The 57671-nt window shown below is 54.5% G+C and carries 54 protein-coding genes and 1 other RNA gene (1 of these 55 running past the window's edge); 25 read left to right on the top strand and 30 right to left on the bottom strand.

Translation table 11 applies throughout. The features are described 5' to 3' along the window. A protein-coding gene (locus IJT02_07170; protein MBQ7544709.1) for an NAD(P)H-hydrate epimerase crosses the window boundary here: on the top strand, window positions 1-74 show its end. It extends 658 nt beyond the left edge of the window; 74 of the gene's 732 nt are visible here — the last part of the coding sequence; the start codon falls outside the window, past its left edge; it ends in the stop codon at window positions 72-74. Window positions 75-89: 15 nt separating this feature from the next. Further along, window positions 90-2906 (top strand): hypothetical protein, encoded by a 2817-nt coding sequence (locus tag IJT02_07165; GenBank protein ID MBQ7544708.1) that lies wholly within the window; start codon window positions 90-92, stop codon window positions 2904-2906. Window positions 2907-2949: 43 nt separating this feature from the next. Here IJT02_07165 and IJT02_07160 read toward each other — a convergent pair whose 3' ends face one another. Genes IJT02_07160 through asd form a run of 3 tightly spaced genes read right to left on the bottom strand, consistent with a single transcriptional unit; the run spans window position 2950 to window position 6389 of the window. After that, on the bottom strand, window positions 2950-4269 hold the full coding sequence (locus IJT02_07160; protein ID MBQ7544707.1) for an aspartate kinase: 1320 nt from the start codon (window positions 4267-4269) through the stop codon (window positions 2950-2952). Continuing rightward, the gene (locus IJT02_07155; GenBank protein MBQ7544706.1) at window positions 4269-5288 is read right to left on the bottom strand and encodes a homoserine dehydrogenase; all 1020 of its coding nucleotides are present in this window, start codon (window positions 5286-5288) and stop codon (window positions 4269-4271) included. The genes IJT02_07160 and IJT02_07155 overlap by 1 nt, the downstream gene beginning before the upstream one ends. 12 nt (window positions 5289-5300) lie before the next feature. Continuing rightward, entirely contained in the window at window positions 5301-6389 is a 1089-nt protein-coding gene (gene asd, locus IJT02_07150) for an aspartate-semialdehyde dehydrogenase (protein MBQ7544705.1), read from the bottom strand. Between the two features lie 127 nt (window positions 6390-6516). Between asd and IJT02_07145 the strand changes: the two genes are divergently transcribed. The 13 genes from IJT02_07145 to IJT02_07085 all read left to right on the top strand — a co-directional run bounded on the left by IJT02_07145 (window position 6517) and on the right by IJT02_07085 (window position 21425). Further along, on the top strand, window positions 6517-7017 hold the full coding sequence (locus IJT02_07145; GenBank protein ID MBQ7544704.1) for a PTS glucose transporter subunit IIA: 501 nt from the start codon (window positions 6517-6519) through the stop codon (window positions 7015-7017). 124 nt (window positions 7018-7141) lie between these two features. Beyond that, window positions 7142-9490: a TRAP transporter large permease subunit gene (locus tag IJT02_07140; GenBank protein ID MBQ7544703.1), complete on the top strand. Its 2349-nt coding sequence runs from the start codon at window positions 7142-7144 to the stop codon at window positions 9488-9490. 98 nt (window positions 9491-9588) lie between these two features. Beyond that, window positions 9589-10134 (top strand): class I SAM-dependent methyltransferase, encoded by a 546-nt coding sequence (locus tag IJT02_07135; GenBank protein MBQ7544702.1) that lies wholly within the window; start codon window positions 9589-9591, stop codon window positions 10132-10134. Continuing rightward, complete coding sequence (locus tag IJT02_07130) at window positions 10131-10769, top strand: M48 family metallopeptidase (protein ID MBQ7544701.1); 639 nt, start codon at window positions 10131-10133, stop codon at window positions 10767-10769. Before IJT02_07135 ends, IJT02_07130 begins: the two co-directional genes overlap by 4 nt. Beyond that, on the top strand, window positions 10766-11398 hold the full coding sequence (locus tag IJT02_07125; protein ID MBQ7544700.1) for a M48 family metalloprotease: 633 nt from the start codon (window positions 10766-10768) through the stop codon (window positions 11396-11398). The genes IJT02_07130 and IJT02_07125 overlap by 4 nt, the downstream gene beginning before the upstream one ends. Window positions 11399-11403: 5 nt before the next feature. After that, window positions 11404-14730: a putative Ig domain-containing protein gene (locus tag IJT02_07120; GenBank protein ID MBQ7544699.1), complete on the top strand. Its 3327-nt coding sequence runs from the start codon at window positions 11404-11406 to the stop codon at window positions 14728-14730. 104 nt (window positions 14731-14834) lie between these two features. After that, the gene (locus IJT02_07115; GenBank protein ID MBQ7544698.1) at window positions 14835-15674 is read left to right on the top strand and encodes a hypothetical protein; all 840 of its coding nucleotides are present in this window, start codon (window positions 14835-14837) and stop codon (window positions 15672-15674) included. A gap of 1 nt (window position 15675) precedes the next feature. Continuing rightward, a complete protein-coding gene (locus tag IJT02_07110) occupies window positions 15676-16566 on the top strand; it encodes a hypothetical protein (protein ID MBQ7544697.1) in 891 nt (296 codons plus the stop codon). A gap of 48 nt (window positions 16567-16614) precedes the next feature. Next, window positions 16615-19056 (top strand): AAA family ATPase, encoded by a 2442-nt coding sequence (locus tag IJT02_07105; GenBank protein ID MBQ7544696.1) that lies wholly within the window; start codon window positions 16615-16617, stop codon window positions 19054-19056. Continuing rightward, window positions 19025-19675, top strand: a complete 651-nt coding sequence (locus IJT02_07100) for an endonuclease III (GenBank protein MBQ7544695.1) — start codon at window positions 19025-19027, stop codon at window positions 19673-19675. Before IJT02_07105 ends, IJT02_07100 begins: the two co-directional genes overlap by 32 nt. A 13-nt stretch (window positions 19676-19688) precedes the next feature. Further along, window positions 19689-20351, top strand: coding sequence for a L,D-transpeptidase family protein (locus IJT02_07095; GenBank protein ID MBQ7544694.1), 663 nt, complete (start codon window positions 19689-19691; stop codon window positions 20349-20351). Window position 20352: 1 nt separating this feature from the next. After that, window positions 20353-20874, top strand: a complete 522-nt coding sequence (locus IJT02_07090) for a chromate transporter (protein ID MBQ7544693.1) — start codon at window positions 20353-20355, stop codon at window positions 20872-20874. Continuing rightward, window positions 20871-21425 carry a chromate transporter gene (locus IJT02_07085; protein MBQ7544692.1) on the top strand — a complete coding sequence of 185 codons (555 nt, stop codon included), beginning with the start codon at window positions 20871-20873 and terminating at the stop codon, window positions 21423-21425. Before IJT02_07090 ends, IJT02_07085 begins: the two co-directional genes overlap by 4 nt. A gap of 45 nt (window positions 21426-21470) precedes the next feature. Here IJT02_07085 and IJT02_07080 read toward each other — a convergent pair whose 3' ends face one another. From IJT02_07080 to trxB, 5 genes are all read right to left on the bottom strand, one after another. Continuing rightward, window positions 21471-22595 carry a hypothetical protein gene (locus IJT02_07080; GenBank protein ID MBQ7544691.1) on the bottom strand — a complete coding sequence of 375 codons (1125 nt, stop codon included), beginning with the start codon at window positions 22593-22595 and terminating at the stop codon, window positions 21471-21473. A 98-nt stretch (window positions 22596-22693) separates the two neighbouring features. Then, on the bottom strand, window positions 22694-24415 hold the full coding sequence (thrS, locus tag IJT02_07075; protein MBQ7544690.1) for a threonine--tRNA ligase: 1722 nt from the start codon (window positions 24413-24415) through the stop codon (window positions 22694-22696). After that, complete coding sequence (locus tag IJT02_07070) at window positions 24340-24792, bottom strand: hypothetical protein (protein ID MBQ7544689.1); 453 nt, start codon at window positions 24790-24792, stop codon at window positions 24340-24342. Before IJT02_07070 ends, thrS begins: the two co-directional genes overlap by 76 nt. Before the next feature lie 19 nt (window positions 24793-24811). Next, the gene (locus IJT02_07065) at window positions 24812-24979 is read right to left on the bottom strand and encodes a hypothetical protein (GenBank protein MBQ7544688.1); all 168 of its coding nucleotides are present in this window, start codon (window positions 24977-24979) and stop codon (window positions 24812-24814) included. 157 nt (window positions 24980-25136) lie between these two features. Further along, window positions 25137-26060, bottom strand: coding sequence for a thioredoxin-disulfide reductase (trxB, locus tag IJT02_07060; protein MBQ7544687.1), 924 nt, complete (start codon window positions 26058-26060; stop codon window positions 25137-25139). A gap of 32 nt (window positions 26061-26092) precedes the next feature. On the opposite strand from trxB, the gene IJT02_07055 reads away from it, so the two are divergent. Further along, window positions 26093-26467, top strand: a complete 375-nt coding sequence (locus IJT02_07055) for a thioredoxin family protein (GenBank protein ID MBQ7544686.1) — start codon at window positions 26093-26095, stop codon at window positions 26465-26467. Window positions 26468-26494: 27 nt separating this feature from the next. On the opposite strand, the gene IJT02_07050 is transcribed toward IJT02_07055, so the two are convergent. Beyond that, entirely contained in the window at window positions 26495-27868 is a 1374-nt protein-coding gene (locus IJT02_07050; GenBank protein ID MBQ7544685.1) for an MATE family efflux transporter, read from the bottom strand. Between the two features lie 10 nt (window positions 27869-27878). Continuing rightward, the gene (locus IJT02_07045) at window positions 27879-28652 is read right to left on the bottom strand and encodes a DUF1311 domain-containing protein (protein ID MBQ7544684.1); all 774 of its coding nucleotides are present in this window, start codon (window positions 28650-28652) and stop codon (window positions 27879-27881) included. Between the two features lie 121 nt (window positions 28653-28773). On the opposite strand from IJT02_07045, the gene smpB reads away from it, so the two are divergent. The 9 genes from smpB to IJT02_07000 all read left to right on the top strand — a co-directional run bounded on the left by smpB (window position 28774) and on the right by IJT02_07000 (window position 39215). Next, window positions 28774-29259, top strand: coding sequence for an SsrA-binding protein SmpB (gene smpB, locus IJT02_07040; protein MBQ7544683.1), 486 nt, complete (start codon window positions 28774-28776; stop codon window positions 29257-29259). A 3-nt stretch (window positions 29260-29262) separates the two neighbouring features. Beyond that, window positions 29263-29619: a transfer-messenger RNA gene (ssrA, locus tag IJT02_07035) on the top strand. A 103-nt stretch (window positions 29620-29722) separates the two neighbouring features. Next, window positions 29723-34519, top strand: a complete 4797-nt coding sequence (locus tag IJT02_07030; GenBank protein MBQ7544682.1) for a hypothetical protein — start codon at window positions 29723-29725, stop codon at window positions 34517-34519. 126 nt (window positions 34520-34645) lie between these two features. Further along, a complete protein-coding gene (locus tag IJT02_07025) occupies window positions 34646-35059 on the top strand; it encodes an adenosylmethionine decarboxylase (protein ID MBQ7544681.1) in 414 nt (137 codons plus the stop codon). Further along, entirely contained in the window at window positions 35056-35937 is an 882-nt protein-coding gene (locus IJT02_07020; GenBank protein ID MBQ7544680.1) for a hypothetical protein, read from the top strand. Before IJT02_07025 ends, IJT02_07020 begins: the two co-directional genes overlap by 4 nt. Before the next feature lie 2 nt (window positions 35938-35939). Next, a complete protein-coding gene (gene metF / locus IJT02_07015) occupies window positions 35940-36827 on the top strand; it encodes a methylenetetrahydrofolate reductase [NAD(P)H] (GenBank protein ID MBQ7544679.1) in 888 nt (295 codons plus the stop codon). Then, window positions 36805-37407, top strand: coding sequence for a methionine synthase (locus IJT02_07010; protein ID MBQ7544678.1), 603 nt, complete (start codon window positions 36805-36807; stop codon window positions 37405-37407). The genes metF and IJT02_07010 overlap by 23 nt, the downstream gene beginning before the upstream one ends. Next, a complete protein-coding gene (locus IJT02_07005; protein MBQ7544677.1) occupies window positions 37404-38165 on the top strand; it encodes a hypothetical protein in 762 nt (253 codons plus the stop codon). The genes IJT02_07010 and IJT02_07005 overlap by 4 nt, the downstream gene beginning before the upstream one ends. A 15-nt stretch (window positions 38166-38180) precedes the next feature. Beyond that, a complete protein-coding gene (locus IJT02_07000; GenBank protein ID MBQ7544676.1) occupies window positions 38181-39215 on the top strand; it encodes a hypothetical protein in 1035 nt (344 codons plus the stop codon). A gap of 4 nt (window positions 39216-39219) precedes the next feature. On the opposite strand, the gene IJT02_06995 is transcribed toward IJT02_07000, so the two are convergent. The 20 genes from IJT02_06995 to carB all read right to left on the bottom strand — a co-directional run. Next, the gene (locus IJT02_06995) at window positions 39220-40710 is read right to left on the bottom strand and encodes an AAA family ATPase (GenBank protein MBQ7544675.1); all 1491 of its coding nucleotides are present in this window, start codon (window positions 40708-40710) and stop codon (window positions 39220-39222) included. A gap of 398 nt (window positions 40711-41108) precedes the next feature. Further along, entirely contained in the window at window positions 41109-41903 is a 795-nt protein-coding gene (locus IJT02_06990) for a hypothetical protein (protein MBQ7544674.1), read from the bottom strand. A gap of 114 nt (window positions 41904-42017) precedes the next feature. Then, window positions 42018-42758, bottom strand: coding sequence for a CocE/NonD family hydrolase (locus IJT02_06985; protein ID MBQ7544673.1), 741 nt, complete (start codon window positions 42756-42758; stop codon window positions 42018-42020). A gap of 10 nt (window positions 42759-42768) precedes the next feature. Next, on the bottom strand, window positions 42769-43443 hold the full coding sequence (locus tag IJT02_06980) for a hypothetical protein (GenBank protein MBQ7544672.1): 675 nt from the start codon (window positions 43441-43443) through the stop codon (window positions 42769-42771). 164 nt (window positions 43444-43607) lie between these two features. After that, window positions 43608-43802 carry an MBL fold metallo-hydrolase gene (locus IJT02_06975; GenBank protein MBQ7544671.1) on the bottom strand — a complete coding sequence of 65 codons (195 nt, stop codon included), beginning with the start codon at window positions 43800-43802 and terminating at the stop codon, window positions 43608-43610. Further along, window positions 43799-43990 (bottom strand): hypothetical protein, encoded by a 192-nt coding sequence (locus tag IJT02_06970; protein ID MBQ7544670.1) that lies wholly within the window; start codon window positions 43988-43990, stop codon window positions 43799-43801. The genes IJT02_06975 and IJT02_06970 overlap by 4 nt, the downstream gene beginning before the upstream one ends. Continuing rightward, complete coding sequence (locus IJT02_06965) at window positions 43987-44397, bottom strand: FMN-binding protein (protein ID MBQ7544669.1); 411 nt, start codon at window positions 44395-44397, stop codon at window positions 43987-43989. Before IJT02_06965 ends, IJT02_06970 begins: the two co-directional genes overlap by 4 nt. Before the next feature lie 3 nt (window positions 44398-44400). Further along, complete coding sequence (locus IJT02_06960; protein ID MBQ7544668.1) at window positions 44401-44694, bottom strand: hypothetical protein; 294 nt, start codon at window positions 44692-44694, stop codon at window positions 44401-44403. After that, on the bottom strand, window positions 44678-46258 hold the full coding sequence (locus IJT02_06955) for an alpha/beta fold hydrolase (protein MBQ7544667.1): 1581 nt from the start codon (window positions 46256-46258) through the stop codon (window positions 44678-44680). The genes IJT02_06960 and IJT02_06955 overlap by 17 nt, the downstream gene beginning before the upstream one ends. A 12-nt stretch (window positions 46259-46270) precedes the next feature. Next, the gene (locus IJT02_06950; GenBank protein ID MBQ7544666.1) at window positions 46271-46588 is read right to left on the bottom strand and encodes a hypothetical protein; all 318 of its coding nucleotides are present in this window, start codon (window positions 46586-46588) and stop codon (window positions 46271-46273) included. 90 nt (window positions 46589-46678) lie between these two features. After that, window positions 46679-47314 carry a nitroreductase family protein gene (locus IJT02_06945; protein MBQ7544665.1) on the bottom strand — a complete coding sequence of 212 codons (636 nt, stop codon included), beginning with the start codon at window positions 47312-47314 and terminating at the stop codon, window positions 46679-46681. A gap of 27 nt (window positions 47315-47341) precedes the next feature. Further along, entirely contained in the window at window positions 47342-48181 is an 840-nt protein-coding gene (locus IJT02_06940; protein ID MBQ7544664.1) for an aldo/keto reductase, read from the bottom strand. Continuing rightward, on the bottom strand, window positions 48178-48606 hold the full coding sequence (locus IJT02_06935; protein MBQ7544663.1) for a MarR family transcriptional regulator: 429 nt from the start codon (window positions 48604-48606) through the stop codon (window positions 48178-48180). Before IJT02_06935 ends, IJT02_06940 begins: the two co-directional genes overlap by 4 nt. Then, on the bottom strand, window positions 48599-48778 hold the full coding sequence (locus IJT02_06930; GenBank protein ID MBQ7544662.1) for an amidohydrolase family protein: 180 nt from the start codon (window positions 48776-48778) through the stop codon (window positions 48599-48601). The genes IJT02_06935 and IJT02_06930 overlap by 8 nt, the downstream gene beginning before the upstream one ends. Before the next feature lie 227 nt (window positions 48779-49005). Next, the gene (locus IJT02_06925; GenBank protein ID MBQ7544661.1) at window positions 49006-49392 is read right to left on the bottom strand and encodes a hypothetical protein; all 387 of its coding nucleotides are present in this window, start codon (window positions 49390-49392) and stop codon (window positions 49006-49008) included. Window positions 49393-49576: 184 nt separating this feature from the next. Then, window positions 49577-51433, bottom strand: a complete 1857-nt coding sequence (locus IJT02_06920; protein MBQ7544660.1) for a PTS glucose transporter subunit IIA — start codon at window positions 51431-51433, stop codon at window positions 49577-49579. Between the two features lie 4 nt (window positions 51434-51437). After that, the gene (locus IJT02_06915) at window positions 51438-52904 is read right to left on the bottom strand and encodes a family 1 glycosylhydrolase (GenBank protein ID MBQ7544659.1); all 1467 of its coding nucleotides are present in this window, start codon (window positions 52902-52904) and stop codon (window positions 51438-51440) included. A 60-nt stretch (window positions 52905-52964) separates the two neighbouring features. Next, entirely contained in the window at window positions 52965-53786 is an 822-nt protein-coding gene (locus tag IJT02_06910) for a histidinol-phosphatase HisJ family protein (protein ID MBQ7544658.1), read from the bottom strand. Further along, on the bottom strand, window positions 53783-54490 hold the full coding sequence (locus tag IJT02_06905) for a M15 family metallopeptidase (protein ID MBQ7544657.1): 708 nt from the start codon (window positions 54488-54490) through the stop codon (window positions 53783-53785). The genes IJT02_06910 and IJT02_06905 overlap by 4 nt, the downstream gene beginning before the upstream one ends. 44 nt (window positions 54491-54534) lie before the next feature. Further along, a partial coding sequence (carB, locus tag IJT02_06900) for a carbamoyl-phosphate synthase large subunit (GenBank protein ID MBQ7544656.1) occupies window positions 54535-57671 on the bottom strand: 3137 nt, incomplete at its 5' end.

The following is a 57671-nucleotide window of genomic DNA, read 5'->3' as shown; positions in this document are numbered from 1 at the left end:
TGAAGAAGGGGCTTGATGCCTCGCCTCAGTGGGGCGGAGATGTTACGGTAACATACATAGGCATTCCAGATTAGGAGGAAGATATTATCATGCACAAGAAGTTTGCGGCGGCCGTATTACTCTTGGCCGTCATGTGCGGGAGTTCGTGGGGAGCATCGACGGCAACCGACTATGACCCCTACAACCTGCACTTCTGGTACAACAACCCGGCGTACGAGTCTCAGGTCTACGGAGCATACGGCAACAGCGACTACAATTTCTTCTACCAGCTCCGGGACATCACGGGAGCTTCGCGCACCGAGCAGGTCGGAGGGCCGCAGTGGTTCGCGACAGTCTACGAGAACTACTATTACACGATCAGGAACGCTCTCACCAACAACACGAACACGAACAACCGCGTAACCTACGGCATTTACAGGAGGACGACGGGGGGCGGAATGCCCGACATAACTTTCTCTACTGTCGGGGATATCATCGACGGCTTCAACTTTGTGTTTGCCGAAGAGCCTCAGCCTTACGCGTCTGCATGGAGAAGGTACATAGGAACTGACACGGAGATTTACGACGTTTACCCTGACCCTGTGGAGAGCATCTGCATCGTAACCAGCAACGGAACTGCTGACATGAACATCGACTTCGGCAACCCTTACGCGCGGCACTTCCCGTTCTGGTGGGGACTGCGAACGACGGGAGCTTCGTCTAGCGGCAAGTGGTGGCAGGGAGGCTACGACTGGCGGAATGAGACTTACCCGACAGCCGAACCCATCGCCTACATCTACAGCGCGCCGGACATTTACGCACGGAGCAACAACGGACGCTACGAGAAGATGTACAAGTACGTATCATACGACAAGACGGTTTCGTCTGACTCTTCGCCTGACGTAACGGTAACTGTGAACGTGAAGGAGATTCAGAACACTGCAGGCGCGGCGGTCTACACGATCTCCGGCGACATAGGAGCAGAACTCAAGATCTGTGATTCGTCGGACAACGTGCTTTACACCGTAAGCGGGGACAGTTCGAACGGAACTTTCGCGTACACAAAGGTCTACAACGCAAGCGGAAACTTGGCCTACACGATAGAGATCAACGACGGCGACATGTTCATCTGCGAGAACAGGGACGTGAACGAGTCTATCACTGTCTCTGACTTCGACCAGTATTACACCGTAACCGTCAATCCTTCCGGCGAACACGCAATCTCTTCGGGCGGCGCACTCGGTGCAACACTGCGCTTGAGGGCACTTGACCCGTCGTTCTACGGGAGCAGGCTGGGCTACCTCACGTTCAGGCAGAGGGCGAGCTTTGCGCCGGGCTACGCGAACTACCGCGAGTTCTCGGCAATCCCGCTGGTTGTCGCAAACGTCTCCTCAGGCAACGCGTCGGACAATCCGTTGATGTTCGACATGATAGTTTTCGACAGCCAGGATGTCGTGAACAGGATAAAGTTCACGTGGGATGCTCAGGCAGACAACCCCGGCCAAGACTTGGGGACGTTCTTCATGATTGGTTCGCGGGACAAGACCTACCAGCTCGAGACAAGAATCACCAACAGGACAGGCACGCGCTACGAGCTTTACCGTTACGACATGACATCATCGAGGAACGGCAACCCCACGAACAGGGACGGTTACGCGAGCATAATGCCGGACTACTGGAGATATGACCTCACGCCGGACATGTACGGCACGCTTCCTGACTACTTCCTTCTTGATGCACACAGCCAGATTGCGCCGGGTCTTGTTACGGTCTACAAGAGCAACATCGGCGAAGGCTACCGCACGATAAGCACTCAGGACGGAACGAGCGAGTCCTTCCGGCTCTACGAGTACTCTTCCGCCACACCGCGCAACCTCAGGCTGAGCTACAAGAGCGTCGGCGGAATGACCTTGCTTCAGGAGGAGAGTCCTGATGCGTCAGTGAGGGTTCAGGAGTTCAGCATGCAGTTCGCTGATGTGGTAAACAATGAAGACGAGACCGTCTACGAGCTAACCAACCTGATGGGCAAGCCCCCGATCATGAGGCCTGCCGCCGCGACAACCTCGCGTTCGACCGGCAGAAACAACGCGGGCACTCACGCAAACAGTGTCTACATCAACTCTTCAGCGGTAGATGCTTTCAGGTACACGTACGCTCTACCTGACGACGTTCTCGCCATGATGACCTACGACGTAATCTCTGATGACGAAGAAGCGTCAGAGGACAACGCCGCTCCAGCCCCTGAACCTGAATCGGAGGAAGCTCCGCAGGAAGATACGGAGACAGCGGCATTCAGGCTCTCGGACGTTACGCTGGTGAGCAAGGAGATAGCCATCCAGCCGCTCGCAGTACGCATGAGGATACCCAGACAGAACAGGCTCATCGTGAACCACTGGGATGAGTTCGACAACGCGGCGAACACGCGCGAACTCTTCAACGCTTTTGCACGCTACTGCACAGTGTGGCTGAGGTCAGACTACGCGGGCGAGAGGGACGCTAACCTATTCACCGCAATCACCAACAAGGGAGCAAATACCGCCACAGGCCCTGCTGACTGCGTGAGGGCGTTCCTCTACGACGACGAGCTGTACTTGGACTTCATTGTAGTTCTTGCTGACGGAACAAGCCGCAACAACGGCAAAACCGCTTACGTCGAGATCTTCAAGGACGACGGCGTGCCCTATATCCTCATCGGCGACGGAAACGAAGACGGTGTGTGGGACATGACGTTCTACGTCGGAGCAACGGGCGAGAACCCCGAACCACGCACTGACTCCGACACGACAACGCCGGTCAGCGACGACAGCACACAGCAGAACGCCTCCCCCAGCGAGGACAGCGGAGGCAGCGGAGGATGTGAGGCAGGATTCTCTGCAGCAGCAATAGCAGCAATCTTCGCGTTAGCTGGAGCATTCAGGAAAAGATAAAGTTATCCCCCTCAGCGTTTGGACTGGGGGGGATTATTGTTTGTTATTCGCTTGCGTCCACAAAAGAGTGGTAGATTGACCGTATTGCCCGCTCGAAATCTTCGTTGAGGACTCCGACAATGATATTCAGCTCGCTTGCTCCCTGATCTATCATGCGGACATTTATCCTTGCGGCGGCAAGTGCACGGAAAATACGGGCGGCCGTTCCTGTCTGGGACTTCATGCTCCGTCCAACAACAGCAATCAACGCTATTCCCGACTCGACCTCGAGCGATTCGGGCTGGACGATCTTCGCTATCCTGCTCAAGACTTCCTGCTCGTGCTCGATGAACTTGGCCTCCTGAACTATGACGGTCATTGTGTCGATTCCGCTGGGCAGGTGCTCGAGGGGAATATTGTTCTCGGAGAAGCACTGCACAACTTTCGTGTAGAAGTCAGGCTGTGAGTGCATGAGATCTTTCGCGATGACGATGGAGCAGAAGTTCTTGCGGCCAGCTATGCCCGTGATTGTGTACTCCGAACGCCGCGCAGTGTTGGCGACAATCCACGTTCCCGGGTCTTCGGGACAGTTGGTGTTGCGGATGTTGATTGGGATTCCGGCCTTCTTGACGGGGAAAATCGCGTCCTCGTGCATCACGCTCGCGCCCATGTAGGAGAGTTCGCGAAGCTCCTTGTAGGTGATGTTGCGCATGACTGCAGGGCTGCTGACTATGTGCGGGTCTGCCATGAGAAGTCCGCTAACGTCCGTCCAGTTCTCGTAGACACCTGCTTTGCACGCGCGCGCAACAATCGAGCCCGTAATGTCCGAGCCCCCGCGAGAGAACGTTCTTATCCTGCCGTCAGCACCCGTACCATAAAAGCCGGGAATCACAGCGTGTTCACAGCCCTCAAGTCTCGGGACAAGAACCGCGTCCGTCCTGGCCTGGTCGAAGCTGCCGTCCTCGCCGAAGAAGATAACTTCCGCCGCGTCAACAAACTCATACCCCAAGAACGCCGCCATCACGAGGCCGTTCAGGTACTCTCCGCGCGAGGCTGTGTAGTCCCTCTCAGGCTCATGAAGCAGTTTGTTTTCTATTGCGTCGAATGCCTCAGCGAGCGAGAGGCTCAGGCCAAGATCCTGAATTATCCCGTTGTACCTGTCTTTCACGGCAAGGAACGGCTCATAGAAGTTCTGTCCCTTCACGGCGAGTTCATAGCACTCGTAGAGCAGGTCAGTAACCTTGATGTCCCCGTCGTAACGTTTTCCCGGAGCTGAGGGCACAACGTATACGCGGCTTGCATCGCTCCTGATTATGTCTCCGACCTTGCGGAACTGCCCCGCATCAGCAAGAGAACTTCCGCCGAACTTTACGACCTTCTTCATTAAGCCAGCACCCTGAACTTTTCGCCCTCTGGTTTTGCTGGAGGTTCGGAGACTTCGGCGGGCTTGAGGCCGTCAAAGCAGTTGGGGATGTTCCTGCCGATGTTCTTTGCGCACTCGATTACGTCAGAGACAACCGCGCTGGCTGTCGGAAGTTTGCCCGCTCCCCTGCCGTAGAACATGAGGTTGTCCACCTGCGTGCCGTGAACCATTATGCCGTTGAAGACATCATTAACGCCGTAAAGCGGTGAAGAGGGCGGCACAAGGTACGGTGCGACGTTCACGCTGTTCTTCTGTGCGTCATAGACACCGAGCAGCTTGATGGACATTCCGCGCGACTCTGCCATCGCGAAGTCTTCGGGGGTAATGTCCGTGATGCCCTCGCAGCTGACTTGCTCGTAGGAATATTTCTTCCCCGAAACAAGAGACGCGAGAATAGCTATCTTCCGTGCCGTGTCGTGCCCTTCAACGTCCGCCGCAGGATTTCTCTCCGCAAAACCTTTCTCCTGTGCCTCGCGCAATGCCGTCGCGAAGTCCTTGCCCGCCTTCATGTTCGTCAGAATGTAGTTGCACGTGCCGTTGAGGATTCCAGCAATCAGCGTAATTTTCTCGTGCGCACATGATTCCCTGAGAGGACGGATTATCGGTATTCCTCCGCCTACGCTCGCCTCGAACAGGTACGAGCAGTTGTGCTCGCGGGCAATCGCGCTGAGTTCCACGCCGTACGCGTCAACAAGCTCTTTGTTCGACGAACACACGGAGATTCCGCGCTCAAGTGCAAGGTGAGTGTAGGTGTAAGCCGGTTCTTTTCCGCCCATCGTCTCGCAGACGACCTTGATGTCCGGGTCGTTCACGATGACGTTGATGTCATTGACCACGCCGGGAATGTCCCTGATGTCGAGGATGTACTTCACGTGAAGCGTATCGCCGAGTACACGCTTTATCTCCGCGCAGTTCTGCTCAATGACCGTCCCTACTCCGCTGCCTATGTTGCCGTAGCCCAGTATCGCAATGTTTATCATGCTTCTACCTGCCTACTTCGCCTCGATGTAGTTCATGTGCACAAGGAGTTCTGCGCACTCGACTGCTCCGCCCGCCGCACCGCGCAAGGTGTTGTGCGAGAGCCCGACAAACTTCCAGTCGTAGATTGTGTCAGGACGAAGCCTGCCGATGCTGACTCCCATTCCTCCGCCGTAATTCACGTCAAGCGTAACCTGAGGCCTGTTGTCCTCCTCCATGTACTGGATGAAGTGTTCGGGTGCTGTCGGGAGCTTGGCCTGCTGAGGAATGCCGGAGAACGAACGGAGCTTCTCGATGAGGACTTCTTTGCTCTCGGGAGCTTTCCTGAACTTCACGAACGTTGCCGCAGTGTGGCCGTAAAGCACGGGGATTCTTATGCACTGCGCGGAGATTCTGGGTTCGCTTGCTGGGACAATCTGCCCGCCCTCAATGTGCCCGAAGATGCGGAGAGGTTCTTTCTCGGACTTCTCTTCCTCGCCGCCGATGTAGGGGATTACGTTGCCGACCATTTCCGGCCACGTAGAAAAGTTCTTGCCTGCGCCGCTGATTGCCTGATAGGTTGTTACGATGGCTTCATACGGCTCGAACTCCCTCCACGCCGCAAACGCAGGAGCATAGCTCTGAATCGAGCAGTTGGGCTTCACGGCGATGAATCCGCGCGAAGTTCCCAGCCTCTTGCGCTGGTACTGAATCACTTCAGCGTGTTCGGGGTTGATTTCGGGGATTATCATCGGCACGTCAGGTGTCCAGCGGTGCGCGGAGTTGTTCGAGACTACGGGGGTCTCTGTCCTCGCGTAGGCTTCCTCGATGGCCTTGATTTCGTCCTTCGTCATGTTCACTGCACTGAACACGAAATCAACACTGTCCGCGATGCCCGCAACATCATTAACGTCATCAAGCACCATGCCTTTAACGTTCTCGGGTATCGGCTCGTCGAGAAGCCAGCGTCCCGCCATAGCTTCCTCGTAGGTCTTGCCCTTGCTGTTGGGGGATGCGGCTATGACCTTTACATCAAACCACGGGTGATTGTGAAGTATCTGGATGAATCTCTGTCCTACCATGCCTGTTGCGCCTAAAACTCCGACGCGTAACTTTTTCTGCAAGATGCTCACTCCTCTGTGAACTGTCAAAAAATTTCTGCATAGTATATCACTGACATGCGCGCATTTTCGGGATATACTATCCATCATCCATTTATCTGCCAATCTTTGAACGTAAGGAGTAATGTCTATGCCGCTGTTCAACTTTACGAAGAAGGAACCCGCACCCGTAGTGTACCCCGCCGAGTTAAGCTCGCCTGCTGCCGGAGATTTCGTGCCCATGTCCGAACTCAAGGACGAGGCTTTTGCGGGAGGAGCACTCGGCCAGTGCTTCGGTGTCAAGCCCGAGAGCGGAGAAATATGCGCGCCCATCGACGGAGTAATCTCGGAAGTTACGGAGACAGCTCATGCGGTAGTGATTCAGGCCGGAGAAATCGAGATACTCATTCACGCCGGGATTCACACGGTGAACATGAAGGGTGAGGGCTTCAAGAGCCATGTCAAGCTCGGCAAGGTAGTACGTCGCGGAGAACCTGTAATCACTATGGATCTGTGGAAGGTCAGGAATGCGGGCTATGATGACACTGTGATTATGGCCGTGTCGAACTCGAAGGACTTTGCGAAAGTGGAGACCGTATTTTCCGGCAAGAAGATAAAGACAGGGGACGGAGTCCTGAAGGTCAGCAAGTAATGTTTTCGTGAGGGGGCATTGTGTGATGAAGCAGTGCCCTTTTTGCTTATGTAAGTTGTGCATTTATCCGCTATAATTGTTTTCACCCAACCAATTTTTTCCATTATAGGAGGTAAGTTACAAGGTGAAACGTTTTGCACGTATACTATTCGCTTCTCTGCTTGCTCTCTCTTTATGCACGACCGGCCTCTTTGCGGCTGACGGCGCAGCTCCTGTCGTCGTCGAGTCCCCTGCCGCACCATCAGGCTGGAAGTTCGACCGTGAAGTCATCATCGTCTGCCCGTGGGGCGAGGGCGGCGGTGCTGATGCCACACTGCGCGCGTTAGTTCCTCTGCTCAGCGAGAGGATCGGCCAGCACATCACTGTGATGAACGTTACCGGCGGAAACGGCACGAACGGTGCGGCATATGTCCGTGAGCGTCCGGCAGACGGCTATATGTTCATGCTCGGAACACAGAGCCTGCTGATTCAGGACGTTATGGGCGAGATGAAGTTCAAGTTCCTCGATGAGTTCGTGCCCGTTGCGCGTCTGGTTCACGCAATCGACGTTATTGCGACATCACGCAGGGCAATGGAGGAACGCGGCTTCGGGACGTTCAGCCAGCTCCGCGACTACATCAAGGCACATCCTTTCAGCGTGAGTGTCGGAATGCTCACCCGTGTCGGAGTTGACGGCCTGTCGTTCCAGCAGGCAACCGAAGGCCTTAACATCCTCGAGGTCGATTACCCGACAGGCGCAGGAATGACCGGCGCGCTTCTTGCGGGACAGATTGACCTGATGATTACGGGAACTCAGGAAGTCGAGAGCCAGATACAGACCGGCGACATCATCCCGTTGCTGGTTCTCGCTGAAAAGCGCATGAACCGTTATCCTAACGTCGAGTGCTCGCAGGAGCTGGGCATCAATGCATTTTTGGGCTCAGAGCGCGGAATTTTCGCGAAGAAGGGCACTCCTCAGGAAGCAGTTGACGCAATGAGAGCCGCCATCGCCGACGCAGTGAAGTCCGAAGCGTGGAATGATTTTCTTCAGCAGGGCACGTATGACGAGAGGCCGGGTTATGCCGACGCTCCCGAGTACCAGCAGGCTCTCAGTGATGAGTACAAGACCTTCACCGACATGCTGAAGCCCGCAAAAGCTCCGGCCAAGAAAGCCGCCGCCGCACCCTCAACGAAACTTGCGGTTATAGGCTTCCTGATGGTTCTTGTGCTGATAATCTGCCTCATCAAGAAGATTGTTATCCCGCCGATCGCATTCATTCTTCTCCCGACGATTGCGGCACTCTGCGCAGGGTTTGACCCGCTGGTCATCAACAAGTTCGCGGCTTCGGGCATCAGCAAGATGGTTTCTACGGTGTCGCTGTTCGTGTTCTCAATTTCGTTCTTCTCGCTGATGAGCGATCAGGGAGTCTTTGACCCCGTCGTCAACTTCCTCATCAAGAAGGCAGGAACTAACGTAACGCTTGTACTGCTTGCCACTGCGGCGGTTGCGGTAATCGGACACCTTGACGGTTCAGGAGCTACAACGTTCATCATCACGATTACGGCAATGCTCCCGCTGTTCAAGAAGCTGAAGATGGACAACAGAGCGTTGATGATGCTCGTCTGCGTTGCTATCGGCGTTATGAACGTCTGCCCGTGGGGCGGCCCGACAATCCGTGCGGCAACAGTTCTCGAGACAGACCCCAATATCCTCTGGCACAGGCTGCTTCCTGTTCAGGGTGCAATGCTGGCGATTACGTTTATCGTTGCGTTCCTGCAGAGCGGCATCCAGAAGAGGCGCATCAAGAAGCTCGGCCTGACTGCTGACGAGACAGCAGAGGAAGCGGCGGCTGAGGAAGCGAAGGGCCCGAAGGTCTCAACGCTCCTGCAGTGGTACAACTTCCTGATAGTTGTTGCGGTTATCGTCATCCTCATGATGGGACTGCTCAACCCTGCATATACGTTCATGCTGGCACTCGCGCTCACTCTTCCGTTCAACATCAAGAGCCTCAAGGAGCAGAACGGCAAGCTGAAGAATTACGGCGTTGCGGCAATGTCGATGGTTGTTACGCTGTTTGCGGCCGGTATCTTCACGGGAGTCCTCAGCGGAACAGGAATGCTCAACGCAATGGCTTCCGCAGTCGTTACGGTAATTCCGCCGGATCTCGGACGTTACACACACTTCATCGTAGCGTGCTTCGCAGTACCGTTAATCATGTGCTTGGGCACGGACAGCTTCTACTTCGGGCTTCTGCCTGTCGTTGTGGGGATTGCCTCGCAGTTCGGCGTGAACCCGATGGATGTTGCGTGCGTGCTTCTCGTTGCTGAGAACGTCGGCGTAATGATTTCCCCGCTTTCGCCCGCAATGTATCTCGGTCTCGGACTTCTGGAGATCGATGTCGGCGAACACATCAAGTACTCGCTTGTGTGGATCTGGGGAGTCAGTCTTCTCGCAATTGCGGCCTGCATAGTTCTCGGAGTAACTCCGCTGTAACCGCAAGCCTGAACCGCTAAGCACTAACGAACACAAATGCCGTTGTCTTTACACCATGAGGACGGCGGCAATTTTTTAGGGAAAGGAACTTCACGGTCTTGATGTCGGGTGTGCAAGAGGACGGTGTTGATGTGGTCAACGGACTGTTTCCGCAGGACTTCACCATCAGCCGAACGTATGACTTCATAATCTTCAACGACGTATTTGAGCATCTGCCCGACTTGGACTCTGTGCTCAGAAAATGCGGCGAACTTCTTAAGCCCGAAGGAATCTTAATCATCAACTGCCCCGACAGCGGCGGAATATTCTTCAGGGTTGCAAACGTTATGAGGAAGCTGGGGATTGACACCTACTGGCGGCGTTTGTGGCAGGTGGACTTCTACTCACCGCACCTTTGGTACTTCAACAAGGACAACCTCTCGCAAATTCTGAGAGGATACGGCTTCTTATGCACAGATTATTTCGCACCCAAGACCATAACAGTGAACGGCCTCAGACAGCGGATAATGTCCGGCGCAAAAAATTCTGCAGCAGGTTATGCTACATACATTGCTGTCTTGGCGGCCAGTCCGTTTTTGAATCTATTGCCTAAAGATATAATGTGCTTATTCTTCAAGCAAAACAAGGAGGAGATATTTTCATGAAGCTCAGGATTTTTGCGGTTCTCGCCGTGCTTGCCGGGCTGTCGTCGTGTGCACATGCCGCGATTGATGAAGCAGTCGTCGAGCGCGCGTGGAAGAGAATCGCTCAAGCAGACGGCTTCAAGCAGGTCAGCGTGAACTACGTCAACGACAAGTCCCCTAACGCGTGGGTAGCCTTCAAGTCCGCTGACGACTTCACCATCAACGTAACGCGCGGGCTGATGAGCATCCTGAACAGCGAGGAGGAGATGGCAGGCGTGTGGGGGCACGAGATCGGGCACGTGCGACTCGGGCACTACAACAAAGGAGTAACCCGCAACGTTATCTGGAACATAGGGAGTGCAGTTCTTCAGCGCAAGACCGGGCAGGTCGTCCAGAAGCTCGGTGCTGTCGGAATGAACCTCGCGGAAAACGGCTTCAGCCGCCACGACGAGACACAGTCCGACGAATACGGCGTGAAGCTCCTCGTGAAGGCAGGCTATGACCCTCTGGGGCTCTACCGCGCAATGAAGGCCTTTAAGGACAACGGCTACGGCACGAAGTCGGGAGTCGTTAACTGGTTCAGCACGCACCCTGCGACTGACGACCGCCTCAAGAAGCTGCAGGAGTTCGCGGCAAAGTACGGAGGCAAACAATGAAGAGGATGCTGATATGCGCGAGTGTCCTGCTGTGGAGCTCGTGCGCGAATGCTTCGATAACAAGCAGTGATGTCCAGGCCGCGTGGGAAAAAATCTCTAAGGCCGACGGTTTCGAGACCATAGCGATAACCTACGAGAAGAGCGACTCGCCCAACGCGTGGGTAAAGTTCAAGTCGGACAAGGACTTCAGCGTCCACGTAACGCAGGGACTGATGAAGATACTGACCTCTGAAGAAGAGGTAGCCGGAGTGCTGGGGCACGAGATAGGTCATGTCAGGCTCGGGCACTACAATAAGGGAGTCGGCAGGAACATCGGCTGGGCAGTCTTGGGCTACGCGCTGGGCAGGGCAGGAGGTATCGCTCAGGCAATCGGGAGCGTGGGGATTAACCTCGCGGAGAGCGGATTCTCGCGCGGCCAAGAAGTCGAGGCTGATGACTACGGCACAGAACTCCTCAAGAAAGCAGGTTATGACCCTATGGGGCTCTACCGTGCAATGAAAGCCTTTAAGGACAACAACTACGTTACCCAGCCCAATGGCTTCAACTCACACCCGCCGACAGCACGGAGGCTCAAGCATCTCTGGGACAAAGCCAAATCATTGAGCGGAACACCCGCTAAGGAGGAATGACGCAATTGCTGAGAAAATTTGCGCTGGCTGCCGCGCTGGTGATGCTGTGTGCTTCTGGTGCATTGGCATTTTCCGGCGGGACGGGCACGAGCTCTGACCCGTACATTATCGCTTCTGCCAGCGACATCAACAGCATGAGAGGCGGAACGGCTTACTACAAGCTCTCGGACGACATCCAGATGTCCGGCTATACTTGCTGGTTGTGGCAGCCCGTAGACTTCGGGGGTTACTTCGACGGCAACGGCAAGAACATCTACATTGACATAAGGCCGTACTTCTCCGACACTCCCTACATGCTGATACATTACGGGCGCGCGCTCTTCGGGAACGTCAGCGGAACAATCGTGAACCTCCGCGTCGAGGGGAAAGTCTCCGGCTACCATGCGGCAGGGATAGTGCAGAACCTCATCTCCGGCGGCACGATAAAGGACTGTGTTTTCTCGGGGACTGTAACCTCGCGGACAATGTCGGAGAATGATTACTTCGAGGAGACGCTTGACGTGCTTCTGGACTACTTGGCCGAAAACTACGACGATGAGCTTACGTCTGATACGGCTGCGTTCGAGAGGACTTACATAGGGGGAATGTACGCCGGAGGAATCGTCAACAGCCTGCAGGACGGGACAGTTGAGGGCTGCAAGTTCAGCGGCACGGTCAGGAGCGCGGCGGCGGACAACAACTTCTCCTCAGGCGGAATAGCCGCACTGATGTACGGCGGCAACATCACGGGCTGTTCCGTGAACGGCGACTCGACAATCACCGGCTCCAACAGCACGGCGTTGAACGGAGCAATAATGTCCGCCGGAGGCATCGCGGGCTACACGAACACTGCGCTGACGAGCAGGATCTACAGCTGCACATTCGAGGGAGAAGTTGAGAGCTCGTATTACGCCGGAGGCATCGCGGGGGAAGTTCACGGCACGAAGCTAGAGAGCAACACGGTGAACCCTGCGTCGCTGATAACCGCATCGTACTCTGCCGGAGGAATCGTCGGCTATCTGAGTTCAGGCGGAAAAGCGGACTACAACACCGTCTCGTCGGGAGCTTCCGTCTCAGCAGACCAGAAGAGTGCTGGCGGAGTCGTAGGTCTCCTGGACACAGAGTCGAAAGCCGGAGCAACGGTCAGCAACAACACGTCTAATGCGGTAATCAGCGGCTCTGCGGGAGGTCAGGGAGGAATCATCGGTTCGGTCGGAAGCAACACGTACATTGACACGGCTGTCGGAGACGGAAACACGTACAGCGGAGCGTCGTTCGGGATAGGCAGCGACAGGAACGGCCAGGCCACTAACGGCAATACTGCTCATGTAACGTCCCTGAACTACAGCATAACAGCCGAGAAGCTCGATGATGCCACGTACAACTCAGTCTACTCGCACACCTTCAAGACCAACACCAATGCCAGCCTCCCCATAACGTGGGAACTTTCCGGCGACCTGCCTTCAGGGATGAATTTTGCTGACGGAGTGCTCTCCGGGACACCGTCGGAGACCGGGACGTTCGCCTTCAGGCTCAAGGCTACGATAGACGAAACCGATACGCCTGTGCAGAACTTCACGCTGACGGTAAACCCTACCTTCACGATAACTCTTCCTGCAGAGGCCAACGAGGACAACGAGATCGAGGTTGCCGCAGGGGACGCGATAAACTTGACGTTCACCGGCCCGGCAGGTTCTACGCTGACGGTTTCCGGGCTTCCGTCAGAACTGGGCAATCCGTCTGGGTCTTCGCCTCTGACGATAACGGGAATCATAACCGTGCCGGGAAGCTACGCCTTCGAGGTTACGGGCGAATACGACGGGCAGACTTCGACGACCGGGACACTGACGCTCATCGTTCACTCCGCGATAACGCTGACCACCACAGTCCTTGATCCAAACACCGGCTCAGCATACAGCGATTATTCTGCGGACATAGAGTTTTCCCCGAGCTCAGCGTCCAGCATAACCGGCACTGACCTGAACGTGTGGCTCACGGATAATCCCGATTGGCTGAGCATCAGCAAGGTTACGCAGAACGGCAGGTGGCTCGGGAGACTTAGCGGCACTCCGACAGAATCAGGAGACTTCAGCTTCACGGTGAACGTAAGCCTGAACGTCAGTACAAGAACGTTCACAGCAAGCAGGGACTATGAGCTGTACATTGACTCGTCGCACGACATAAGTACTGCGTCTTTCTTCACGATAACGACGAACAAGGTTCTTCCGCACGCAAAGCTAAGCTCTGACTACGCAGTTACCCTCTCGACGGATGCCTCAGCAGACGAGACAGTAACGTGGTCAGTGGCCGGAGGTGCGCTCCCGGTGGGCTTTGTTCTAGACAGCGGGACAGGCACAATCTCGGGCTTTTCGTCGGCCGAAGGTACGTACAACTTCACGGTACGTGCTTCAACAAGCAGCTTCAGAACGACGAAGGACTTTGTGCTGACGGTCGGAGACGAGATGATAATCACGACAAGTTCACAGCTCCCGACAGTCGATGCAGGTTCTGCGGTCTCGATAACCTTCACGATTGACGACGACACATATACTTCCCTCACGTGGTCAGTGGTGAGCGGCTCGATTCCTCCAGGCTTGACGCTGGATCAGTCGTCTGGGACACTTTCCGGCAACGCGCAGACGGCCGGGACGTACAAGTTCACGGTTCAGGGAGTGTCGGGGTACGCTGTTGCGGAGAAGGAATTTACCCTCAAGGTAGAGCTGGTCATAACGAGCGAGGCATACCTCCCCAACGCCAAAGTCGGTGAGAAGTATCTGTATGTCTTCACGTCGAACGGAGCAGCTGACGTTGTGTGGTCAGTTTCGTCGGCGGACAATCTGCCTGCGGGACTGTCGATGGATTCTGACGGGGTGTTCTCGGGCACAACCACAGAGAGCGGAACATACCGCTTCATGGTGTACGCGTTCGTGAACGATGACATTTCGGCACGGAAGTCCGTACAGCTGACGGTAGAAACGTCTTCCGCCCTGCCGATAACTACGGCATCTCTTCCTGCGGGCACGGTCGGCCAAGAGTACTACGCGGAACTTCTCTCGCCCATTGAAGGCGCAGTTTGGTCGCGCGAAGGAGGAACTCTTCCTCCGGGACTTACGCTGGGCAGCAACGGGCTGATTTCGGGAACGCCGGAGGAGGCCGGGACGTTCCGCTTCATTGTGAGGGCAGCAGTTCTCACGCGCGAAGGTACGAGGCAGCTGGCGATAACGATTGCTCCAGCTGTGGAGAGCGGCGATGTTTCGGACGATGTTCCTGCTTCCGGCGGCGGAGGAGGATGCGATTCGGGGTTCTCTGCTCTGGGGCTGGCTGTAGTGTGTATGATACTGCGGCGACGCTAGATTCTCGCTCACCCCCTCTTAAGACTAAGGGGGGGTATTTTTTTTGCTATAATGTGCAGAATCACAAACACCAACAAGAAATTAGGAGAGCAGGTGAAGACATTTTGAGAACCAGAGCCTTGCTGCTTGCGTCATTGTGTCTTGCGGCAATATCCAGCGCAGAAGCAGTCGAACGCATCACCGTAACTCCCGGAGCAGGAGCCTCACTTGAAGGAGTCCGCACGTATTCCGGCGTTGTGATGGGAGCATACCAGAAAGTCTATGCGATGAATTTCGAGATCTGGAAGCCTGCAGACCTTCCCGCAGGGTGGTACGCGACTTTCGACGGTTTCCCCGTAGCACAGATAGCCGAGAACAGGTGGGTTTACGGACAGCTTGGCATTGACGGGACAATAAAGCCGACGAATGTTCTTGTGGGCTCGGTAGTGCCGTCGAACGTTCCCGGCCTTGCACGCATCGCGGCAGTGTGGAGCTACGGACGCAGTGCAGACAGCCCGGAGTTCCAGAAGATTCGCGTGTACATGTGCAACCGTATGGGCTGGCTGAATGACGGTTACGTCAACACGATCATTGCATGGAACACCAGAAAGCCCGGCGTGTGGATATGGCTCGGGGACAGGTGGAGGATGTTCGAGCCCAGAAGCGGCGAATACACGTGGCAGATGCTCAAGAGGCTGAGTCCCTACATTGCCGACGAACTCAGAAAGAATCACGCGTGGTATCAGGGCGGCGAGCCTACGGAGGTTGCTGACCTCGCAAGGCAGTGGGGCTTCATCTGGAGCGGAAAAGTTATCCTCGAGAGCCTGAGAACCTACAAGGACAGCGGCGGAAGCGAAACAGTTACATCAATGCAGGATGCTTCGCGTTCACCATCCGGCGGCGGAGAGGAATCGCCTGCACCTCCAGAGAAAGAGAACTCATCTCCACAGTGGGACGTAGACTGACATGAACAACAGACAAAGAATAGACCAGCTCCTTAGCATGGCGTGGAACTCACAGAGCACGGCGCGCACCCTTGCCATCGTGAACCAGATTCTGGAGATTTCTCCCGGAAACGTCGACGCACTCATCATGAAGGCCGACATCACCGAGAACCTCACGGCCAAGACAAAGCTCCTTGCCCGCGCCCTTGAAGCTCTCAACGACCCCGAGAACTACGAGGCAGAGGACAGGGAAGTTCTGCTGTACGTCGTGAACCAGAGGCTGGCATTTGCGCTCTTCTACGACGGCAAGTTTGCTGAGGCATTCACGTTCTGCAAGGAGGCCGTAAAGTACGGCGAAGCAATCGATGACCCCGAAGCCGACGAGACAAAAGCGGCGGTGAAGTCCATGTATTACCGTCTGCTTGTGATGCGCGGCGACTGGAGCAGGATTCTCGAGGAGGCAATGAAGGACGAGGAGCACTCTCTTGCGTGGGGGTACTCGAGGCTTATTGCGGCGTGGATGCTAGCTCCCGGCAACGCACGAAGTATCTGCGCGGGGATGTTCTGGGACGTGCTGATGCTCGGAGCTGATGTTCCGTTCTACATGCTGGGTTACTTCCCCGAACCAGGCGACGAAGCCAGCGACGAAGCTCACGACGAGTTCGACTTTGCCCTGTTGTTCTACGACAGCCTGTCGGTCTCGGAAGACTTCTACCAGTGGTTCACCAGAGGAACGATACTGTTCGGGCTTCTGTCCGGCCGCTTCGAGGAGAAGGAGCGCGAGTACCTGCTTGACGTTCTGGACACGCTGGGCGGCTACGAAGAATATGAGAAGATGAGCAGCCTCATAGTTGAGGGCGACGACGAAGCAGTGATAGAGATGCTTGCGGCTAATAAATGTTTGGCAGAATAAGGAGAAAGTATATTGACACGAAAAATTGATACAGGTTCACGGTTCAGATTGACACCAGACAAGCTGAGGAGGACAAAGCCCCCCGAGTCGTGGAAGTTTGCGACAACTGACGACATAGCACTGACGAAGCCCCGCAGACCTGAGCCTCTGATAGGACAACAGAGAGCAGTGGAGTCGATAGAGTTCGGGTTAGCGGTGAAGGGCAAAGGCTACAACATCTTTGTTGTCGGACAGCCCGGAAGCGGAAGGACAAGCTACGTCCTCGAACGTCTCCAGAACTTGGCCGCCTCGCTCCCAGCTCCTGACGACTGGCTCTACCTCTACAACTTCAGCAAGCCCGGCGAACCTATGGCGGTGAGTGTCCCCGCCGGAAAAGGCAAGACCCTCTGCACAGAGCTTGAGGAACTCATCAAGGACTTGAAGTCGGCGATAAGCAAAGCATTTGAGCAGTCGCAGTACGAGGACGCGAAGGCCGGGCACATCAAGGAGTTCCAGGAGAAGGCAGGCGCAATAATGGACAGGCTGAGGGCACAGGCGGCGCGCCAGCATTTTTCCTTGAAGCGCACACCGCAGGGGTTCATCAATGTTCCGCTGATTAAGGACAAGGACGAGGACGGCAAGGAGATTATCCGCGAACTCAAGCCCGAAGAGTACGAGGCACTAGACGAGAAGAAGCAGAAGAAGTATCAGGCCGCCAGCGAACGTATCTCACAGCGCACGTTGGCGGGAATGCGTGAGATCCGCGACATGGAGAAAGCCCTCAAGGAGAAGCTCAGCAAGTTAGAGGCCGAAATCTGCCGTTCAGCAATTGAGCCGTGCCTTAGGGAATTGCGCGAGAAGTATGCGGGGAATGCTCCGCTCCTCGATTGGTTTGCGGCAATGACAGAAGACGTTATCGAGAACTCGGGAGCATTCGTTACGGCCTCGAGGGACGAGAACGCAGAGGTTGACTTCACGCGGTATCAGGGAAACCTGTTCGTCAGCAACGACCCCGCGAAAGGTGCTCCCGTAATTTGGGAGACTAATCCGACGTACTACAACTTATCCGGCAGAGTCGAGCACGAGAGCCACCAGGGCTACCTGTACACGGACTTCCGGAAGATTCTTGCGGGAGCGTTCCACAAGGCTAACGGCGGATTCTTGGTTGTTGACGCGGAAAAAGTACTGATGAATTTCATGAGCTGGGAAGCCATCAAACGCCTCCTCCGAACCGGCGAGGCAGCAATAGAGAACTTAGGCGAGCAGTACGGAGCATTACCCGTTGCGACGCTGAGGCCTGAACCGATAAAGATAAACATGAAGGTTATCATGACGGGTTCGCCGTACATATATGAGCTTCTGCAATACTACGATGCGGAGTTCGGAAAAATCTTCAAGATTAAGGCGAGCTTTGATTACGACATGCCCAGAACCGCAGGCAATGAACGTCTTATGGCCAAATACATTGCCGAAATCATTAAGCGTGAACACCTGAAGCCGTTTGACGCGTCTGCACTCTCCGAGATAATCGAGTGGGCAAGCCGTGAAGCTGAAGACCAGAACCTTCTTTCCGTTGAGGTAGGAAGCCTGCGCGAACTCCTGGCCGAGTCCGACGCGTGGGCAAGGTCTGAGACGGTAACGCGTTCTGATGTCATCAAGGCCATCGAGCACAAAAATTACCGTTCGGGGCTCTACAGGGACAAGCTGGCACGGGCATTCAGGGACGGAGTTATACACATCGACACGACAGGCACGGCAGTAGGACAGATTAACGGCCTGAGCGTGATTGACCTGAACGATTACCGCTTCGGGCATCCGTCGAGAATAACGGCTAATGTCTTCATGGGGCAGGAAGGAGTCGTGAACATCGAGCGCGAAGTCAAGATGACCGGCCCGATACACAACAAGGGGTTAATGATTCTCTCGAGCTATCTCGGACGGAAATACGCGCAGGATATGCCGCTGTCCCTTTCTGCACACATAACGTTTGAGCAGAACTATTCCGGCATTGAGGGAGACAGCGCAAGTTCTACGGAGCTCTACTGCCTTCTGTCTGCGCTCTCAGGCCTTCCGCTGAAGCAGGGGATTGCGGTTACGGGAAGTGTTGACCAGTTCGGAACAGTCCAGCCCATCGGAGGCGTGAACGAGAAGATAGAGGGCTTCTACGAGTACTGCAAGATAGCTGGTCTCACGGGTGAACAAGGAGTGATGATTCCAGAAGCCAACGCGCGGCACTTGATGCTGAGCAATGAGGTGATAGAGGCTGTGCGTTCAGGAAAATTCTCCGTGTGGACAGTCGGAAACATCGACGAAGGGATAGAGCTCCTTACGGGGGTCAAAGCCGGAACACTGCGCAAGGACGGTTCATACACGGAAGGAAGCGTACACGGCCTCGTGAAGGCACGGCTGAAGAAGATGCTCTCCGACGGAATGAAGCTCGAGAAGAAGCTATCACGTTCACCGCGCAGGAAGAAGAAGAATGCACCAGCGAAAGATACTCCGAGTGCTTGATCTTCTGGAGCCAGAATACCATAACGAAGCCCGTCCTCCAGTTCTCGGCCACGCTGAGCCGCTGGACGGGCTTATACTTACGGTGCTTTCACAGAACACTAACGACGTGAACCGCGACCGTGCTTTTGCGTCGCTGAAGGCCAAGTTTCCGGCGTGGAGCGATGTTGTTGATGCGGGAGCAGCTGAACTCGAAGGCACGATAAGGACGGCAGGGCTCGCGCATACCAAAGCACAGAGAATCATCACGATACTCGGGAAAATTCACGCTGACTTCGGGGACTACACGCTGAAAGATATTCCCCGCGACGGAATGAAGGAGTACCTCCGCGCGCTTCCCGGTGTCGGCGCAAAAACTGTAGCGTGCGTTATGCTGTTCGAGTTCGGTATGAAGGCGTTTCCCGTTGATACTCACGTTACGCGTGTTGCACGGAGGACGGGAATTGCGGACAGGAAAAATTCGCCGGAAGATATTTCCGTGATGCTCGAAGGTGCTGTGCCGGTAGAGCGGTGTTTGGGCGGGCACGTGAATATGATTGCTCACGGCCGGGCAGTGTGCCATCCGCAGAAGCCGGAATGCGCAGGGTGCGTGCTCTCCGAAATCTGCGACAAAAATTTATAGGAGGCAGTTAAGAATGTTCAAGGTTTTGTTGATGTTGATGGTAATGTTCGTTTCACCCCTTTACGCTGAGGAATCCCCCGCGTGGGTCAGTTCCCTCAATGCCGCACAGAATGCCTCACAGCTCGCGATAGTCTCAGGAACTCACGGCAGCAACGCGCGATTCTCACTGCACGAGAAGGATTCGGACGGAGTGTGGCAGCAGGTAATCTCCGCCCCCGCGTACATCGGCAAGAAAGGCTGGGGCAAGACCCGCGAAGGCGACGCTAAGACTCCTGTAGGCGTGTACACGTTCACGATGGCTTTCGGCATAAACGATGACCCGGGCAGTCCGATGGGCTACACAAAGGTTGACGGGACTCATTACTGGGTAGGAGACTCGAACTCCGACATGTACAACCAGTTTGTGTCGACGAGGGACTATGACGCTTTCGACAAGAAGGAGAGCGAACACATCATAGATTACGACATGGCCTACAAGTACTGCCTGAACATCAGCTATAACGAGGACGGAACTCCGGGTAAAGGTTCAGCTATCTTCCTGCACTGCTACACAAAGAACAAGTTTACGGGCGGCTGTGTCTCCCTGCCGGAAGACGTAATGCGCGAGGTCGTTAGGCACGTAAAGCCGGGCTGTGTCGTCGTGATGGACACCAGCAAGAACATCAAGGGGTACTGAGATGCACATACTTGCTGACCTGTTCATAACCTTCACGAAGATGGGCGCAGTAACTTTCGGCGGAGGTTACGCGATGCTCCCGATATTACAGCGCGAAATCGTCGAGAACAAGCACTGGGGAACGGACGAGGAACTTGCGGACTATTACGCCGTCGGACAGTGTACGCCGGGAGTTATCGCCGTGAACGTCGCAACCTTCATAGGCCGCAAGACTGCAGGAAATCTCGGCGGGGTTGTCGCAACGCTGGGCGTGGTGTTCCCGTCCGTCGTAATCATCACGCTCTTGGCCGGAGTGATTCAGGCGTATTCATCGCTCGAATGGGTTGCACATGCCTTCGCAGGTGTGAGGGTGTGCGTGTGCGTGCTCATCTTCAACGCCGTGATTAAGCTCTTCAGCAAAGCCATAATCGACAAGAAGACTATGTGCGTGTACCTTCTTGTTCTTGCGGGTGCGGTCTTCCTGAACGTTTCGCCGGTAGTGTTCGTGGTCTTGGCCGGAATTGCGGGGGTGCTTCTGAGATGATATACATCAGGCTGTTCTGGGAGTTCTTCCAGACGGGATTATTTGCGGTCGGCGGAGGAATGGCTACGCTTCCGTTCCTATACAGCATCTCAGACAGAACGGGCTGGTTCACTCACCAGCAGCTGGCGGACATGATTGCAGTCAGCGAGTCCACGCCCGGCGCGATCGGCGTAAACATGGCGACATATTCGGGTTACATCACTGCGGGACTGCCTGGAGCGTTAATCTCTACGACGGGACTCATAACCCCGAGCATCATCGTGATTCTGCTTATTGCGGCGTTCCTGAATGCTTTTCACGAGAATAAATACGTTGTGGGAGCGTTTTACGGTTTGAGACCTGCGAGCTGTGCGATGATTACGGCGGCGGGATTAATTCTTGCGCGTGTGGTGTTCTTCGGCGGGGACTTCGCGAACGGGCTGAGCATAAAGCCTCTGGTTCTTGCGGGAGTGCTGTTAGTATTCACTCACATAATAACGTTCACGAAGAAGCTCCACCCTGTAACGTGGATAGCCTTTGCGGCAGTGATGGGAATCGTCTTCAAGTTCTGAGAATAAGGGGCTGGAGGCCGTGATTGACCCCCAACCCCAACATTCTTACTGCAATTTCTGGTACTGTATCGCGTTTCCGTTCGGGAAGGTAAGAATCAGAGTGTTGCCGTCAAGCTGAATCGTTGCGGAGAAACTCTCTCCCCTGTTATTCTGGCCGGTCATTGTGTTGCCGTTGAAGCTGATTATCCCCATCTCCGACGGCTGGCCGTTAATCCATCCGTAGTACTGATTCCCCTGATACTGCACGACCCATTGCTGTCCGTTCACGTAAGCTCCCCAGACTCCGTCAATGTTCGGTCTCGGAGGCTCGGGCATCTTAACGTCCGGCATCTTCGGGAACTGCGTCGGCATCTGCTGAGTTGATGAAGGCGAAGTCTGCGGCGTTGAAGGCATTGCCGGTGCTGACGGCTCGGCGGGATGCGTAAAGACTCCTGCGATCATCTCGCCGCCATTCATGAACGTTATCACGAGGCTTCCGTCGTCAAGGTTCGGTGCGGCGCAGAGGAGCTCCTTCCTGCCGTTGTTTCTCGTAATGACTATCCTGTTGTCGGACACGATGAACTTCCCGATTGCCTGACCGTTCATCTTGGCCTGCCCGTCGTCGGAGAAGGTGTAGTTTGTGCCGTCAGCGGCCTTCCATGTGCCTCTGTACCAGCCCGCCGGAAACCACGTGTCATTGAGAGGGTACATGTAGCGTATCTCGCCCGTATCCGTTGAACCCAAGCACCAGATATGTTTCTGGCCGTCAGAGACTGCTACCGCGAAATCTTCCGCGATGCTCTCGTACTCTCCGTCCTCGTCGGAGGCGTAAGTCCTGAGTATCGGCACTGTCCCAGTGAAGTCGAGGAGCATGTACATCGAGGCCATCTCGTCCGCGCCCCAGAGGTCAGCATTGACGGAGAAAGTCCTCTGCTGTGGGTTGAGGATAACCATCGGTGCGATCTCTACGATGAAGTTTGTCGGGGCAAGTATCTTCTCACCGCCCGACAGCTGGGGGAGCTCCTTAGTGTGCATGTAGCGGCCGGGCAGGAGCGAGGCACCGTTCTTCTTGGTGAAGTCGATGTAGGGGGCGATGCGCGGATCTGATGCGGCGAGTTCAGGGCTGACTGCTCCACATGCGCATGAGGCGGTGAGCAGGACAAGTAACAGCGCGAAAAGTTTTCTGTTCATGGTTATACCTCCATAAAAATTTTGGTGGTGTAATTGTAGAGTAAATCCGGCCAAGAAAAAAGCCTCCCGTGTTTCAGGGAAGCTCTAATTTTTCTCTCTTACCGTATAGGGTTGAACTCCTTGTTAAGCAGCTCCCTGAAAGCCTCGAGGCTCATGCTCCCCAAGTCCCCTTCAGAGCGTTTCCGCACTCCGACTGTGTGGGAATCCTTCTCCTTGTCGCCGATAACCAGCATGTACGGTATCTTCTGGAGCTGTGCATCACGAATCTTCCTGCCCAGCTTCTCGCTCCTGCCGTCAATCTCCGACCTAACGCCCCACTTCATGAACGTATCCTGCAGCTCGCGGGCATAGTCTGCGTGTTCCTCAGAGATGGTGATAATCTTCACCTGCACGGGTGCGAGCCAGTACGGGAACGCTCCGGCGTAATGCTCAATCAGTATCCCCATGAAACGTTCAATGCTCCCGAACACAACACGGTGAAGCATCACGGGCGTATGTTCTGCTCCGTCCTCGCCGATGTAAGTTACGTCGAACCTTCCGGGCATCTGGAAGTCCAGCTGAATCGTCCCGCACTGCCACGTCCTGCCTATGCAGTCCTCGAGGTGAAAATCTATCTTCGGCCCGTAGAATGCTCCGTCGCCGGGATTGATGGTGTAGGGAGTTCCTGTGCTCTCTAGTGCCTCGCGCAACGCTGCTTCCGCCGTCTCCCACTGCTCGTCCGTGCCCATCGAGTCCTCCGGGCGCGTCGAAAGCTCCACTGTGTACTTGAAGCCGAAAACGTCAGTGTACACGTACTTATCGAGCTCCATTATCCGCAGAACTTCGTCCTTAATCTGCGAGTGCTCAATGTACGTGTGCGAGTCGTCCTGCGTGAAGCACCTTACGCGCATAAGTCCGTGAAGCACCCCGCTCCTCTCGTGGCGGTGAACGCATCCAAGTTCGGCCAAGCGCATGGGAAGATCCCTGTAGCTCCGTAACTGCGTCTTGAACACGAGGATACTTCCCGGACAGTTCATGGGCTTGATGGCGTAGGGCTTCTCGTCAATCTCCGTGAAATACATGTTATCCCTGTAGTGATCCCAATGCCCCGAACGTATCCACAATTCGCGGTCGAGAATCTGCGGTGTCTTTATCTCGAGGTAGCCGCGCTTGAGGTGTTCGCGCCTCCAGAAGTCTATGAGCGTGTTCATGATGACCATGCCCTTCGGGTGGAAGAACGGGAAGCCCGGCCCTTCCTCGTGAAGGCTGAAGAGGTCTAACTCTTTGCCCAGCTTCCTGTGGTCTCTGAGCTTGGCCTCCTCCATCCTGCGGAGGTACTCTTTGAGCTCGTCAGGTGTCCCAAAGGCTGTGCCGTAGATTCTGGTCAGCATCTTGTTGTGCTCATCTCCGCGCCAGTATGCTCCGGCAACACTCATCAGCTTGAAGTTGTGGAGCTTGGCGGTGCTCTCGACGTGAGGGCCTCTGCACAGGTCTGCGTATTCCCCCTGCCTGTAGACTGTTACGGTCTCCGCCTCAATGTCGTTGATGAGTTCCGTCTTGTACGGGTCATCAGCAAAGAGCTTCAGGGCTTCGGCCTTCGTCATCTCTTCGCGCGTAATCTTCTCGCCGCTACCTGCAATCCTGCGCATCTCTGCCTCAATCTTGGGCAGGTCTTCCTCAGTGATTGTGCCGTTCACGTCAACATCATAATAGAAGCCGTCCTTGATTGCCGGGCCGACTCCGAAGTGCGAGCCGGGATAGAGCCTCAGTATTGCCTGAGCCATAAGGTGCGCTGTGCTGTGGCGTAGGACTTCAAGGTCTTCGGGTGATAACTTTGACATGTGATACCTTCTTTAACTGTAATGTGAGATTTTGCGGGTAAGGATAACACCGAAACTTTCTCACTGCAAGCTGTGAGGTTTTCGTCAGCCGCGCCCGAGAATCCTCTTGACTGTCCGCTTTGCTGTCCGCAGAATCTTGAAGGCAGCTTCAAGCACTCGTTGATTCCGCCCAGAGATACAAACTGTCCGTACTTCGTAAGGTGAAAATCATGTTCAAGGCACAAGTACGCAAAGAATATGTAGTACTCAAAACATGCCCACTCGTTGAGGTATTTCTCTTTGGGGAAGCCGTCCAGCCATTCGAAGAATCCGGGAAGGTAAGAACACTTGTAGACCTGAAGCTCGTTGAACCAGAAGTTGTACCTGTAATTCTCCATCTCCTGCCTCAGCTTCGGGTTATCTAGTCAGGAAGCATCTGCGGAGCACAAAGAAACCGTTATACGAGATGTTAGAGGCGAACATAGAGTTACTGTTCCAGATTGAGGCCGACAGTTCCGCAAAATCGCATCTCTTGATGAACTTGGCTTCCGAATCAACCAGTATAATATAGTCGTACTGATTCATGATTTCACGAAGCCCCCAAAACTTTTTGGCCGCTACTTTCAATGTTGAAATGTACGTATTATATAGAACCGGCGGCAAATTATCCATGCAACAAAACGGGGAAGCCCCCGCCGCTGCAGCTCCCCGTCCAACAAAACAGCACCTAGCGTAAATGTGCCTATTTGCTGATGTACGCACTCGCCGCCATCGCCGCTATCGCCCCGTCGCTCGCCGCAGTAATCACCTGCCGCAGGAACTTGCTCCTGACATCCCCCGCCGCAAAGATCCCCTCCGCAGAAGTCTCCATGCGTTCATTCGTGATGATCCAGCCTCCGCTGTCCTTGTCCACGATACCGTCCACGCATTCAGCGTCGGGCTCCTGTCCCACGAACATAAACACTCCGTCAGCGTGAAGGTCAGAGAGCTCGCCGGTCTTGACGTTCTTGATGACGAGGTTCTCCACCATGCCATTACCCTCTATCTTCTCGACAACCGTGCTGTAGACGGGCTCAATCTTCGGGTTGGCGAGTGCCTTAGCTACTGCTGACCTGTCCGCGCGGAACTCATCCCTCCTGTGAATCAGGTACACTTTCGACGCAAATTTTGTGAGGTAGCACGCTTCCTCTACTGCCGTGTTCCCTCCGCCGACTACTGCGACTTCAAGGTCTTCGTAGAACATCGCGTCGCACACAGCGCAGAAGCTCACGCCCTGCCCGATGTGTTCTGCTTCTCCCTCGCAGCCCAGACGCTTGAAGTGTGCTCCCGTTGCCACGATGACCGCGTTTGCCTCGATCTCGTTCGCCTCGCCGCCCTTCGTCGTGAGGACTATCTTTCTGCCGTCCCTGAGCTCAACCCTGCTGTTGTCGACGAGCCTTATCTCCGCACCGAACTTCAGCGCGTGTGCCTTGAACATGTCGCCGAGTTCCGGGCCGGTGGCGTGCTCAACGCATGGATAGTTCTCGACCTCGTCGGTGTTGTTGATCTGCCCGCCTGTCGCCCCGCGCTCGAGCACAAGGACATCAAGCCCAGCACGTTTTCCGTAGACTGCCGCCGACATCCCTGCCGGACCAGCTCCGATGATAACCAGTTCACGCTTCTCCATAATTTTCAGCCTCCGTTCTTTGGGTGGAAAATATGATACCATGTTGCGCATTCACAAATTCACGGAGGGTGATTCTGTTGTCGGTAATCGAGATAAGCAGGGACAATCTGGAAGCTGAGTTCCTGAAGAGCGAACTTCCTGCGGTTATGGATTTCTGGGGGCCTGGCTGCGGGCCGTGCATGGCCATGATGCCCAAGTACCACGCTCTTGCGGACAACCCAAAGTACATAGGCCGGGTGAAATTCTGTTCGGTCGACACATCAAAGAACAGAAGGGCGGCCGTCTCGTTGCGGGTAATGTCTTTGCCGACGTTCCTGTTCTACAAGGACGGGAAGGAAGTTGCGCGCCTCACCGGCAAGAACACGGCTATTGAGGCGGTTACGGCCAAGATAGAGGAGTTAATGTAGCAGAGTGAACAGCCTGTGAGACTGATTTTATCCCTCAGGCTGTAAATTCTTCGTTATGCCGCGCTCGAAGTTCCAGTACACCGCAAGCGACACAACCGTCATCATCACGTCAGCGACGACCTGCGTCCAAACAATGCCGTACATCCCGAAGATTGCCCTCATCACAAACAGAAGCGGAATGTTGAACACAACCCACCTTGCCGTACCAAGCGCGAGAGCTTTTCCGCCGTGCCCGACAGCCTGAAAGAAGTTCACGAGGTGGAAGCACAGGAACATGAACGGAGTAGCCAGCACGCGTGCCCGCAGAAAGTGCGTTCCGAGCTCGACGGTCTGCGCGTCGGCAATGAACACCCTCATGATCTGTGCCGCAAAGACCTCGTACAGAATCACTGCAACAACACCGATCACCAGCCCGACAATCCGCGAGAAGTTCACGGCCTCACGCATTCTCTTGAAGTTGCGCGCGGAGTAGTTGTAGCCCACAAGCGGCATCATTCCCTGACACAGGCCTATTCCGACGTTGAGGGGTAACCTTTCTGCTTTGAGGACGATTCCTATGGCGGCCAGCGGAATATCTCCGTAACCTGAGGCCAGCTTGTCGATGATGATATATGTGATGTCGAAGAGTGTTACCGAGATTGCGGCGGGAACACCGACGGCGAAGATTGAGGCAACGTTTGCGCGGGAAGGCATGAAGTTGCGGATTGAGAGTGAAAGAATGCTCCCCTTGAGCCGCAGAATGACCACGAGGAAATACGTGCAGATTATGACGTTCGACAGCATTGTAGCAATCCCCGCACCTAAGACCTCGTAGCCCTTCGGCAGGAGCACGAACATGAACAGCGGGTCAAGGCCGATGTTGATTAAGCCTCCCATCGAGACACCGAAGCCCGCCTGTTTCGCGTAACCTGTACTGCGCAGAAAGTTGCTGAGTGTCATCGACAGGATTGTCGGGACTGCACCAATCACGATGACGCAGAAGGTGTACTGTTTCGCGAAAGGCATCGTGTCATTGCTCGCGCCCAGAAGACGGAGCACCGGCTCCATAAACGCAAACATCGAGAGTGCGAAAGCTCCGGCGGAGAGTATCGTCATGTAGAAGCTGAAGGCTGAAACGGTCTTGGCCTCGCCCTCACGGTGCGCACCCATGAGGCGGGAAATCAGCGTGCCTCCTCCGATGCCGAAGAGATTCGCGAAGGTTATGGAGATGTTGAAGACGGGCAGGAGCAACGAGACACCAGCGACCATCAGGGGATTATTGGTTCGGCCGATGAAGAAGGTATCAGCGAGGTTGTAGACGAGAATAATTAGCTGGCCGAATATCATCGGGAGGGCTAACTCAGTGAGAGCCTTCGGGATCGGCCAAGCCTCAAAGATTTCGCGGTTGTTTTCGTGCTTCATGACTAGGGAGCTACTGCTTTGTGTACGTTCCCGCCATCACAAAGTCTTCTGCTGTCGCTTCCGCCCAGTCCTCAGAGTCGCTCACGGTTACAGTTGCTTTCCCGCTGGTGAAGGTTATCGTTGCGACGCACCGGCTGTAGTTCGAGTCTGAGAGCTCGAGGGTGTTGTCCTCAATCCATCCGCGCGATGTCCAGCTGACTTCGTCCTTCCACCTGCTGAACGTAACCTCTGCTTCCTGCGTTGAACGGTCAAGAATCTTCACCGTAAAGAATGCCTCTTTGCCGTTGTACTCACCTTCCGGGACTACCGGGCCTTCGTCGAGGGGCTGGGGCTCTGGTTCAGGTTCAGGCTCTGGTTCTGGCTCTGGCTCGGGTTCGGGGTCTGGCTTAGGTGCTGGCCTTCTCGCCGGTTTTGTGGCAGGCTTAGGGCGTGAAGGGGTTGTGCTTGTGCCTTTGCGGAGAGCCTGAGCGATTCCGGGCAAAGCATCGGCGCGGTCGTTCGTGGCCATCGTGTAGGCCTCCATGCGCGAATAACCGTCAGCGATGTAGGCTTCTGCGGCTTCGTCGCGGCCTGAGGCGATCCACTCGCGCTGTTCTGCCTGAAGACGCGTGAAGACGCTCTTGGGTAAAGACTTCTTGAGGTTCGTCCAGACTGTCGAGAGTCTCTTGTCGGCTCTGGCGAAATCCGCACTGCTCTTGCGCATCCTGAGATACTCGGCATCGCTCAGTGCGAACGACGGAACGGACAGAAGCAGTACGAGGACTGCGGCTAATAGACGTTTCATGATAAATACTCCTCCTCATGGGATTATGATTTATTTATGATAGCAGAGATTCACGGAGAGAAACACGGATTAAACCACAGGTTTACTTGCGGAAAACAGGATTTCGTGTAAAATTTCGTACATGTCCAAGACGAACAGCAGAGATAAAACAGTAGCACAGAACCGCAAAGCCAGACATGACTACTTCATCCTCGACAGCTTCGAGTGCGGAATAGTCCTGACCGGCACAGAGATTAAGAGCGTCCGAAGCGGACACCTTAACCTGAAGGATTCTTATGCTTCCATCGAGAATGCTGAACTCTGGCTGTTCGGGGTACACATCTCACCCTACGAGAAGGGCACTTACTACAACCACGAGCCCGAACGTCCCCGCAAGCTGCTGATGCACAGGCAGGAGATTATCCGCCTCAACAGCAAGCTCCGCGAGAAAGGCTTGACCCTCGTTCCGTTGAGTGTGTACATCAAGGACGGACGGCGCGCGAAGGTTGAACTGGGCCTCGCCAAGGGCAGAACAACCCACGACAAGCGCGACATGATCGCGGACAGAGATGCGAAGAGGAGCATTGCCCGTGCAGTGAGGGGCAAAGGAAGCTACGACGAAGATTAACGAGGGGGCGACAGGTTTCGACGGCGCGAAGGAGGATCTGAAGGAGCAGGCCGGGGAAAGTCTATAATCACCCGTAAAACTTAGGACAAAACAATAAAAGTCGAAGATAATTTCGCACTGGCGGCCTAGTTGCCAGCCACGCCGACGGATGGACACCGCTGACGGTTCACCGAAGGTGTCATGAAAGTCAGCTCCCCACCTTGTAGAGAGTCCGGCAAGGTGATAGACCCGTAAGACTCTTGGAACTCCGAAAGGTTGTCCCTGACCTGACGAGGACGACAATCAACAGGGAATAAGCCTGTAGCAGCCATCACGATTGGCCCGCGTCGGACGGGAGTTCAAATCTCCCCGCCTCCACCATTTCATCAGAAAAGACAGAGCGTTTCTCGAGATTCAGCGAGGGACGCTTTTTCTTGCAAGTGTATAATTACCAGAAATTTCTCTTACTGGAGGTTTATGTTTCATGAAGCAGGTCAAGCTAGCTTTTGCGTTACTGGCCTTCCTCCTGTCAGTAGTATTACTTACGGGTGGGGGGGGGGGCACTGCTGAATCAGCGCAGACGATCAACGGCAAATCTCTCGGAAGCGTTGACGACGTGGTCAAAGAGGTCAACAGGGGAGAACTCTCAATCCCCAAGAAGGGGCTAATCACCCTAAGGGGCGGAGATTTCCAGGACAACACCTACGTCGACGTGTACGCCTCAGTGTTCGGGACGGACGCTTCAGCCTCTGACGCGCGGAAGATTTTCACGACATACCCAACTTCAGACCCAGCCGTCGGCAAGTATGAAGAGAAGAAAAGGTATCTCGATGGCTTGATGGGCAATCTAGTTCCCAACGAGACTGTTCGTGTGCCTGTGTATGAAGGCGAGCCTAAGTTCTTCCGCCCTGCCGTGTCCCGCAAACTCTACAACGGCAAAAGGGCGTTGATGTTCCACAACATAGCCCCGAACGGCAGCCTCAAGTATTACTTCAAGACCCTTTCCAGCACCAGAAGCGAGAACTCAACCGAAAGCACACCTACAGGGCTCGTGAATCTGGTCAACATTTCGGACTTCGGCACATATACATCGCCGGCGTTCTCAAATGCTGAAAACCTAATCAGCGAGGTGTACGGAACGGGAGTTATGTCTGTCAAGGGGTATGACCGTGAAGTTTTCGTTGCCGCTTCGGGGTTGACAAGGGTGGACATAAAATCGGGCTACGAGTCTGCGTTTTTGGTAGGTACTGAGTATAGACACGAGGTGAATCCCCAAGATAAACAGGAAGTGCGCCTCGAGTTTTTCGCCCTAAATGCTGACGGTAACGGCACGATGACGCAGGAGCCTTTGACCGCCCTGACGCAGACAACTCCTTTCAGGAAGAAGCCGTACATCGTATCAATAGCGGTCGGAGATTTTGACGGCGACAAATACAACAACGAATTAGCCCTGATGATTCACTCGCGCGAGGAAATCAGGCTTTTCGTCTACAGACTGAATTTCTCGGACGAGAAACTGTCGCTGATGTCTCTGGGCGATGCGAGCGGAATGCAGGTTTACTCCTCCACCTTGTGGATGAATTATTTGGAGGAACAGCCGGTAGCGGACATGACCGCAGGAGATTTTGACGGGGACGGCAGGGACGAGATCGCCGTACTCTACAAGAGGCCGAGCTATGCAACCGCACTCAAAAACGATAAAGGCTGGCGTAGCGGCCCGATGGTCGGCGACATAAACTGCAGGGTCTATTCTTGGAACGCAAACAGACGCTACTTCGACTACGCAGAGACAGCGAAGGACTACCACTACGAGAGACTTAAAGACGGCGCATTCGATCTCCTTCCCGAAGCGTGGGTTTCAGGAGTTGTAGGGCTGAGGGCAGCTGCGGCAGACCTCGACGGCGACGGCAAGTCAGAAATTGCTACCCTTCTGCTCGGATATGTTCACCATAAGCAATGGGACGCAAAGATTAAGGCCTACAGCTTGAGGTTGGACGATTTTTACGCTTACCCTCATCTTGCGGTCTGGACATTCAACAGAGGTTCGACAAAGCCCGTTCATGATGACTCTCACGTGAAGGGCGGGGGTGAAAGCGGCGAGAACAACTACAATTACGGTACTCTGTACACCCTTGCTCAGGACAAGAACACAAAACTTCTCGGCGATAAACCTTTCCTAGAGTGGCGGTACATCTACTACGACTCAGTACACAAAGGCCAAAACAAGAACGAGGGGACAAGCCCCGACAGCGTAAGATACATGTATGCTCCGCGCATGTTCTCGATAGCGGCAGGGCCTTTCACCGGCAGACTGGGAACGTTCAGGACGGTTGATGATATTGCGGTGGCTTGGAGGGACAGGGACGGCAACGACTGCGTAACAGTCTTCAAGTCGAAAGTCAACGCCGCTAAACAGTTTGACGGTTTCGAGGACGGAAAGCTCGCGATGAAGGATAAAGCTAATTCCAGTGCGAGCGGACAGGAGACGTTTCGCGGACTTGTGGCCGTTGACCTCGTAGGCGAGGGCGTTGAACTCGACAAGCCCGTGCACCTGCGGAAGAAGTCTAACAGAAGCTACATCGCGGCTCTTAACGCAATCCCTTATCACGTCGACACAGTCAGCGCGGACGGTTCAGACCTCACCGGCGGCGAGCCTGTAAACTTCACGTACAGCGAATTTATGAACGGCGGAGATATGACTGTTTCATACGGAAGATCCACCACCGATTCCACGACGAACACCGTGAAGCAGGACTTGAGCCAGTCGGTTGAAACAATGTTTGCGGCTGACCCCACCGGGACAGACCAGAACGTACAGGGAACACTCGGGACAGTAAAAGGTCTGACAGCGTTTGCGTCTGCGATAGGCGGTATAGCGTTCGAGTCGTACGTTGAAGGAATGAGCCCGGAGGCTAGGCAAAGATCGGTATGGAGACCCACAAACCCGACAGAAGGGCTTACTGACATGATAGACTTCTTCACGGACAAGGTGGACTCGGTTGACCAGCGCACCAACACTGAAACATCGACGACTACTATCGACAAGAACATTACGGCGACGACACACGATGCCATTCTGTACACCGACACGGCACGGCATATATGGCGTTATCCTGTTATGACGAGGCCGATCCCGATGTGGCTGGCTTGGGGGCCGAGAGTTGACTCGACACCTATCGACAATCCCAGCAGTGTGCAGGGCGACAAAGAACTTTACCTGACGTTCACGATGAGCGAGAACTCACCGCTTCACACGTCAAGCTCGGTAACTGATTCCATGTACCAGCCGCTTCATGAGGAAGGTAACTTCTTCTCGTACCCGTCCCAGATTGCGGATGTCGAAGGCTACAACGATGCGGGTATTCTTGCTGACGAGGACACGTGGGAGTTCAGCAGCGTGATGGACAACACGGGAATAACATTCACGAAGGCGACCAGCAATATGCAGCACGCCGAAAAGAACGTAACTCCGAGCGGGTTCACTGCAACTGTAGGATTCTTTGACAGGCTCTTTAACGGGGACAAAGCCAAAGGCTTGACGATGCCTGATTCGGACAACCCTAAAACGTTCTCGAAGGAGTACAGCAAGACCGAACGCATCAGCTACAGCCTGCAGGGCAGCTCAACGCTTACGGCCATGCAGGCTGCGGATCACACGGTGAAGATGCAGCCCTTCGTCGCGAAAGAAGGAGCAATGACGCTTGCGACGGCAGTAGAACTCTCGAGCACCAACCACGCCCGGCTGTGGGAACCGTCGAGCATCTACCAGCAGAAGCCAGACCCTGCGCTGCTTCTTCCGCAGAAATTCCTGAAGGACGGTATGACTTTCAGAGCCAACACCTACGACAAGTCAGCAATGAAGATAAGAGGAATAAGGTTCTACGTTCCTGACTTTGCGTACTACTCGGATAACAAGCTCTTGAACGGGCTGAATTATGAAATCCGTGTGCCTCTGTACAACGCGAGTTTCAAGGACACGGGGAGCTTCAATGTCCGGCTCTCATGGACGACAGATAATTCACCGACAGCACAGAGGACTACGATTGCGACAGTTCCGATGACGCTCGGCGGATGGAAGAACGACAGCAACAACAACAAGGGCACGGCGGTATTCAGCTGGACACCGAACCTAACACCCGGCAAGCAGTACTATTTCTACGTGGAGATTGACCCGGACAACGCGCTCGACGAAGTTCACGAGGCACGTTACGGAGCGGACGGCCGGATAAGCGACTGGGGCGGGAACAACACGGGCTTCTACCCGTTCAACGCCTACAACAAGGACGATATCAGGGTATCCGCCAGCGGAGTTATGACTGTGAAGGAAGCAGGTTTCCGTGCTGCCGCTGATGAAATTCAGCTTAATCCGTTGTCCTTCACGGACGGCGACGGCAATGCGATAACCGACATTGCGGAATACATCATCTCGCACAGCGATGACTCGTTTGTTCCGATGACGGCGAACTTCAACTATTCCGGCCAAGAAGTCCCCTATTCGTTCTTTGTGGGATATGTATTAACGCCTTCAGGGAAGCAGAAGCTGCCGAACGCAAGCATCAACACCATTGTTGACCTTAGCGAGCTTGAGTCCAGCGATATTGAGGATGTGTTCATGCTCGAAGATATTGCTCTGCTCAACGGACAGAATCAGGTTACGTTCAACGTCTCGCCGTCGGAGCTTCTGGCTTCAGCGGATGAGATAGAGGCTGTAGCTGATTATATGACGTTCGGAATAATAGCCCTGACCGAAGAGGACCTTGAAGCTGCGGCGGAGGAATTTTACGCCGGCGAAGATCCTGCATTCACGCTTGAGGAGCTTGCGGGTTATCTCGTGTCGAGCGCGACAAGCGGAACTTACGTGCTCAGCGCAGACGAAAATGTCTTCTGGAAGATTTCAAGCGTGAAGCTCAACGGTGCAGTCTCAGCGTCAGACGGAGACGACGGCGAGGAGGATGACAGGGATTATCTCGACATCGCCCTTGAGGCCGTCAGCACCGTCAGCGAGGACGAAGGTGCGCCGAGCGACTATGGCCGTATTGCGATAATAACGGTCAGCTCGATAGCAGGTTACACGCCGAAGGGAGTCTATGAGATAACCGTTCAGAAACTCTCCTATGATGACGATGATGATGTGTGGACGGACGCGGGAGTCCTGAAGTTCAGCACAGCAGGAGACGGCAGCACAGACGGGAACGACAGCGGGAATATAGCTCCTTCGTCGGGCGGCTGTAATGCCGGGTGGAGCATAATCATGCTGCTTCTTGCACTACTCAGCCTTTAACGTAGAACCGTGTGAATGATGCAGGGGCGTTTCCCAGAATCGTCGGGAGACGCTCTTTTTTGTGCAGTCAGTGTGATACAATTTCAGGCTATATCATTCATTACTTAGGGAGGCTGAGATTCTAAATTGTCCCCAAAAGGTGTTCACTACATCGTCGAGGTTTCAGGCTGTGATGACACTATCACTAACGTATCCAAGCTGCAGGACATCCTCGTAGAAGCAGCAAACAGAGCACATGCTCAAGTCTGGTCAGTATCCTTCAACAAGTTTCCCCCAAACGGAGTCAGCGGAGTTGTCGTAATCAGCGAGTCTCACTTGTCGTGCCACACTTGGCCGGAAGTGAACTATATGGCTCTCGACATCTACACCTGCGGCGCGCACACTGAACCCATGATAGCCGTTGACTATGTGCTCGAGCAGGTCAAGGCCTCACACATCCACGTAACGGAAATCACACGCGGGCTTGACGATGACGACCAGAAGTACTATCACTCGTTCATAACGTGGGAAGAAGACAGGCAGGAGGGTCTCAAGAAATGAAGCAGGTAATCTTTGCGCTGGTTATGGTTCTGGTTCTGCCGTTCGGTGCTTTTGCGGCGGGAATGTTCCACCTCGACAAGTCAGGTGATGAAGTCCTGCAGTCCCTCATTGCTGAGAAGGCGGCCAAGTTCACCGTTAAGACCTTCAGCGATGACATTACGGGGCTGGCGATACAGTACAACATCTACATTCCTGACGAGGACGGCAAACTTCCTGCAGTGTTCTTCATCGCAGACGCGAGCGCGGCGGGTAAAGACCCTTCATACTCCCTCACACAGGGTTACGGTGCGCTAGTCTGGCCTGACGACTGCATCGTGATTGTTCCGACGTACCCTGAAATGATACTCGATGACCACAACGGGCTTACGGTTACCGATTACGTTAAGCTGACTGAACGCTTCGTGCGCTGGGCAGTCGGGAATTACAGCATTGACCCTTCAAGAGTGTACGCTACCGGGCAGTCGATGGGATGCATGACGAGCCTGATACTCTCCGCGCAGAATCCCGGCCTGTTCACGGCGTGCCTGTTCGTGTCGGGGCAGTGGGACATCTCAGTGCTGCAGGGGCTTCGTGAGCAGAAGTTCATCTACGTCGCGTCGCTGGGTGATGACAAGGCCTCTAAGGGACAGCAGGAAGTTATAGACATGTTCACGAATGAGGGACTGCCTTTCGTGTGGTACAGGAACATTGACGCGCAGAATCCCGGCATCACCATTCCGGCCGGACAGCCCCAGAGCTTCATCACCTTCACGGCGGGCACAACACTTCCTGACGGCGCGGGGGCAGAGAAATACTCAGAGCACATGACATCATTTGATTACGCGTACAGAATGCAGACGGCCAGAGAATGGCTGTTGTCGCAAGTGAAAGGAGATTAATCATGGAGAACTTTTTTGACCACCCGAGACCAAGCTACACGTTCGAGATTTTCCCGCCGAAGGGCAACAAGAGCACCGAAGGCACTTACGGAGTGATAGACAGCCTCGCGAGCTTCAACCCCGACTTAATCAGCGTAACTTACGGCGCGGGCGGTTCAAGCAGGGACAACACTGTAGAGATTGCTTCAGGCATTCAGAACAGGTACAACACGAACGGAGTCGCTCACCTTACGTGCGTCGGGACGACGAAGGCTGAGCTGAAAGCCATCCTCGACGAGCTGAGGGCTAACGGCGTGAGGAACGTCCTTGCGCTTCGCGGAGACCTCAAGGACAAATCGGACTTGGGAGATTTCCACTATGCCAGCGAGTTAATCAGGTTCATTCACGAGGAGTACGGCGACGACTTCGACATTTTCGCGGCGTGTTACCCCGAGAAGCACCCCGAAGCCCCGTCGATGGAGGAAGACCTTGCGCACCTCAAGGAGAAGTGTGATTTGGGGGTAAAGGCGTTAATCTCCCAGCTGTTCTTCGACAATGATGCTTTCTTCGAGTGGAAGCAGAAAGTCCGCAGCATGGGAATAACCCAGCCCATAATTGCCGGAGTAATGCCCATCACTGCCGCCGCGCAGATTCCGAAGGTCGTAGAGATGTGCGGAGCTTCTGTGCCTGAGAGGGTGCGCAGGTTCGTCGAGGCGTACGGCCATCATCAGGGAGCAGTCAAGGAAGCCGGAATAGCCTACGCAACAGAACAGATTATTGACCTGCTGGCGCGGGGTGTTGAGGGTATTCACCTGTACACGATGAACCAGGCCGACACAGTCAGGAGGATTGACGCGGGAATACGCTCGATACTGTACGTGAAGCGTTATGAAGTCCGCTCCAACGGATAAGAATATCATTGATGCCCTGCGCTATATGCGTGTTCCGCCAGAGGGCCGGAGTGAAGAACTTGTGCGAACAGTCCGCGAAGCATTCACACGACTTGAGGTGGTAATCACTCCGCGTATAGTGTGGGGCAGATTTCGCATTGAACACTTTGACGGCGGAATAGAGCTTGAAGGCGGAAAGATATACAGCAGGAACATTGCCCGCCTGACCTCCAGAAGCAGTGAGTGCTACCTCTTGGCGGCGACACTTGGCCACGAGACCGACAGACAGATAGCCCTTGAACAGCGGAGAAACATGCTCGACGGACTTGCGCTGGATGCGTGTGCGTCGGTGATGGTTGACGAGTTCGCTGATGAAGCAACCAGGAGAGAGATTGTGCCTTCACTGCAGGAGGGAGAACATCTCACGTCGCGGTTCAGCCCGGGCTACGGGGACTTGAGCATGGACGTAACGGAGGAGATAATAGCGGTGCTTGATGCTACGAAGCGGATAGGACTGAGTGTAACACGGTCGCTGATGATGTCGCCGGTGAAGTCAATCACGGCTATAATAGGGTTATTCTTCAAGGAGGCGGGACGATGAAGATTGCTTACTCAAAGCTGAAGTTCAACATGATGTTCAACTGCGGGGAAATTCGAATCAGGACGATTGAGGATTTGAGGGAGAACTTCTTTGTTGAGGATGTTCTGGAGAATTTCGGTAGCGGGACGCTTGAACGGTGGCTCGATTGCCGACGCTACAAGGAGGAACTAGAGGCGGTCAGGGCACTCAAGGAGTCCGGGAAGACGAAGGCGCGTGAAATTCTTGAGGGGCTGATGAGGATATTCTACGCTGAGGCAGACACAGGAGAGATTGACGCGGAGCTTGAGTTCTATGATTATCTTGACGAGCGCAGGAAGTTCTGGGAGTACGTGAGGGAGAACGGCCTTCATGAGCTGGAGGAGTTGCGGGGCAAGGTCAGCAGTCTCACAAGTGAACACGATGACTTGCGTGGCACAGTGAGCAGTCTCACACGTGAACGCGATGACTTGCAGAAAAAGTATGATAGTCTCAAGAAGAGGGGGGATGATTACGCAGAGGCAGCGAAAAAATATGAAGCCCTGCTTGAACAGCAGAACGAAAAATTCCGCAAAGCATTAGATGAGGTCAGGGACATGGCAGTACGAGCAAACCACCAACTTGGTAAAGTTATTGAAGTATGCATGGAAGATGACGACTGCGTAGCGAGTGTCTATACCTATCTGGTCAAAGCTCTGCTTGGACACAAAGGCGACCCCAACGAAGATAGTCCTAGAGGAAATCTTAATACCATAACTGACTGCATTAACGAAACGTTATAGAGGGAGATAACATATATGGAGAAAATAAAAGTTAATGACAATCAGGCAGCTTTCATCGTACTCTTAAAGGAATTCATAGAGAGCTACGCACAGAACCACGAGACAATGCCCATCAGCGACTGGCTCGCAATGGAGCTCAAAGCCCACATGCCCGACAAAACCACCTCCGAAATCTCCTCAATGACCAGCGGAATACTCTCCTCACTCGAACTCACGAAGACCAAGCGCGAATCCCTCGACCGCGCCCTCAGCAAACGCGGCGGCTCAAAAGAACGCTGGTTCGCACAGGAACTCAAGAACGCTCAAGCAGAAGACCGTGTGCAGGACATCTACAATTCTGCGGTCAAAGCTCAGGGCGACACTCTCAGGAGAACCGGCATAATCGACGCAGAGTTCACCGAACCTCCCGCAGAGACAGCCCCGACCCCGCAGGATGCCGCCCGCGAAATCCAGAACGCCGCAGTTCTCGGGTCAACCGTCGACGCAGAAGGGTATCAGGTCGTCGGTGAAGTTCTAGGTGATGCCAGCTCCCCGCACAGCAGGTTCATCGAAGACACGCTCATTTCAGGGGACACAACAGGCCTGAAAGCTGCCGCCGCCGGTGCACTCAAGACAGGTTCGGAAAGAGGAATGCTCCCGGTTCTGCCCGCAGACACAAGCGATGACGTTTTTGCAGGAATGGGATATATGGCCGTCGAGAAAACCAAAGCCGCCGCGACAAAACTTCCCTTCATCGAGATAGTGGAAGAGGTTGAACGCAATGCTTTGGCTGTAGCTGCAGGAACTGCATCAAGCGTCAAAGGTGCGTCTGTCGGCGCGGCAATAGGCTCTGTGTTCGGGCCTGTGGGTACGGCGGTCGGGGGCGTAATCGGAGGAGTAACAGGCTTCATCGCGGGCTCAAGGATTACACACGCCGTAGTTGAGAAAGTTCAGGAAGTCAGGACAAAAGTCGTCGACACAGTAGCAAGTTATGTTGCCCCCGTGTTCAAGAAAGTCTGCGAGGGCGTTAAGGCAGTCGGCAAAAAAATTCTGGGCTGGCTGTTCGGCTAAAACATCATGCGCTGGCGGGCTTGATGCTGTATTTCTTCAGGCTCGTTCGCATTCCCTCTATCTTGTCCCTCTGAATGTCAGAGATTGATTTTGTCTCCTTACGTATGCTCAGCAGAAGTTCCGTCGTTATTCCGCTCATGCCTTCGATAAATGCCGTCTCCGATGCTTCCCTGACTATACCTTCAAGGTCCGCACCGTTATAGCCCTGCGTCTCCGAGCTCAGTTTGTCGAGGTCTATGCTCGGGCTGAATTTCCCGCGCTTCTGAAGGTGAATCTCCAGAATCTTTTTGCGCTCGCTCTGGTTCGGCAGGTCGACAAAGAACAGTTCGTCGAAACGTCCTTTGCGCAGAAACTCGGGCGGGAGCTTCGAGATGTCGTTTGCCGTAGCCGCGACGAAAACACTGCTCTTCTTCTCCTGCATCCACGTCAGAAACTGCCCGAACAGCCTCGTAGTTACGCCGCTGCTGTCCCCGCCTATTCCAGCAAAAGCCTTCTCCAGCTCGTCAACCCAAAGGACGCACGGACTTACAGCCTCCGCGAGCCTCAATGCACGGCGCATGTTGTCTTCCGATTCGCCGACGTACTTTCCCATCAGCCTGCCGACATCGAGACGGATTAACGGTGCGTTGAAGAGACGGGCTGTAGCTTTTGCCGTGAGACTTTTTCCACACCCGGGCATACCGAGAATCAGTACTCCTCCGGGAATGTCTACCTTCTGCTTCCGTGCCTCGTCAAGCCGTGAAAATATCTTGGCCTTGCGTTCAAGCCACTTCTTGAGGTTCTCGAGGCCGCCGATGTCTTCGATGCTCTCGTCGAAATTCACCATCTCGAGGATGCCGGACTTCTTTATCATCTGTTCCTTCTCCTCAAGAATAAATTTCTTGTCCGCCTCGCCGATGCTTCCGCCCTTCTGGTACGCTATCGACAGCACCTGGTTAATCTGGAACGAACTCAGCCCCTTAAGCGAGAATATAAGCTCGTCCTTCTCCTTGTCGCTGAGAGTTACCGACACAGCTTCAGCAAAAGTCTCCACGCAGTCCCGTATCTCTTCGTCGTCGGGAAGCGGGACATCAATAAGCGTTATGAAGCTCTCGAGCTCAAAGGGGATGTTCACCTTCGAGTCAACGATTATGATTTTGGCGTTGTAGTCCTCGACGGTGAGTGCGTCCTCAGCTATGCGGCGGATCATTGCGATAACGTCGGGCGAGTCTATGCTGTCGTGAATGTCCTTGAGGAGAATGATTACTTCTTCGCCGTTGAAGGCATCGTCAGCTGTTGCTTTGAGGAAGTCTGTCAGGCTGTAGGGGTGCTGCTGGTTCTTGGTGGTGAAGTCGACGCTTCCGAGTGCGTTATTGAACTCGCGGAAGGCGGCATTTGCGGCGGGAGAGTTTCTGATTACATCGTCGACGGCGGCGAAATCTGAGTGGTGAATGTAGAGCACAGGGCACAGTGAGTCGAAGTAGGACTCGATGAGTTCTTTAGTTTCTCTGCGCATGACTAGACCTCCTCATAGTAGAAGTATAAATCTTCAAGCCCGTAATATGCATTTGAAGGGAACAGCTGAAATTCGTTAAAGGTTATTTTAAGCGCACAAGCCTCTGATATTGAAATTTTGGTGTCTCTGGATAAAATCATCAATTTTCCTTCACAGTTACCAGTATTTATTACTCTGCATCTGCACTTAGTTTTAGGGTCAAAGATTCTCAGCAGTTCACCGAGAATCTCCCGCGCACCCTTTGACGTGATGGCCTCAACACGCGCGAGCTTGTCCTTGTGCCCCCACGCCTTCAGCCACTTTGCGGGCTGTCTGCCTCCTCTAGTTTTGGGATGCGGTCAATTATACACAAAAAATTTCCCCGCGACGTTAATCACGGGCAAATCTCAAGTGTAGTATTAACGCTTGAACGGATGCTGAAGGTATGACGCGTAATCTCCTCCGCAGTGAATTGTGTGCTTCCCCTTGTTGTCGGGCTTCACCGGCGCAGTCCCGGGCATCATTGAGCCGGCCTCGTCGCTCGCACTGACTACGAGCCTCAGCTGTTCACCCGCATACAGCACCAGACCCACCGGGTACATCTCAATCTCCACAGGCACAACCTCGCCCGCCTTGAGCTTCTCGACGCGGTCAAACGTGTGGTACGGAATCTCCGGCGTGGACTTCTCAGCGTCAAGATGCCTCATCGACACCCTGAGCCTTCCCGTGCTCCCGCGATAACGCAGGATGCTTCCGCCCTTCTCCGTGAGGTCATGGCTTCGCGCGCTGTGATTCGGCACAGTGAACTGCTGGAGCATCGTCCCGAACCTGTCGAGCTTGTACAGTGAGATATACACATCCATATCATCATAACCTTCCGCGTCGTACTTGGCCGGAACGTCAGCTTCTGCTGGTTTGGCTGTGAGGGTTCGTGTCATTCCGTCGAGGTACAGCCTCTCGTAGCTCACACCAGAGGGCGGGAACGTCTCAGCCGCAATGCCCGTAGCGTTGCCTCCCTCGAAGTCGTGAAGAGAGTAGCGCACCGTCGGAGTTTTCTCCCAGCCGTTGTCTATGTCCTTCAGGAAACGGTCAAAGAATTTCCGCCTGTCCTCCATCTGTTCAGCGTCGTAGAAGTCCGGCCACTCCTGCCCGTCGTGAATGCGAAGCCACTTTTTGCCGTCTGGAATTGCCCGCCACGCTCGGAATGTTCCCATTGTGTGGAGTGTGTTGCTGCAACTCGCGACAACATATGCCGGGCAGGTTATGCGTTCGGGGTGCGCAATCTTGTCCGAATCATAACGGATTATTAGCGAAGTGGTAGCTGAGGCCTAGAGCGGCGTATCCTCCCACTGCACAGGCTCTCCCTCGTGCGACTGGCTGAACTGTATACGCGCCGCAAATCCCACGTCCGTGATCCCTCTCCTGCTCACGAGGTCTCTGTATGCATCCGTTAATCCCTCTTCAGGGTTGATTGCTGACAGATGCGGAGGGTGTGTCGACGCTATGAACCACTGCGAGAAAGCGAGGTATGACGTTCCGCTGAGAGCAACTCTGCCATTACACCAGTCCTGAACCGCAAGCCACTCGATGAGGTCATAGCCGTCCTGCGCCTCGTGTGAACCTATCGTGTAGATTGTGCCCTCTGACTTCGTGATGCCGCGCGTGTCCGGGTTGCAGACTGCGTAACCGTGCGCGCACCAGTAGGCAGGGTCGCTTCCCTCGAACTTCTGAAGGCCGGATACTTTGCTGTTCGGGATTCCGACGAGCGCGAAGATTCCCTTGTAGCTCGGACGTGTGCCGTTGTCTTTGCCGTAGGAGCTCCAAGAGATTAACACGGGGACTTTCTCGTCGGTCGCCGGCCTGAAGATGTCGACGCACAGCGAAACGCCGTCCCGCATCTTCACGCGTACATCCTTCTCCACGACAATATCACACGGAAGAGGCATAAACCCTTCCTCAACCTGCCAGCCCTTAGGGAGAATGCTTTTTCCCGGAGCTATCTTCTGCTCACATTCGGGCTTGTACTGCTTCGACGGTTTGAATATCATCAGGTCTTCAAGTTCTGACATCCCGCACCTCCTAAATCAGTTCGCATATCTTCAACACTATTCCGTAGTCCTCGCGAATCACAAGGTAGTTTCCGCGTACAGTAATCCTGTCGCCGGTCTTAACCCTGCTGTAGTCGCCTGCATTCTGGAACACGCACAGAACGTAGCACTCGCCGACCGTTTTGTCGGAAAGCTCTATGCTGGGCTGGCCGAACACTCCATCAGGGCCTTTCCTCAGCACAACACCTTCAACCGTAAGACGCTTCATGTCGAACTCAGCGAGGGCTTTCTCGTGGGACGGCTTCACGGAGAACACACAGCTTCCGTCGAAGGCGTTTCTGTTCACGCGGACGGACGGACGCACACATATAATGTCCTCGTCAACGTAATGCGGGCGGTTTCCTATAGTCCCGTAAGAGCTGAAGTACTCGGCCTGCATCGGCTTTCTGCTCGGCGAACTCGTCCACCACGCGGACAGCCCTTCACCGTTCGTGTAAGCTCCTCTGCTAACGGTGTAGCTCGTCGGCGAACACCTGCGCTGTGCGTCTTCAGGCATGTACTTTATCGCTTCGTCGGTGGTCAGCAGTGAGACAGTGCGTGAAGCTTGATAGTACCTCCCGAACTGTACTTCACGGAACTCCGCAGAACATTCCGGCGCAAACATCACGCACAACACCAGCACTAACGCAGAAACTTTCTTCATCATTACACCTCCTGTTTACTTGGCCGAGAGTTCCCAAGCTATGAAGCCCTTGCAGACTTGCTCGAGGAATTTTCCCAGAGAGCACCGCTCTCAAAATATGCGCCGTCAACATCGATAACCTCGCCTTCATTCGCTTTTACGCTGAGGGTGAGAGTCTTTGTAGTTGCTTAGCATGTCCCCGAGAGATATGTTCTCGCCGTGTCTCCCAAGAACAGCAACCCTTCATCAAGGAAGTAATACAGCGCGCTTCCCGGTGAATGTCCCGGCGAGTGAATAACTCTGATTTTCAGGCCAGCGAACTCGTAATCTCCAACTTCTAGAGGCAGAGTCTCACTCTCAATCACGAACGGTTCACTTATCATGCCGCATAACACGAAAACGTTTCGGGGTTGGTGAAGCTCCTGACTGTGCAGGTCTTGGCCTCATGGAATCTTTCGGGTGATGAGTTGCTGAACTCCGAAGGCATTGCTGCCCTGAACTGCTGGGCGTATCCTGTCGACACACACAACAGCAGGGCTAGCAGAACCAGAATTATCTTTCTGTGCTTCATTTGCGCAGAGCATCCTTCACAGCCAGCGTAAGGTCATCAATCCCGATTGTCGCGCCGGAAATCAGGTCAACATTCTCCGCGTGGCCGTCCTTGTCGTACTTCACGGCATCGACGCCGTTCTTCAGCATCCAGTCTTCATAGTAGGCGACCTGTTCCCACCAGTCTTTCCCGAGCGTGCTCACAGGCTTTATCCCGTAATTGTCGTGAAGCTCCTTGCTGCTTTTGCCGTTCGCGAGACGGTCAATCACTATGTTGGAGATTTTGCCGTCCTTCTCGATTACGTTTGCTATGTACAAGCCCCACTGCTGGCTGAACGATATACCTGCTTTGACCGTGTACGTGCTCTCTGCGGCAAATGCAGGGACAGCAAGCACCAGCAGAATTATTGCTGCAGCTATCTTCCTCATGATTCACACCCTTTCCGTAATGTCTTCCACCTTATCGCCCGTGCTGTGAAGCTCTGCCCTGACAACATCCATCCTGAACACCGCAAGCAGAGGGTTCGCAGAAGTCCCGAACCTCTCAACCCCCATGGGGTTCTGCTTAAGCTGGCGGTAAAATTCTTTCTCCGTCCTCGTGCCGAAATACATCGCGCCGTCCTTCTCGAGGATTCGGCTTATCGGCCTGCCGGAAGGATAATCGCCGTCAACCGTCAGCAGGTAGTAGAACCCGCACTGTTCAAGAAAATCATTTGTCCTGCTCATTCGTCAAGCTCCTCCGTATAGCTTTCAGTGCCTCATCCGCACCGTCAATGTTCTGCCCGCTGATCCATCTCTCCTGAACATTGCGGTAATCCGTCGACTGTTCCCAGAAAGATACTTCTTCATCCATCATCATTCGGACATCCGCACCGTCAGCCCTCAGCACCTCAATCTGCCGGACAAGCGATTCATCCATTATCCCGCCCAGCACTGCGTACGAACTCTCTGCGGCTCTGGCTATGGCCTCTTTGTCGGCATCCTCGAGGCTGTCCCACAAGGATTTGTTCACTGCGATGATGTATTCGTGCCCGAGCCATAGTCTGGGCGACACAAGAATATTCGGTGCAGGTTTGTGGGTTTTGATGTCGTAGCCGCTGTCGATGTTCACGATGAGGCCGTCCAGCGTCCCATCATTGAGTGCATCAGAGACACCCGGCCCCCAGCGCATTGTTACGGGCTCAGCTCCGGCGTTGCTCAAGAAGTCTTTGTGCCAGAAACTCGCGCTCCTCCACCTCTGACCCTTAATGTCGTGAAGGGTCTTCAAGGGTTTTGCGCTGAAGAATGCCGCAGGGTAACCCGTCGCGATGATTACTGCGTGAAGATTGTCAGCTTCAAGTTCGCGGGTGAGTTCCGGCACATCATCATACACACGGCGGAAGAAGTTCACCTGCTCTGCTCCCGTCGGGCCTGTCGGAAAGCTCTTGAAGAGCTGATGAAGGGGAAGAGCCTTCATGTCGTATTCAGGCACAACTACAGCCAAGTCCGCGCTCCTCGCCTGGACTGCCTTCACTGCGTCATAGCCCGTGCAGATTTTCGCGTTCCAGTGCGGAATAATCTTTACGCGCCCGCGCGACTCCCTCTCAACTGCCGGAAAGAACACATCATTGAGGAATGTAGTGCGCATGTTCCCTAAAGGCTCGTGGTCTGAGTACGTCAGCTTCACCGTGAGGAAGTCTTCAATCAGCGCGCAGACCAGCTCGAGGCCTTCGGGCTTCATGAACGCTACATGCTCAGCGTTAGGGATGACGTGAAATCTCGCATCAGGGAGAGCCTCCGCAACTTTTCGGCCTTCGCTTACGGGGTTGATCTTGTCGTTCTCGCCGGTGATGACCAGTGCGGGAACAGTAACCTTCTCTGGGTAAGTGTCTCCCTGTCCGCGCGTACCTATCAGCACAATCTTCGAGAACAGCTCGGGGTACTTTTCGGCGGCTTTGAGGGTGATATAGCTTCCCATCGAGAAACCGATAACTACGGGCTTCTTCAGGCCGTAAGACCTCACGAGCCCGGCCAAGTCGTCAGCGTTGTCCTCAAGCGTGAAGGATTGGGGCTTGTCGCTCTGTCCATGCACGCGCGAGTCGTAGCTGAATACATGATACCTTCCTTTGTAGCGGTCAAAGAGGCTTCCCATGTACTCCCTAGAATAGTCCTTGCCGTGAAGGAGAATTATTGCCGGGCCGTCGCCTTCCTCAAGGACAGAGAGATTTACACCGTTGATCTCCCTGACTTCGGAATTCGCTTCAGCAGCTCCGACACTGAGCGCAAGTAACAAAATCGCAAATATCTTCATAAGTACACCTCTTTAGCTTACGGCCGCTCTGTCTGCAGATGTCATTGCTCCCGGTAAATTCCTCTTGCCGGTTATCTCGTCAAGCACAATCTTACCGACGAACAAATGACTTATTCCCATGCACCTATCCAGCGGGTAATCGTATTGCCCGTAATGGTCAAGCAGGACTCTCAAGCCGTGCATGATTTCATCAGTGTCCGTAATCAGCTGGCATTCACCGAAGCCGATTACACTTTCATAACGTACAGTGATACCGTGCGTCGTTTTCTCTACCCTAATGAAGATGTCTCCTTCGACGCAGACACGGGGATTAGCTTTCAGCAGCTCCACTTTGAGCCCCTGCTGTGCACAATGAAAATAGATGACCGCTTTGAAAATCTCCGCCTTGTCCTGAACTTCCCTGTCTTTGCGGCGCATAGCTTAGGGTTTCGGGCCTACGCACTGCATCAGCGTGAAGTTGTGCCTCTCAGTGAGACCGAGCAGCTTGGTGAGTCCTTCGCGGTCGAAGTTCATGCGCGTCCTTGCTCCCCAGCCGAGCGATGCCGCGTAAAGGTACACGTTCTGCATCGACAGCCCCGCGTGTGCAAAGCCGCAGTTAAGAATCTCTGCCGATGTTACGCGTCCTCCTTCCGGCCACTTCCCCACGTCCTGAATGTACAGCAGATCAACAACTGCCTTCGCTACAAACGGCTGTCCTCCCGTCAGTTTGCGGTAATCGCCTTCAGCAATCAGTGTTACCGTGTGGCCTTGAGGGTTGTACCTGTAGACTGCTTTGCTCGTGAACGCGTAAATTATCATGTCCTGCGTGTTCATCGCTGTGGCGTAGGTCAGCCTTCCGTCCTCGCGGTTGATCCCTCCGGCAACCCAGAGCAGGTTAGAGAGCTGCTGCATCGTAATATCTCCGTCGACAAAATCACGCGCCGACTGTCTGGCCGCAACAGCATCAACAACAGGAATCCCGCCGGTCTTCACTGGCTCAGGCAGAGCAATATCCTCCGCAAAAACTGCCGGGCACAGCACAACAGCCAGCAACAACGCAACAAGTAACTTCTTCATGATAGTACCTCCTTAATGTATTACGGTTTATCCCCTGAAGGGTTTTCCGTCCTTGAATGTGAGACTGCGCATATCGCTTCCGTAAACTTTGTGCGAGCCCGCAATCTCCTCTATCTCCTTCATGTCCGCATCACTAAGCTCAACTTTCAGCGCGTCAATGTTGTTCTGCAAGTGCTCGGGGCTTGTAGTTCCGACGAGGCTCATTGTGTCCGGGCACTGAGTGAGAGCCCAGACCGTCATCAGCTGGCTCAACGTTACTCCCTTGCTGTCGGCGAAATCCTTTAACGCCCGCACTAAGGGCAAGTTCTTCGGCAGGTTCTCCGGCGAGAGAGCAGGTGAGACCATTGCGCTCGATGCTTTTCCCTCTAATGTCCTGTCATTCAACAGTCCGTGCCCCTGAACCCCGTGCGCGCGCCTTAGTGTCTCTGCGTCAATCTCCGTCATCCCGATGTTGCGGATATAGCCAGCCTGTTTGAGGTCTGCCAGCTCCCCTATGATGTCCTCAACGGGTATTGCGCTGTCCATCCGCGATGGCTGGTAGAGGTCAACGTACTCAAGCCCCAACCTGTGAAGCGAGTACGTCAGCTGTGCCTTGATGTGGAACGGGTGAACGTCAAGCCCGTAGATTCTCCCTGACGGCTCGAACAGTACCCCGAACTTCACCGACAGAAAATAGCTGTCTCTCGGAATACCCTTCAACGCCTGGCCAAGTACCATCTCGCTTTCTCCGCACTGGTAGAAGTTGCCGGTGTTCAGGAAAGTTATTCCCGCATCGAGCGCGGCGTGTACCGTTGCTATCGAGCGTTCGGGATTCCTCCGCAAGTTCATTCCCATACAGCCGAGCCCTAACCTATTAATGTTTATCATGACTGCCTCATAAGCAATTTGTTCAACAGCGTCAATAGTTCCTGCTTCTCATCAGAAGTCAGGACTCCCGTCAAAGCCTCTTCCAGCTGTTCCCCGAGACTGTACAACAGCTCCTTCATGTCTAGCGTTTTCTGCGTTGGACAGATAATCTTGCTCCTGTTGTCGCTGGGGTTGGTCTTGCGCTCGATAAGCCCCTTCTTCTCCAGCGTCTGGACGAGTCCCGTTACAGTGGGGTTAGTCATCGAGAAATAATGCTCAATATCAACCTGCCTCACTGGCTCTTCATGGTTCATCAGCAGGTACTTGAGAACCTTGAACTGCGAATGTGTGATATCGTGCGGTTCAAGTATCGGGTTAGAGAGCTTGTCTATCTCGAGGCTTAACTTCTTGATGAGTATAGCTATCTTGTTGGTGTGGTTATGCATGGATGTGCAAGATTCTTTCTGCGTTCTTGTACGCTATCAGTTCCTTCTGCTCCTGCGTGAGGTTTGAGCCCGCGAGAAAGTCATACGTGTTCTCTGGTTGCATGTAAGGATAATCGACAGCATAGAGTACATGTTCTGCACCCATGAGTTTGACGAGGTACTCTGACTGCATCTCCGAGAATATCCCGCTTGGCGTGAGATAAACATTCTCCTTGTAGTACTCTGACGGGTATTTCTTCAGGCCTGTAATCTGCGGAGGCGAATTCTCCTGCGGTGATGATGTCCCAGCTCGGCGACTTGAAGTAGTAATCCTGAATCATTGGATTGATGACTGCGGGGTGAAAGTACACCAGCACATCAAGTTCTGCGGCACGGGCGAAGATCGGGAAGAACTGAGGCTCATCGTAGAAGTGCCCCTGAAACTGTCCGGCCAAGAGTGCCCCGCAGAATCGGGAGAGTTGCGAAGCCCGCGAACCTGTCCGGGTGTTCTGCTATGCGTTCGGCGAGGATGTCATTAGCGCGTGAACAGATTCTCACTGTCTCAGAGGGAGGAACTTTGTCTGACACAGGAGACGTGTATGAGAGAACCTGCATTGTGATTTTCTGCCTGTCCATGAAGGGAAGCCGCAACTTCTCGATGTCCAGCAGTGCTTCGCCGAAAGCCGTGCGGGACTTGTAGAACTCTATCAGCTCTTTGGGCTGGTTTGTCGGAGGAGGAGTGTACCTGCTGTTTTCCGCCATGATTTCGGGGGAAGTGAAGTGTTCCTCAAGCGTTATTAATTTCACGGGACGAGCCTCCTTAAAGCAAAATGGGATGCGCGGATAATATCATAGGAGACTATGAATGACAATGTGCACAAAAATACCCCCCATCGCATAAGGGGGGTGGGTGGGCGGGTTTGTTGACCGTGAAGGCCTGCCGAACGGGCAACACCTTCACAGACTGCGTCGCCAGCACACCATCATTCCGTTACACCTCAACCGTCCCGAAAATCTCGCCGCTCTCGTAACGCTCGCCGGTCTTGAAGTCCATCAGCCTGCAGTCGTCAGAGTTCGTGATGATTATCGCCGTCGTCGCAGGATGACCCGCCGCCGCAATCGCTCCCAAGTCGAACCTCAGAACTTCCTGCCCGGCTTTCACCTTGTCCCCGGTCTTCACGAGAGGCTTGAAGCCCTGTCCTTTCATCGCAACAGTGTCAAGCCCGACGTGAATCAGAATCTCCGCTCCGTCGTCGGACTTTATTCCGAGCGCGTGAAGTGAGTCCGCAATCGAGATAACTTCGCCGTTCACGGGCGAGCACACCGTCGTGCTCTCGGGAATTACACCGCAGCCCTGCCCCAGCATTCCCTCAGAGAACACACCGTCGCCGATCTCCTTCAGCGTGATGTATTTGCCCGTAACAGGAGCGTAAAGCATATTCTTGGCCGCGTCGATGGTCTTGCTTGCGGAAGCCTCTTTGCCGCCCAGCGCGAAGGCCACGATTGCCGCAACAACTATCGCCACAGCTACAGCCGTCAATATCGCAATGATCGTGTCCTGGAAAATCGGCACAGCAAGAATCGTCGAGTAACCCATAACGTACGCTCTTGCTCCCAAGAACCCCGCGACAATTCCTCCAGCAGCTCCTCCGGCCATAACTCCGTACATGGGGGTTTTCTTCGGAAGGTTGTTGCCGTAAATCGCAGGCTCAGTTACTCCCGCAAAGATACAGCCGATTCCCAGAGAGAATATCTCCGCACGCTTCTCGGGATCTTTCTCGCGCAGGGCTGAACCTAAGCACGCTCCGCCTTCCGACATGTTGTGGAGCAGGAACGCAGGACGGAAAATCGCATCATAGCCGGGATTTGAGATTGACTGCGCCATGAAGGGCACTAACGCGTGGTGCATTCCCGCAATGATGAGCCAGGGCAGGACGCACGCAAGAACTCCGACGGTGATGAAGCCGATGTTTCCGGCCAGGAACGCGAAGAAGTTGCCGATGTAGATTCCCAAGTAGCCGCCCAGAGGTGCAAGAATTGTGAAGCCCAATATCATCGTGATAGCTACCGTGCCCATTCCTACGAAGATTGCCTTGAAGATTCCGGGTACTACTTTGTTGAGCCACTTCTCGACTTTCCCCGCGCACCACGACAGCAACAACGCGGGCACAAGCGAGCCGGAATAGCTCATGAGCCTCACAGGAACCATCAGCATCGTGATGGGTTCTTTCGCGCTGAGGATGGCAAGCCAGTTGTTGTGGAGGAGAGAGAGCGCGCAGATCATCGCATAGGCAGGAGTTCCTCCGAGCTTTGCCGCCGCTCCGTACGCAACGAACACCGGCAGGAAGTAGAACGGTGCATCAGCCGCAATACTCAGCAGACGGTACACGCCTGTGCCCGCAAACGTCGAGGACAATAATGTTCCCAGCAGCAGAAAGACTTTCAGCATACCGCCCGCAATAAGTCCCGGAACGCACGGAGCTACTGACGCGGAGATGAACCCTATCGTGTCGGAGATTACCCCGCTGACCGTGAGAGGCTTCTTCACGTCGTCAAGATTCTCGTTGACCGCCGCGCCCTCCGTGAACTTGAACTTCTTGATCACTGCCTCGTAAACAGGAAGCAGATGCTGGCCGAGTATCACCATGTATTCGCCGCTCGTCCCTGTTGCGTCGAAAACTCCGAGAACTCCTCCGACCGCCTTAACGTCAGTAGTGTTTGCCTTCTTCGGGTCATTCAGCAGAAAACGTATCCTCGTCATGCAGTGGGCTACTGCCTTGATGTTGTCAGGACCGCCGACAGCCATAACAACATCGTACGCTATCTGCTCATAGTCCAAATTTGCCATCGTCTTACTCCTCCCATAAAGCTCCGCCGTTTGTGGCAATAACATCCTTCATCCAGAAGAATGACTTTTTCCGAGAACGTTTAAGCGTGCCGTTGCCTTTGTCGTCCATGTCGACATAAATCCAGCCGTAACGCTTCTTCATCTCGCCCGTGCTGAGGGACACCAAGTCCATCGGCCCCCACATCGTATAGCCGAGACATTCAACGCCGTCAATGCAGACTGCCTTCATCATCTCCTGAAGGTGCGATTTCAGGTAGTCTATCCTGTAGTCGTCGTTGATGCTCCCGTCTGGCTCTACCTTGTCGATTGCGCCTAGTCCGTTCTCGACGATGAATAACGGCTTCTGCCAGCGGTCATAGTACTCATTGAGGAGGAAGCGCAGGCCTATCGGGTCAATCGGCCATCCCCAGTCCGTCTTGGGAAGGTAGGGGTTGAGGTCTCCGCCCAGAACGTTGAAGTTCTTGGTCTCTGTGCTGATGATGTTCGAGCGGTAGTAGCTGAAGCTCACGTAGTCCAGCGTTCCCTCGCGAAGAATCTTGTCGTCGCCGGGCTCTGTGTGGAGGGTAACGCCTCTGCGTCCGAGAAGGTCTGCCGAGTATGAGGGGTAATAGCCTCTCACCATGATGTCAATGAAGTAGAGGGTCTCTCTTCTTGCCTGAAGCCTCCTGAAAACGTCCTCAGGCTTGCAGGTTGCCGGGTAGAGTTCGCTTGATGCGTACATTGCCCCGAACATCGAGCCGGGCATCATTTCGTGTCCCAGCTTGACGGCGAGAGCACTCGCAAGGAACATGTTATGAGCGGCGTTATAGTGGGTCTGGTTGTCGCACTTGTGAGTCCCGCACGCCACGAAACCTCTGACCGCGTTAATCTCGTTGAACGTCAGCCAGTACTTGCACCGCTTGCCGAACCTCTCGAACAGAGCACGTGCGTATTTCATGTAGCAGTCCACAACATGGCGGGAGCTCCAGCCGTCATAGTGCTCGGCCAAGTACACGGGCATTTCATCGTGCTGGATGGTGATGAGGGGCTGCATTCCGTGAGCCTCGAGCTCGTCAATGACATCCTCGTAGAACTTCAGGCCTGCTTCGTTGGGAGTGTCTTCCTCGCCTGTCGGGAAAATCCTGCTCCAGCAGACAGAGAACCTGTAGACGTTGCAGCCCATTTCGCCCATGAGCGCAATATCTTCCTTGTAGTGATGGTAGAAGTCTACTGCTTTGTGGCTGGGGTAATACCTGTCGTCCCTTATGTACGGGACTGCGCCGTCAGGAAGGCTTGAGGGGTTGAGGAACGAGCTGGGGGCTTCGCCTACTGTGCCGTCGGGGAGGCGGTAGGTTGTACAGCGGGGGTGTTCGACGCTGCCGTCAGTCTCGAAGTCGTGGGTTGACATTCCGCGTCCGCCCTCGCTAACTCCGCCTTCGCACTGGAAGTCTGCCGTAGCTCCTCCCCACAAGAAACCGTCAGGTAACTTCATGGATAGAATCCTCCTTAGTGTATAAGTTGTAGTGTTGATTGGGAATATGATTAGTATACACTAAAACTCGTGAAAGATAGGCCTCATCTTCTCGAACGTACAAAACCTGCGATAGCCCAGCCCCCGCAATATCTCCCGCGCCTCCTCGAAATGGTCAGCAAGATACCCTGTGTTGTGTGCGTCGCTCCCGAGCGTCAGAATCTCTCCGCCAAGCTCACGGTACAGCCGCAGAATCTCACGGCACGGCGTTGTGTCATCGAGCCCGTAACGCCAGCTCGACGTGTTCAGCTCGATGCCTTTTCCGTCGTCAATCGCTGTCCTCAGAACCTCCGCGACGATGTCCCGCACCTTCGCGAAAGGATACGCTTTCTTTCCGTCGTAGCGCGCTATCAGGTCAACATGTGCCAGCACGGAGTAGTCATGATAGCTCCGAACAATCTTCAACAGTTCTTCGTAGTAGATGCGCGTGTATTCTGCCTGCGTCTTGCCCTGCTGGTACTCGTGCCCCCACAGCTCCATGTTGTCAATCTCGTGAATGCTCAACAGCACAAAGTCTAACTTGTCGCGGTACTGTCTGTACAGCCTCTCGTAGTCAGGTATCGTGTGCGTCTGTACCCCGAACTCCAGCCCCGCACGAACCGTGAGACGAGGGGAGAACTCCTCGCGGACTTGGCCAAGTTCCCCGAAATATCGCGAGTAATCCACGTTAGCCAGATGCGTCAGGCTTCTGGGGTCATAGTGGTCGAACTTCACGCCGTAATCTACATGGTCAGTGAAGCAGAGCTCATCGAGCCCTAACTTCACTGCCTGTTCCGCCTGAGCACGCATAGGTGTGCTGCTGTCGTCGCTGTAATTGCTGTGGACGTGGTAGTCTGCCTTCATTGATCCTGCTTGACTTCAAACTCAAAGTACGTGTCGGGGTAAGGCTCGTCCTTCAGCGTGAAGTGCCACCACTCTGTATTCAGGGGCTTGAAGCCGTGCTTGGTCATGACTTCGCGGAGAAGCATCCTGTTGCTGTACTGTGCGGGAGTTATGCCCTTGTAGTCGGGGTGCGACATTCCGCCGAAGTAGTCGAACGTTCCGCCCATGTCTACTTCTTTTTCCGTGTTCATGTCGAACAGCGTAAGGTCTAAGGTGCTTCCCCTGCTGTGGCCTGACCTGTGCGCAATGTAACCCTGATCGAACAGAACGGACTTGTCCAGCTCAGGGTAGAAGTACGGCTTCATCTTGGTATCCTTGAGGTCTCTTGCCCAGCGTTCGAAGTGGTTGACGGCCTTCTGCGGACGGTATGCGTCGTAGATCTTCAGACGGTAGCCCATCGTGATGAGCTCATCGCTGACTGCCTTCAACGCTTTTGCGGCCTCCTTCGTGAGCATCGCAACAGGCTCAACGTACCCGTCAATCCTCTCGCCCACAAAGTTATAGGTTGAGTAGTAGCGTATCTCGAGGATGGCATCAGGTACAGCCTCCGCAAGGTACACGAACCCCGACGAGTCTTTAGGATTCGCACCGAACGACGGGACAGCGCAGCACAGCACAAGTGCCGCGACAACAAAAAGTTTGCTTCTCATTGTGATTGCCTCCATAAAAAAATTACCCCCCTCGTGTCAAGGGAGGCTATCATTATAGTTCAGTGAATCAAGTTGTGCCATTCCTTGATTGACTTAAGAGATTGTGCGTTCGTGCCCTTTGCCTTCACGGTCATTATGCCTTCGATGGCAGCATCTGCCGCCGCAAGCGTAGTAACGTACGGGATGCGCATCTTCACCGCCCCGCGACGCAGAGCACTTCCCGACGTAGTAAGTGCCTTCTCGCGCGGAGTGTTGATGATCATCTGGACTTGGCCGTTGATGACGTGGTCGAGAACGTCAGGCCGTCCCGCACCTATGCATTCACATTCAACGCCTGCATTGCTGAGGGATTCGTACGTTCCAGGTGTGGCGAGAATCCTGAAGCCCGCGTAGCTGAATTTCTGCGCAATCGGGATCATCGCCTTCTTGTCGGAGTCGCTGACCGCCATCAAGACCGTTCCGCTCATCGGGAGCTGACCTCCTGCGGCCTCTTCTGCCTTGAAGAACGCTTCGCCGGGCATTGACGCTAACCCCAGCACTTCGCCGGTTGAGCGCATTTCCGGGCCGAGCACAGGGTCAACCTCCTGAAACATGTTGAACGGGAACACGGACTCCTTCACGCCGTAGTAGGGTATCGTCCTCTCGCCGAGTGTCTCGAGCGGCGACGGCCTGCCCGTGAGTTCGCGGGTAATCGCCTCGACTGCGAGGGGAACCATGCGGATGCCGCAGACTTTCGAGACCAGAGGCACAGTGCGTGAGGCTCTGGGGTTGGCTTCAAGGACGAAGATTTTGCCCTTCTCTATCGCGTACTGTATATTCATCAGTCCGACGACGTGCATTGCCTCAGCAATCTTCCTCGTGTAGTCCTTGATGGTGTTCAACGCTTCGGGTGAAATGTGCCTCGACGGAAGGAAGCACGCGCTGTCCCCCGAATGAATCCCCGCAAGCTCTATGTGTTCCATTACGGCCGGAACGTAGGCGTGTGTTCCATCGCAGATAGCATCTGCCTCACACTCGAGGGCGTGATTCAGGAAACGGTCTATCAGTATGGGACGGTCAGGAGTTACACCTACAGCCGCCTTAACATAACTCTCGAGGCTGGCTTCATCGTAGACTATCTCCATTCCGCGCCCGCCCAGAACATATGACGGCCTCACCATCACGGGATAGCCGATGTGGTTCGCCACAGCGTGAGCTTCTTCGAGGGTTGCGGCCATTCCTGACTCCGGCATGGGGATATCCAGCTCGTCCATGACGGCCTTGAAGCGTCCTCTGTCCTCCGCAAGGTCGATAATTTCGGGGGACGTGCCCAGAATCTTCACGACGTTGCGCTCGAGCTCACTCGCAAGGTTCAGCGGTGTCTGCCCTCCGAACTGCGCAATGACTCCTACGGGCTGTTCTTCACGGTAAATGCTGAGCACGTCCTCAAGGGTCAGAGGCTCAAAGTAGAGCTTGTCTGACGTGTCGTAGTCTGTGCTGACCGTCTCGGGGTTGCAGTTCACTATGATTGTCTCAAAGCCGAGCTTCTTCAACGACTGCGCCGCGTGCACGCAGCAATAGTCGAACTCTATGCCCTGCCCGATTCTGTTCGGACCGCCTCCGAGAATCATAACTTTGCGTTTGCCGGAGACTATGTTCTTGCCGGTCAGCTTGTTGTAGCTTGAGTAGTAGTAAGCTCCGTCCTGAGTACCGCTGACGTGAACACCCTCCCACGCCTCAACGATGCCTAATGCTTCTCTGCGCTCCCTGATGCTCTGCTCGCTGACCTCTAACAGTTTCGCAAGGTACTTATCAGCAAAGCCGTCCTTCTTGGCCTGAGCTAACACATCATCAGGCACTTCTGCTCCCTTGAAGGTTAGTATGTGTTCCTCTTCGTCAACGAGTGCCTTGAACTCTTCAAGGAAGTAGCGTTTTACGTGAGTCAGCCTGTGAATCTCCTCGACCGTCGCACCCTTCCTCAATGCCTCGTAAATCACAAAGTATCTTTCGCTCGTCGGATACTCTAACAGTTCAAGCAGTTCGTCCTTCGTGAGCTCGTGGAAATTCTTTGCGAAGCCCAAGCCGTACCTGTCCTTCTCGAGGGAGCGTATAGCCTTCTGTATCGCCTCGCGGAAGTTCTTGCCGATGCTCATTACTTCACCGACAGCGCGCATCTGCGTCCCCAGCTTGTCCTCTACGCCCTTGAACTTCTCGAATGCCCACCGCGCAAACTTCACCACAACGTAATCACCGCCGGGCTTGTACTTGTCGAGAGTGCCATAGTGCCCGCAAGGTATATCGCTCAGAGAGAGACCGGCCGCCAGCTTCGCCGACACTAGAGCTATCGGGAATCCCGTAGCCTTCGACGCAAGAGCACTTGAACGCGACGTTCGGGGGTTAATCTCAATCACTATGACCCTGTCAGTCTTCGGGTCATGCGCAAACTGTACGTTAGTCCCGCCGATTACGCCGATGTGTTCAACGATGCGGTACGCCTGCTCCTGAAGACGTGCCTGAAGTTCCTTGCTGATTGTGAGCATCGGTGCAACGCAGAACGAATCCCCCGTGTGTACTCCCATCGGGTCAACGTTCTCGATGAAGCACACGGTTATCATGTTGTTGTCCTTGTCGCGCACGACCTCAAGTTCCAGCTCCTCCCAGCCCAGCACTGACTCTTCAACGAGAACCTGATGCACTATGCTGGCCTGAAGACCGCGCTCGCAGACTGTGCGGAGTTCGTCGCGGTTGTACACGAGGCCTCCTCCTGCTCCTCCCATCGTGTAGGCAGGTCTCAGGACGACGGGATAACCCAGCTCCTCAGCAATCGCCAGAGCCTCATCAACCGACTCCGCCGCCTTCGAACGTGCCATGTCGATATTGAGGGCTTCCATCGTCTTCTTGAACTCTACACGGTCTTCACCGCGCTCTATTGCGTCCGCCTGAACGCCGATGACTTCAACGCCGTACTTCTCCAGAATACCGGCCTTGTTGAGTTCGGCGCAAAGGTTCAGGCCTGACTGCCCCCCTAAGTTCGGGAGGAGGGCATCAGGACGTTCGCGGGCTATGATTGCTTCGAGACGTTCAGGGTTAAGGGGTTCGATGTAGGTTATGTCGGCCATCTCGGGGTCGGTCATTATCGTTGCGGGGTTGGAGTTCACGAGGACGATCTCGTAGCCCAGAGAACGCAGGGCTTTGCAGGCCTGTGTGCCGGAGTAGT

The sequence above is a fragment of the Synergistaceae bacterium genome (assembly GCA_017450125.1).
GTDB lineage: Bacteria > Synergistota > Synergistia > Synergistales > Aminobacteriaceae > JAFUXM01.
The sequence above is the reverse complement of the archived record's forward strand: the minus strand, read 5'-3'. Positions and strand labels throughout refer to the sequence as shown.

Bases quoted from the DNA above. Each gene is read 5' to 3' on its own strand.
- IJT02_06990 (MBQ7544674.1), bottom strand. From the start codon at position 41,903: ATGGGAACATTCCGAGCGTGGCGGGCAATTCCAGACGGCAAAAAGTGG.
- IJT02_06960 (MBQ7544668.1), bottom strand. From the start codon at position 44,694: ATGAGCAGGACAAATGATTTTCTTGAACAGTGCGGGTTCTACTACCTG.
- IJT02_06940 (MBQ7544664.1), bottom strand. From the start codon at position 48,181: ATGATAAACATTAATAGGTTAGGGCTCGGCTGTATGGGAATGAACTTG.
- IJT02_06905 (MBQ7544657.1), bottom strand. From the start codon at position 54,490: ATGGAGGCAATCACAATGAGAAGCAAACTTTTTGTTGTCGCGGCACTT.
- IJT02_07005 (MBQ7544677.1), top strand. From the start codon at position 37,404: ATGAAGATTGCTTACTCAAAGCTGAAGTTCAACATGATGTTCAACTGC.
- IJT02_07020 (MBQ7544680.1), top strand. From the start codon at position 35,056: ATGAAGCAGGTAATCTTTGCGCTGGTTATGGTTCTGGTTCTGCCGTTC.
- IJT02_07045 (MBQ7544684.1), bottom strand. From the start codon at position 28,652: ATGAAACGTCTATTAGCCGCAGTCCTCGTACTGCTTCTGTCCGTTCCG.
- IJT02_07000 (MBQ7544676.1), top strand. From the start codon at position 38,181: ATGGAGAAAATAAAAGTTAATGACAATCAGGCAGCTTTCATCGTACTC.
- IJT02_07145 (MBQ7544704.1), top strand. From the start codon at position 6,517: ATGCCGCTGTTCAACTTTACGAAGAAGGAACCCGCACCCGTAGTGTAC.
- IJT02_06955 (MBQ7544667.1), bottom strand. From the start codon at position 46,258: ATGAAGATATTTGCGATTTTGTTACTTGCGCTCAGTGTCGGAGCTGCT.
- IJT02_06965 (MBQ7544669.1), bottom strand. From the start codon at position 44,397: ATGAGGAAGATAGCTGCAGCAATAATTCTGCTGGTGCTTGCTGTCCCT.
- IJT02_07090 (MBQ7544693.1), top strand. From the start codon at position 20,353: ATGCACATACTTGCTGACCTGTTCATAACCTTCACGAAGATGGGCGCA.
- IJT02_06920 (MBQ7544660.1), bottom strand. From the start codon at position 51,433: ATGGCAAATTTGGACTATGAGCAGATAGCGTACGATGTTGTTATGGCT.
- IJT02_07155 (MBQ7544706.1), bottom strand. From the start codon at position 5,288: ATGATAAACATTGCGATACTGGGCTACGGCAACATAGGCAGCGGAGTA.
- IJT02_06980 (MBQ7544672.1), bottom strand. From the start codon at position 43,443: ATGATGAAGAAAGTTTCTGCGTTAGTGCTGGTGTTGTGCGTGATGTTT.
- IJT02_07085 (MBQ7544692.1), top strand. From the start codon at position 20,871: ATGATATACATCAGGCTGTTCTGGGAGTTCTTCCAGACGGGATTATTT.
- IJT02_07160 (MBQ7544707.1), bottom strand. From the start codon at position 4,269: ATGAAGAAGGTCGTAAAGTTCGGCGGAAGTTCTCTTGCTGATGCGGGG.
- IJT02_06915 (MBQ7544659.1), bottom strand. From the start codon at position 52,904: ATGAAGTTACCTGACGGTTTCTTGTGGGGAGGAGCTACGGCAGACTTC.
- IJT02_07065 (MBQ7544688.1), bottom strand. From the start codon at position 24,979: ATGAATCAGTACGACTATATTATACTGGTTGATTCGGAAGCCAAGTTC.
- IJT02_06975 (MBQ7544671.1), bottom strand. From the start codon at position 43,802: ATGATAAGTGAACCGTTCGTGATTGAGAGTGAGACTCTGCCTCTAGAA.
- IJT02_06985 (MBQ7544673.1), bottom strand. From the start codon at position 42,758: ATGTCAGAACTTGAAGACCTGATGATATTCAAACCGTCGAAGCAGTAC.
- IJT02_06910 (MBQ7544658.1), bottom strand. From the start codon at position 53,786: ATGAAGGCAGACTACCACGTCCACAGCAATTACAGCGACGACAGCAGC.
- IJT02_06970 (MBQ7544670.1), bottom strand. From the start codon at position 43,990: ATGAAGCACAGAAAGATAATTCTGGTTCTGCTAGCCCTGCTGTTGTGT.
- IJT02_07100 (MBQ7544695.1), top strand. From the start codon at position 19,025: ATGCACCAGCGAAAGATACTCCGAGTGCTTGATCTTCTGGAGCCAGAA.
- IJT02_07030 (MBQ7544682.1), top strand. From the start codon at position 29,723: ATGAAGCAGGTCAAGCTAGCTTTTGCGTTACTGGCCTTCCTCCTGTCA.
- IJT02_07095 (MBQ7544694.1), top strand. From the start codon at position 19,689: ATGTTCAAGGTTTTGTTGATGTTGATGGTAATGTTCGTTTCACCCCTT.
- IJT02_07110 (MBQ7544697.1), top strand. From the start codon at position 15,676: ATGAACAACAGACAAAGAATAGACCAGCTCCTTAGCATGGCGTGGAAC.
- thrS (MBQ7544690.1), bottom strand. From the start codon at position 24,415: ATGTCAAAGTTATCACCCGAAGACCTTGAAGTCCTACGCCACAGCACA.
- trxB (MBQ7544687.1), bottom strand. From the start codon at position 26,060: ATGGAGAAGCGTGAACTGGTTATCATCGGAGCTGGTCCGGCAGGGATG.
- smpB (MBQ7544683.1), top strand. From the start codon at position 28,774: ATGTCCAAGACGAACAGCAGAGATAAAACAGTAGCACAGAACCGCAAA.
- IJT02_07055 (MBQ7544686.1), top strand. From the start codon at position 26,093: ATGATACCATGTTGCGCATTCACAAATTCACGGAGGGTGATTCTGTTG.
- IJT02_06930 (MBQ7544662.1), bottom strand. From the start codon at position 48,778: ATGCAGTCAGAGTACCTCGTCAAACTCATGGGTGCAGAACATGTACTC.
- IJT02_07130 (MBQ7544701.1), top strand. From the start codon at position 10,131: ATGAAGCTCAGGATTTTTGCGGTTCTCGCCGTGCTTGCCGGGCTGTCG.
- IJT02_07050 (MBQ7544685.1), bottom strand. From the start codon at position 27,868: ATGAAGCACGAAAACAACCGCGAAATCTTTGAGGCTTGGCCGATCCCG.
- IJT02_07125 (MBQ7544700.1), top strand. From the start codon at position 10,766: ATGAAGAGGATGCTGATATGCGCGAGTGTCCTGCTGTGGAGCTCGTGC.
- IJT02_06995 (MBQ7544675.1), bottom strand. From the start codon at position 40,710: ATGCGCAGAGAAACTAAAGAACTCATCGAGTCCTACTTCGACTCACTG.
- IJT02_07080 (MBQ7544691.1), bottom strand. From the start codon at position 22,595: ATGAACAGAAAACTTTTCGCGCTGTTACTTGTCCTGCTCACCGCCTCA.
- IJT02_06935 (MBQ7544663.1), bottom strand. From the start codon at position 48,606: ATGCATAACCACACCAACAAGATAGCTATACTCATCAAGAAGTTAAGC.
- IJT02_07010 (MBQ7544678.1), top strand. From the start codon at position 36,805: ATGAAGTCCGCTCCAACGGATAAGAATATCATTGATGCCCTGCGCTAT.
- metF (MBQ7544679.1), top strand. From the start codon at position 35,940: ATGGAGAACTTTTTTGACCACCCGAGACCAAGCTACACGTTCGAGATT.
- IJT02_07165 (MBQ7544708.1), top strand. From the start codon at position 90: ATGCACAAGAAGTTTGCGGCGGCCGTATTACTCTTGGCCGTCATGTGC.
- IJT02_06945 (MBQ7544665.1), bottom strand. From the start codon at position 47,314: ATGAAGAAGTTACTTGTTGCGTTGTTGCTGGCTGTTGTGCTGTGCCCG.
- IJT02_07070 (MBQ7544689.1), bottom strand. From the start codon at position 24,792: ATGGAGAATTACAGGTACAACTTCTGGTTCAACGAGCTTCAGGTCTAC.